Origin of the sequence: Mucilaginibacter sp. Mucisp86, from assembly GCF_047324315.1 — a bacterium.
In the GTDB taxonomy this organism is placed as follows: Bacteria; Bacteroidota; Bacteroidia; order Sphingobacteriales; family Sphingobacteriaceae; genus Mucilaginibacter.
On record NZ_CP168503.1, the window covers coordinates 922,038 to 979,708 of the forward strand.

41 protein-coding genes (2 of these 41 cut by a window edge) are annotated in these 57,671 nt (G+C 43.4%); 21 read left to right on the forward strand and 20 right to left on the reverse strand.

Annotation, left to right across the window (positions count from 1 at the left end):
• From ACEN9X_RS03695 to ACEN9X_RS03730, 8 genes are all read right to left on the reverse strand, one after another.
• Positions 1-913 carry the 5' portion of an acyltransferase family protein gene (locus ACEN9X_RS03695; protein WP_413669133.1) on the reverse strand. 248 nt of this gene lie to the left of the window's left edge, so the window shows 913 of its 1,161 coding nt (coding positions 1-913); the start codon lies at positions 911-913; its stop codon lies off the left edge, out of view.
• A gap of 18 nt (positions 914-931) precedes the next feature.
• On the reverse strand, positions 932-3,697 hold the full coding sequence (locus ACEN9X_RS03700) for a family 78 glycoside hydrolase catalytic domain (protein WP_413669134.1): 2,766 nt from the start codon (positions 3,695-3,697) through the stop codon (positions 932-934).
• A gap of 175 nt (positions 3,698-3,872) precedes the next feature.
• On the reverse strand, positions 3,873-5,366 hold the full coding sequence (locus ACEN9X_RS03705; RefSeq protein ID WP_413669135.1) for a RagB/SusD family nutrient uptake outer membrane protein: 1,494 nt from the start codon (positions 5,364-5,366) through the stop codon (positions 3,873-3,875).
• Positions 5,367-5,423: 57 nt separating this feature from the next.
• On the reverse strand, positions 5,424-8,744 hold the full coding sequence (locus tag ACEN9X_RS03710; protein WP_413669136.1) for a TonB-dependent receptor: 3,321 nt from the start codon (positions 8,742-8,744) through the stop codon (positions 5,424-5,426).
• A 269-nt stretch (positions 8,745-9,013) separates the two neighbouring features.
• Positions 9,014-10,171, reverse strand: coding sequence for a FecR family protein (locus tag ACEN9X_RS03715; protein WP_413669137.1), 1,158 nt, complete (start codon positions 10,169-10,171; stop codon positions 9,014-9,016).
• Positions 10,172-10,322: 151 nt separating this feature from the next.
• A complete protein-coding gene (locus ACEN9X_RS03720; RefSeq protein ID WP_413669138.1) occupies positions 10,323-10,907 on the reverse strand; it encodes an RNA polymerase sigma-70 factor in 585 nt (194 codons plus the stop codon).
• A 283-nt stretch (positions 10,908-11,190) separates the two neighbouring features.
• Positions 11,191-11,814: an alpha/beta hydrolase gene (locus ACEN9X_RS03725; protein WP_413669139.1), complete on the reverse strand. Its 624-nt coding sequence runs from the start codon at positions 11,812-11,814 to the stop codon at positions 11,191-11,193.
• Positions 11,815-11,822: 8 nt separating this feature from the next.
• Positions 11,823-12,758: a ring-cleaving dioxygenase gene (locus ACEN9X_RS03730; protein WP_413669140.1), complete on the reverse strand. Its 936-nt coding sequence runs from the start codon at positions 12,756-12,758 to the stop codon at positions 11,823-11,825.
• A gap of 182 nt (positions 12,759-12,940) precedes the next feature.
• Here ACEN9X_RS03730 and ACEN9X_RS03735 point away from each other — a divergent pair, with 182 nt between their 5' ends.
• From ACEN9X_RS03735 to ACEN9X_RS03765, 7 genes are all read left to right on the forward strand, one after another.
• The gene (locus tag ACEN9X_RS03735) at positions 12,941-15,238 is read left to right on the forward strand and encodes a family 20 glycosylhydrolase (RefSeq protein ID WP_413669141.1); all 2,298 of its coding nucleotides are present in this window, start codon (positions 12,941-12,943) and stop codon (positions 15,236-15,238) included.
• A gap of 221 nt (positions 15,239-15,459) precedes the next feature.
• Positions 15,460-16,887, forward strand: a complete 1,428-nt coding sequence (locus tag ACEN9X_RS03740) for a serine/threonine protein kinase (RefSeq protein WP_413669142.1) — start codon at positions 15,460-15,462, stop codon at positions 16,885-16,887.
• A gap of 18 nt (positions 16,888-16,905) precedes the next feature.
• Positions 16,906-17,871 carry a hypothetical protein gene (locus ACEN9X_RS03745; protein ID WP_413669143.1) on the forward strand — a complete coding sequence of 322 codons (966 nt, stop codon included), beginning with the start codon at positions 16,906-16,908 and terminating at the stop codon, positions 17,869-17,871.
• A 90-nt stretch (positions 17,872-17,961) separates the two neighbouring features.
• Entirely contained in the window at positions 17,962-19,392 is a 1,431-nt protein-coding gene (locus ACEN9X_RS03750; protein ID WP_413669144.1) for a PP2C family protein-serine/threonine phosphatase, read from the forward strand.
• Positions 19,393-19,395: 3 nt separating this feature from the next.
• Positions 19,396-23,472, forward strand: a complete 4,077-nt coding sequence (locus tag ACEN9X_RS03755) for an FtsW/RodA/SpoVE family cell cycle protein (RefSeq protein WP_413669145.1) — start codon at positions 19,396-19,398, stop codon at positions 23,470-23,472.
• Positions 23,473-23,496: 24 nt separating this feature from the next.
• On the forward strand, positions 23,497-24,291 hold the full coding sequence (locus tag ACEN9X_RS03760) for an FHA domain-containing protein (RefSeq protein ID WP_413669146.1): 795 nt from the start codon (positions 23,497-23,499) through the stop codon (positions 24,289-24,291).
• A gap of 176 nt (positions 24,292-24,467) precedes the next feature.
• Positions 24,468-24,770: a GIY-YIG nuclease family protein gene (locus ACEN9X_RS03765; protein WP_413669147.1), complete on the forward strand. Its 303-nt coding sequence runs from the start codon at positions 24,468-24,470 to the stop codon at positions 24,768-24,770.
• Positions 24,771-25,074: 304 nt separating this feature from the next.
• Here the strand turns inward: ACEN9X_RS03765 and ACEN9X_RS03770 are convergent, their stop codons facing one another.
• The 3 genes from ACEN9X_RS03770 to ACEN9X_RS03780 form a co-directional block, all read right to left on the reverse strand.
• Entirely contained in the window at positions 25,075-25,884 is an 810-nt protein-coding gene (locus tag ACEN9X_RS03770; protein WP_413669148.1) for an N-acetylmuramoyl-L-alanine amidase family protein, read from the reverse strand.
• Positions 25,881-26,327, reverse strand: a complete 447-nt coding sequence (locus ACEN9X_RS03775) for a Fur family transcriptional regulator (protein WP_091222256.1) — start codon at positions 26,325-26,327, stop codon at positions 25,881-25,883. Before ACEN9X_RS03775 ends, ACEN9X_RS03770 begins: the two co-directional genes overlap by 4 nt.
• A gap of 204 nt (positions 26,328-26,531) precedes the next feature.
• Positions 26,532-26,957, reverse strand: a complete 426-nt coding sequence (locus tag ACEN9X_RS03780) for a MerC domain-containing protein (protein ID WP_413669149.1) — start codon at positions 26,955-26,957, stop codon at positions 26,532-26,534.
• Positions 26,958-27,104: 147 nt separating this feature from the next.
• On the opposite strand from ACEN9X_RS03780, the gene ACEN9X_RS03785 reads away from it, so the two are divergent.
• On the forward strand, positions 27,105-27,743 hold the full coding sequence (locus ACEN9X_RS03785; RefSeq protein WP_413669150.1) for a phosphatase PAP2-related protein: 639 nt from the start codon (positions 27,105-27,107) through the stop codon (positions 27,741-27,743).
• 2 nt (positions 27,744-27,745) lie between these two features.
• On the opposite strand, the gene ACEN9X_RS03790 is transcribed toward ACEN9X_RS03785, so the two are convergent.
• Positions 27,746-29,239, reverse strand: coding sequence for a gluconokinase (locus ACEN9X_RS03790; protein WP_413669151.1), 1,494 nt, complete (start codon positions 29,237-29,239; stop codon positions 27,746-27,748).
• Between the two features lie 233 nt (positions 29,240-29,472).
• On the opposite strand from ACEN9X_RS03790, the gene rhaT reads away from it, so the two are divergent.
• The 5 genes from rhaT to ACEN9X_RS03815 all read left to right on the forward strand — a co-directional run bounded on the left by rhaT (position 29,473) and on the right by ACEN9X_RS03815 (position 36,671).
• Positions 29,473-30,552, forward strand: coding sequence for an L-rhamnose/proton symporter RhaT (gene rhaT / locus ACEN9X_RS03795; protein WP_413671111.1), 1,080 nt, complete (start codon positions 29,473-29,475; stop codon positions 30,550-30,552).
• 55 nt (positions 30,553-30,607) lie between these two features.
• Entirely contained in the window at positions 30,608-32,728 is a 2,121-nt protein-coding gene (locus ACEN9X_RS03800; protein ID WP_413669152.1) for a bifunctional aldolase/short-chain dehydrogenase, read from the forward strand.
• 251 nt (positions 32,729-32,979) lie between these two features.
• A complete protein-coding gene (locus tag ACEN9X_RS03805; protein ID WP_413669153.1) occupies positions 32,980-34,254 on the forward strand; it encodes a sugar isomerase in 1,275 nt (424 codons plus the stop codon).
• Positions 34,255-34,258: 4 nt separating this feature from the next.
• A complete protein-coding gene (locus tag ACEN9X_RS03810) occupies positions 34,259-35,647 on the forward strand; it encodes an FGGY-family carbohydrate kinase (RefSeq protein ID WP_413669154.1) in 1,389 nt (462 codons plus the stop codon).
• Between the two features lie 241 nt (positions 35,648-35,888).
• Positions 35,889-36,671, forward strand: a complete 783-nt coding sequence (locus ACEN9X_RS03815; protein ID WP_413669155.1) for a polysaccharide deacetylase family protein — start codon at positions 35,889-35,891, stop codon at positions 36,669-36,671.
• On the opposite strand, the gene ACEN9X_RS03820 is transcribed toward ACEN9X_RS03815, so the two are convergent.
• Both ACEN9X_RS03820 and ACEN9X_RS03825 read right to left on the reverse strand, forming a co-directional pair.
• Positions 36,672-37,523: an alpha/beta fold hydrolase gene (locus tag ACEN9X_RS03820; protein WP_413669156.1), complete on the reverse strand. Its 852-nt coding sequence runs from the start codon at positions 37,521-37,523 to the stop codon at positions 36,672-36,674. It abuts the gene before it with no gap.
• 289 nt (positions 37,524-37,812) lie between these two features.
• Positions 37,813-38,946, reverse strand: coding sequence for a glycosyltransferase (locus tag ACEN9X_RS03825; RefSeq protein WP_413669157.1), 1,134 nt, complete (start codon positions 38,944-38,946; stop codon positions 37,813-37,815).
• An 88-nt stretch (positions 38,947-39,034) separates the two neighbouring features.
• On the opposite strand from ACEN9X_RS03825, the gene ACEN9X_RS03830 reads away from it, so the two are divergent.
• Together ACEN9X_RS03830 and ACEN9X_RS03835 are read left to right on the forward strand one after the other, a co-directional pair.
• A complete protein-coding gene (locus tag ACEN9X_RS03830; protein ID WP_413669158.1) occupies positions 39,035-40,018 on the forward strand; it encodes a sugar phosphate isomerase/epimerase family protein in 984 nt (327 codons plus the stop codon).
• Between the two features lie 582 nt (positions 40,019-40,600).
• Positions 40,601-41,038 (forward strand): DoxX family protein, encoded by a 438-nt coding sequence (locus ACEN9X_RS03835; protein ID WP_413669159.1) that lies wholly within the window; start codon positions 40,601-40,603, stop codon positions 41,036-41,038.
• Positions 41,039-41,166: 128 nt separating this feature from the next.
• On the opposite strand, the gene ACEN9X_RS03840 is transcribed toward ACEN9X_RS03835, so the two are convergent.
• The 5 genes from ACEN9X_RS03840 to ACEN9X_RS03860 all read right to left on the reverse strand — a co-directional run bounded on the left by ACEN9X_RS03840 (position 41,167) and on the right by ACEN9X_RS03860 (position 46,716).
• Positions 41,167-41,433 (reverse strand): UBP-type zinc finger domain-containing protein, encoded by a 267-nt coding sequence (locus ACEN9X_RS03840; protein ID WP_413669160.1) that lies wholly within the window; start codon positions 41,431-41,433, stop codon positions 41,167-41,169.
• Positions 41,434-41,456: 23 nt separating this feature from the next.
• Positions 41,457-43,118: an FAD-dependent oxidoreductase gene (locus tag ACEN9X_RS03845; RefSeq protein ID WP_413669161.1), complete on the reverse strand. Its 1,662-nt coding sequence runs from the start codon at positions 43,116-43,118 to the stop codon at positions 41,457-41,459.
• Positions 43,119-43,171: 53 nt separating this feature from the next.
• Positions 43,172-44,590 (reverse strand): ATP-binding protein, encoded by a 1,419-nt coding sequence (locus tag ACEN9X_RS03850; protein WP_413669162.1) that lies wholly within the window; start codon positions 44,588-44,590, stop codon positions 43,172-43,174.
• 315 nt (positions 44,591-44,905) lie between these two features.
• Positions 44,906-45,649 (reverse strand): LytR/AlgR family response regulator transcription factor, encoded by a 744-nt coding sequence (locus ACEN9X_RS03855; RefSeq protein WP_413669163.1) that lies wholly within the window; start codon positions 45,647-45,649, stop codon positions 44,906-44,908.
• Complete coding sequence (locus ACEN9X_RS03860) at positions 45,646-46,716, reverse strand: sensor histidine kinase (protein ID WP_413669164.1); 1,071 nt, start codon at positions 46,714-46,716, stop codon at positions 45,646-45,648. The genes ACEN9X_RS03855 and ACEN9X_RS03860 overlap by 4 nt, the downstream gene beginning before the upstream one ends.
• A gap of 283 nt (positions 46,717-46,999) precedes the next feature.
• On the opposite strand from ACEN9X_RS03860, the gene ACEN9X_RS03865 reads away from it, so the two are divergent.
• Entirely contained in the window at positions 47,000-49,849 is a 2,850-nt protein-coding gene (locus ACEN9X_RS03865; protein ID WP_413669165.1) for a TonB-dependent receptor, read from the forward strand.
• A 325-nt stretch (positions 49,850-50,174) separates the two neighbouring features.
• On the opposite strand, the gene ACEN9X_RS03870 is transcribed toward ACEN9X_RS03865, so the two are convergent.
• Positions 50,175-51,443, reverse strand: a complete 1,269-nt coding sequence (locus ACEN9X_RS03870) for a hypothetical protein (RefSeq protein ID WP_413669166.1) — start codon at positions 51,441-51,443, stop codon at positions 50,175-50,177.
• A gap of 132 nt (positions 51,444-51,575) precedes the next feature.
• Between ACEN9X_RS03870 and ACEN9X_RS03875 the strand changes: the two genes are divergently transcribed.
• The 5 genes from ACEN9X_RS03875 to ACEN9X_RS03895 all read left to right on the forward strand — a co-directional run.
• On the forward strand, positions 51,576-52,454 hold the full coding sequence (locus ACEN9X_RS03875; protein ID WP_413669167.1) for an AraC family transcriptional regulator: 879 nt from the start codon (positions 51,576-51,578) through the stop codon (positions 52,452-52,454).
• 127 nt (positions 52,455-52,581) lie between these two features.
• The gene (locus tag ACEN9X_RS03880) at positions 52,582-55,005 is read left to right on the forward strand and encodes an ABC transporter permease (protein ID WP_413669168.1); all 2,424 of its coding nucleotides are present in this window, start codon (positions 52,582-52,584) and stop codon (positions 55,003-55,005) included.
• A gap of 373 nt (positions 55,006-55,378) precedes the next feature.
• The gene (locus ACEN9X_RS03885; RefSeq protein WP_091222812.1) at positions 55,379-55,711 is read left to right on the forward strand and encodes an L-rhamnose mutarotase; all 333 of its coding nucleotides are present in this window, start codon (positions 55,379-55,381) and stop codon (positions 55,709-55,711) included.
• 12 nt (positions 55,712-55,723) lie between these two features.
• Positions 55,724-57,076: an alpha-L-fucosidase gene (locus tag ACEN9X_RS03890; RefSeq protein WP_413669169.1), complete on the forward strand. Its 1,353-nt coding sequence runs from the start codon at positions 55,724-55,726 to the stop codon at positions 57,074-57,076.
• 46 nt (positions 57,077-57,122) lie between these two features.
• Positions 57,123-57,671 carry the start of a UxaA family hydrolase gene (locus ACEN9X_RS03895; RefSeq protein ID WP_413669170.1) on the forward strand. 1,113 nt of this gene lie beyond the right edge of the window, so 549 of the gene's 1,662 nt are visible here — the first part of the coding sequence; it begins with the start codon at positions 57,123-57,125; its stop codon lies off the right edge, out of view.

Consider the following 57,671-nt stretch of genomic DNA (forward strand, 5'->3'; position numbering starts at 1 on the left):
AGGCTTTATTCCCTTTGATATCAATAAACCAATAGGAAAGCGTCAGGATATTAATAGCTAATCCTGCAGTAAGCAATACGAATGAGCTTGTCCACAGTTGTTTGTTGATAGGAAAGAATATATTCCAGATCAAGGCCAGCACGATCAATACAACACCCACGCCCATCATTTTAAACAGATCGGTACTGGTTTTAAATTTGCCGGTTTTAAGCCAGGTGCCGGTGAATACCCCTAATAAACAAGTTGCAACAGAGGGAATTGTGCCGAGTAAACCTTCCGGATCCCAGGTTTTGGATGAACCCCAGAGGTGGTTTTCGGTAAATACCGATCTGTCGATCCAGGCTCCTAAATTGGTAGCCGGTTCCAGATTAGGCGTTCCGAATCCAGGGACGGGTACCAGCGTCATTAATAAATAGTAACCGATAAGACAGCTTACAGCAATAACTACCTGTGTACGGATGCCGGCTTTAACGTACAGTAAAGCAGTTATGCCAAATACGAGCCCGATGCGCTGCAACACACCGGGAAAACGCAGATGCGCGAATTGAAAATCGTTGATCAATGGTAGACAGACGCCGAGCGCTATGATAATCAGCGTGCGTCTTAAAATAAATAGCAGTAATTTGTTATGGTTTGCAGTATCCGCCTTTTTACTTTCCATTGCGTATACAATGGATACACCTACCATAAACAGGAAGAAAGGAAATACCAAGTCGGTTGGGGTACAGCCGTTCCATTTGGAGTGTTCAAGCGGCCAGTAAATATGCCCCCAATCGCCGGGATCATTTACCAGGATCATGGCAGCTACAGTAAATCCCCTGAAAAAATCAAGCGAAAGCAGCCTCGGGCGGTTGGCCTTTACGTTACCTATATCTTTAAATGCCCCCTGCTGATTGACTACCGTTGTTGCCATGTGTAATAATGCCCTTAGCTACTTTTTATGCGTTTTTAAGATATATTTAAACTGGTAAGTGCCCGAGCCAACATCCATCTGCATATCGCCGCCAACTGGTTTGATGTTGGCAATATCTTTATTGGTGTTGATATCAATATTACCTTCAGTAACCGGACCATCAACAGCCGGCAGGGTGATCGTGGCAGTGGTATTTGGCGGCACTATGATATCAAGTGTAAAAATACCATTGTCAATGCTCCAGGCCGATTTTACTTTGCCATAAAGGGTTTCCAACTCGGCATTGGCATTGGTGAGTTTACCACCGGGATGCGGAAAGATATTGATTTTATGAAAACCCGGAGCAGCCTCATCGGTATTGATGCCTGCAATAACACGGTACATCCAATCGCCTATAGCTCCATAAGCGTAATGGTTAAAGGAGTTCATCTCCGGGTCTTCAAAGGTGCCGTTGGGTTTTATACCATCCCAGCGCTCCCATATAGTAGTAGCCCCGTTTTTTACGGGATAAAGCCATGAGGGGTATGACTCCTTCATCAACAGGTCATAGGCGATATCGGTGTGACCGAAACGACTTAACACGTGGCAGATGTAGGGTGTGCCTAAAAAGCCTGTTGTAATGTGTTCGTCATAATCCTCAATATTGTTTACCAGCCTTTTGGCTGCTGATTCGCGCAGGTTTTCGGGCAGCAGATCAAAATTCAGTGCAAGTACGTAAGATGTTTGCGTGCCGGAGATCATGCGCCCGTTAGGCGTAACATATTCTGCCAGGAAAGCCTTTTTGATATCGGCCAGCAAATCGGTGTATTTTTTAATATCATCCTGCTTACCCAATATGGTAGCAGCATTGATAACCAGTTGGGTAGAGTAAGCATAAAATGCCTGGGCTATCAGATTTTTATCGGTAAGGGCGGCACCGTCGGCATAGTCGGTACCTGCGTAAAACAGCCAGTCGCCAAAGTGGTTACCGGTGTCCCAAAGGCCGTTGCGGGTGTGGCGGGTAATATATCCCACCCAGGATATCATGCTTGGATATTGATTTTCCAAAACCTGCTTATCGCCATAGGCGAGGTAAATATTCCAGGGAGCAATGGTAGCCACGTCGCTCCAACCCGAAGCCGCAGCCGAAGCACTGTCCAGCATATCAGGAATCACATAAGGTACAGCCCCGTTTTTATGCTGATCGGCCGAAAGATCTTTCAGCCATTTAGTAAAAAAACCGGCTACGTCCATATTAAAGGTGGCCGTACGGCAAAAGGCCTGTGCATCGCCCGTCCAGCCCATACGTTCATCACGCTGCGGGCAATCGGTAGGCACATCAATAAAATTACCTTTTTGCCCCCATTGGATATTATGCTGTAACTGGTTAATAAGCGGGTTGGAGGTTGAAAACATCCCCGTTTGCGCCATATCTGAGTAAACAGCATTGGCTACCACATTTGTCGAATCCAGTTGACCGTCGTAGCCTTCTACCTTTAGGTACCTGAAACCCTGAAAGGTAAAATGCGGCTCGAAAGTCTCAACGCTGTCCCCCTTGAAAATATAAGTATTTTCCTGTTTTGCAGTACGCAGGTTTTTGGTGTAGAAATTTCCTTTCTGATCCAAAACCTCGGCATGAAAAAGCTTTATAGTATCGCCTGCTTTGGCTTTCAGTTTAAATTGTACCCAGCCAACCAGGTTTTGACCAAAATCAACCACATGTTCACCTGCAGGAGTAGTAAATACTTTCAGCGGCTTAAACATTTCGTGCTTGCGCACAGGAGGGCCAACCGAGGCCACTAAATTATCTTTAATGGTATCAATGGTTCGCACCGAATCCCAGGTTAGGTCTTTGTAAGCAATGGTAGACCAGCCTTTCTTTTCCTTGCGGGCATCGTAAACCTCGCCGTCAAAAAAAGACGATGAGCGGATTGGGCCGTAAGCCACCTTCCAGGTTTTGTCGGAATTAATCAGTATTCGCTTACCGTTTGTATATACAACCTCCAATTGAAACAGTAAACCAAGCTTGGTACCATAAACATTTTTTCGGCGATTATAGGTATAGCCACGGTACCAGCCATCGCCAAGGGTTACGCCAACTGCGTTATCACCCTTCAGCAAATCGGCAGTAACATCGTATACCTGGTATTGCAGGCGTTTATTGTAACTTGTCCATCCTGGGCCAAAATAATCTGTACTGATGCGTTTACCATTGAATTGTGCTTCGTATAAACCATGTGCAGTAATGTACAGATGTGCAGCGCGCACTTTATGATCAAGCTTAAACGTTTTCCTGAACATAGGGCTCGGGCCACCGGTAGTATCTGACAGGTAATTATCCTCTATCCATTTAGCGCTCCAGTCAGTTGGTTTAAGCAAACCCATTTTCCATGAATTAACCATGCTCCAGGAAGTAACCTGCTGCCTGTTATTCCAGATACGTACCTGCCAGTAAACTTTTTGCCGTGAGGCAAGTGCAGGGCCGCCATAGTAAACGTGCAACGATTCGCCGGATGCAACTTTGCCCGATGTCCAGAGCAGTTCTTTGCCTTTTAACAGTGACACAGCATTGCTGCCTACCCGCACCTCATAAGCAACTTGCTGAACGTTTCGGTCGCGGGTAATTAGTTTCCAGCCAAGACGCGGATTGGCCACATCTATAGAGATTGGGTTTATTTTATACTCGCAAATCAGATTATCAACCCTGAAAGGCGGCGGAACAGGTGGCGCTTTTTGAGCGTGTACAATTATTGGCAGATACGAAAAAAGCAATATAATGATGCGTGTGCATACCTTTTTACACATACCTTTTTTAGGGTTTAATAGTTTATGCTATTAAATATACTTTAACAGCGATATTGTTTTGATATGCACCTGTAATTTTTATTGAGGCATCTCAAAAAATGATGCGTTCATTGCAATATATACCTATAAACGTAATATGCCCCGATAAAAGTTTTAACCGGGACATATAACATTATCAATGCTCAAGGTTGCCCTCGTCAACCGGATATTGGAAAAGCAAACGGATATTGCTGTAGGCAGCCGAATTAATTTGCCATGAAGCATTTTTATAGGCACGTTCGCTGATAGCATGTGCTTTCATTACCTCAGTGGCCTTGCCGGTACGAAGCAAATCAAACCAGCGATGGTTTTCAAAAGCGAGTTCAACCTGGCGTTCGTGCGCTATAGCAGCCCGAAACTCATCCTGGCTGGAAACATTTAAATCAGGATTGGCATTCCCCATTGATTTAGGCTCAAGACCGGCGCGCTCCCTAACCAGGTTAAGGTATTTGAACGCATCGCCGCCGCCTGCAAAGCCTTGCTCATTTAAACATTCGGCCAGCATCAGGTAAACATCAGCATAGCGATAAACCGGGAAATTGTTACCGGTGATGCCTTTAACAGCACCAATACTTTGATACTTTTTAATGAATGGCAAATCGATGCCGTATTCGTCTGATGTAAAATCGGTTAATGAGGCGTCCCTCCTTTTGTCACCCTCTTCATAAGCATTTACCAGATCTTGTGTGGGGATATTCCAACCGTTTTGAGCGCCATTAGCTATTTCGTAACCGGTAATATCAGTATCATAATAATCCCAGGGGATGAAAGTATCAACAAAATCGCTGCCAAGCCCGTTAGGCCCCTCAATATACTGGATCTCAAATATCGATTCGGGGCCGTTTTCTTTATGAATATCAAAGTTATCGGCATAATCAGCATTCAGGCTGTAAGCACCTGACGAAATAATTGCTCGAAGCAGCGGTATAGCCAGGTCAAATTTCTTTTGGGTCATATACACTTCGGCCAGCATAGTTTCGGCGGTACCCTTAGTCACACGCCCTTTATCGGTAGTAGCCGAATACTTTACCGGTAATTTAGCAATTGCCGCCTGGGCATCGGCAATAATTTGGGTATAAATTTTAGCAACCGGACTTTTAGTGGCAACTTTAAATGCATCGCCTACAGATTGTGCTTCCGTAAGTACTAAAGGAGCATCACCAAACATGCGCACAATATTAAAATAATTAAAGGCGCGTAAAAACGATGCCTGCCCGGCTATAGTATCTGAAATACCGGCATCAAGCTTAGCCGCAGGTAAACGCTCAAGAATAACATTACAGCGGCCAATATCTATATAACTGGTATTAAAAAAAGACTCTACCAAACCGTTGTTATTCAACTCCCGGAACTCATCTATTTCCTCGTTATCTGTACGAGAACGATCATAAGGGTCATACTCGTACGACGTATTATCAGACCGCATTTCGGCCATAGCCCAAAATGCGCCATTATATAAGCCCTGAAGCGGGGCATACGCACCATTAGTAGCCTGAACAAACTGGGCTTTAGTTTTAAAAAAGTTGATACCATTTTGAGTATCGGTAGGCTGAAGACTCAGATAATCCTTTTTACAGCTGCTTAAAACAGTCACGCAAAGGAAAATTAAAAGGTATATATATTTTTTCATGCTTTTCAGTTGTTAAAGTTTGAACTTATCAATTGATACTTTAAAAGCCTCGATACTTTAAAATGTTACGTTACAACCCAATGTATAAACAGCCGAAACCGGGTATCCCGTAAAGTTTACATTTGGTGAAAGCGAACGGTTACCATCCTGCCCTTCAATGCCTACTTCAGGGCTTCCGCCTCTGTATCCTGTTATCAGGATAGCGTTTTGAGCACTAAAATAAACCCTGAAATTTTTGCTGAACTTTGTTTTAAAGTTGTATCCAAGATCGATGTTTTTAACCATCAGGTATGAGTTACTTTCAACCCAGTATGAAGGGTAATAATCACGCGCAAGGTTAGTGTTTGATACAGTTGTTGGCAATATGCCCGCCCCCGGTTGCTGAGGCGACCGCCAGCGTTGTATTACCGATTGTTCAACGTTAAATACCCCATCAAGGTTAGTGGTAAACTGTTTGTACATATCAAATACGTGCCCGCCAACTGAGCCTGCCGAAATGATATTCATATCAAAGCCCTTATATGATAAATGGTTGTTAAAACCGAAGGTAAACTTTGGCCACGGGTTACCGATAGGCACCTGATCATGCCCGTCAATGATGCCATCATTATTAACATCCTTATACCTGATATTACCAACTTGTTCGCCATCAAAATGCGGATATTTATCAAGTTCGGCCTGATTTTGGAATATTCCTTCAAATATGTAACCATAAAATTGCCCCAATGGTAACCCCGCCTGCGTTATGCTGGTAGGGTTATCATTAATTGGTGCATCATATATGTAGGGTGTAGGGCCCAAGCTAATTACTTTGTTACGGTTGAACGAAATGTTCATATCGGTGCTCCATTTAAAATCCCTGCTAACTATATTTTTTGTAGTTAAGGTAAATTCCCAGCCCCGGTTACGCACATTACCAACGTTTGTCAAAGCACCGGTGTAACCCGAAACTACGGGTACCGGAATATATTGAAGTAATCTTTCAGTAAAACGGTTATAATACTCTGCAATTAAATAAACACGGCCTTTTAACAGGGAAATATCAACACCCAAATCAAGCTGTTTAGTAGTTTCCCAACCCAGTTCCTGGTTGCCCAAATCTGTTAAAGATTTACCCGGAGCAAGCGCCCCGCCAAAGGTATAATTGGTATCGCCAACCTGCGATACCCACATATAACTTGCTACGTTATTATTACCGGCATGGCCGTAACTGCCCGAAAACTTAACCTGGTCGATAAAAGACGTTTTAGGAAAAAACGGCTCATCCGAAATACGCCATCCGCCCGAAACCGACGGAAATGTCCCCCACCTGTGCCCGGGTGCAAATCTTGATGAACCATCACGCCTGATTGAGGCACTTAACAGGTACTTGTCTTTATAAGCGTAATTTACCCTGCCTACCAACGACAGGAGACGCCATTCTTCATTACTTGAACTGGCGGTAATGGTTGTTGCTGAACCTAAAGTATGGATAGCATCATCAGGAAAATCGGTACCATATGTTAAACGGTAACGGTTGGTTTCCTGTTGTACCGAATAATCGCCTAAAACGGTTAATGTATGATTACCCCACGTTTTTTTATAGGTAGCCGAATTTTCACTAAGCCAGTTAAAGGTGTTTGATGAGTTAAATGAACCAACAGCTTTTACCTGTGTACCATCGCGGTTTGGCGCATTAAAGCCCCCCAAAAATGACGGCCGGAAATAATCACCGTTGCTATTTTGATAATCAACACCAAAGGTTGATCTTAATGTAAGTCCATCAATAACCTTCCATTCGGCATAGGCATTGGCCAGCGTACGGAATTGCTTATACATATTTGTCGTATTTACCAATGCGCTTACCGGATTCACATTCTGGAATGTACCCGGCGATCCTATGACATTGGTATACGAACCATCAGGTTGTTTTACAGGGATAAGCGGGCTTTCAAGATAAGCCTGACTTAATGCAGCAGAAAGGAAATGTCCATCTGTTTGCTGCAAGTTACGTAAGCTGTATGTGGGGGCAATACTTAACCCAACTGTAACGTTTTTCGCCACATCAGCATCCATAGTTCCCTTTAACGAATAGCGCTGAAACCCGGTGTTAAGTACGGTTCCGCGCTGGTCAAAATATCCCATTGAAAACAGGGAACGGGCTTTTTCAGTACCGTTAGATACCGTTACGTCATAGTTTTGTATTGGCGCTACCCTTGTTACCGCATCAAACCAATCTGTACCTTTTCCTAAGGCAGCGGGATTTTTATAGGCATCAGGGATGGGGTTATTGGTTCCGTTTACCTGGTTGGCATCCTGGATAGCCTCTGTGCGCCACTGTGCAAATTGTGAGGCAGTCATCATTTTTAGCTTGCTTTGCGATAGGATGCTCTGCACGCCGGTGGATGTATTTACCGTTACTGATGATTCGCCTTTTTTTGCCCGCTTGGTAGTGATCAAAATAACGCCGTTTGAACCGCGCGAGCCGTAGATAGCAGTAGAAGCCGCATCTTTTAACACACTGATATTTTCAATATCATCAGGATTAATAGTGCTTAAAGGATTGGAATACTGATCGAAACCCTGAGATATCGGAAAACCGTCTATTACATACAGCGGATCATCGCCTGCCCCAATTGAACCCGCACCACGGATGTTAACAGATACACCACCACCCGGGGTTCCTGTTACCTGATTTACGGTAACACCGGCCAACTGACCGGCCAGCTTCAAATCAAGGCTTGCTGTCTTGATCTCTTTGATATTGGCCATTTTTACTGAGCCTACCGCACCCGTTACATCTTTACGTTCCTGGTTACCGTAACCAACAACAACAACTTCTTTTAACTCCTTGTTATCCTCACTCAAAACAACATTGATAGTTGTCCGCTTGTTAACCGGTTCTTCTTTAGTTTGAAAACCGATGAAAGTAAACACCAATACCCCGTTATCTTCGGCGCTAAGCGTATACTTACCATCCACACCTGTTATAGCACCTGCATTAGTGCCTTTTACTTTAACATTAACACCCGGAAGCGGCTGGTTTTTATCATCAACAACAGTACCTGTAATGGTAATTGGTGCCTGCGTAGTGTTTGCAGTGGCATCTTTTTTATTTACGATGATATTTTTATCATCAATAACATACGTTAGTGGCTCATCCTTAAAACACTGCAGCAATGCTTCCTGCAATGTGGCGTTAGTTAGCGAAAGATTAACCGGTTTGGTTTTTGAAATGTCCTTATATCTGTAGAAAAAATAGTAGCCGCTTTGCTTCTCAATTGCCTTAAAAGCTTTATCAAGCGCTATCCCTCTCTCATTCAAGGTTATAGATTGTGAAAAACTTTTAGCACTTAGCTGCAGGCAGCCGATAGTTAGTAATAAGACGGTCAATCTCATCGTCAAAAACAGTTTTGAATGTGTACCAAAGGCACTAAATACTTTACCAGTAAAGTTTAAATGCATAACTTCGTGATGTTTGGGTTAAAAAAATCTGTTATTGAAAACTCAGGAAAGCTTGATCCAATTCATTATGCCGGAAGCGTTGCAGCGCTTCCGGCTTTTCTTTCATTTGGATAAGGAAACTTAGGTTGGAATATTTTGAGGAGTTATAGTCAGTTTTTCTTCATAGATTTTGTTTAGCAGTTAAAAATCAGTTGCCGGTTATTTTAAGGGGTAACAATTATCTTTTTGTTCTCGATCCTAAAACGCACATGGCTTAATTCAAGGATATGCAACACCTGCGATAGTTTTACATCCCTTCTGATCTTACCTACAAACTCATCATCAGGTATTTTGCCTTCGTACATTACTTCGGTACCATACCACCTCGAAAGCTGTTTCATAATATCTTGTATGTTTACCCGTTCAAAGTCAAAGAAGCCATTTTTCCAGGCTACTGCTTCGTCGGTATCCACATCAATAATTTTAATGCCTTTATCATTTATAACACCCTGCTGACCGGGTTTTAGCATATTACTTACATTACCATGGGTTAACCTTACCAGGCCTTCAAGCAGGGTGGTTTTAACTGCAGCCTCATCATTATAGGCCATGATATTAAAATGCGTACCCAGTACTGTCACATTAATATCTTTGACCTTTACATTGAACGGTTTCGCTTTATTTTTAACCACTTCAAAATAGCCTTCGCCGGTGAGATCAACGTCGCGTTCATTACCGGTGAACGCTGTAGGGAATTTTAAAGATGATGCAGAATTAAGCCAAACTTTTGAACCATCCGGAAGCACAACCTGATATTGTCCTCCACGGGGAGTACTGATAGTATTATAGGCAACAGGGCCATTTTGCTGATCTTTATCGGCAGAGTAAACTACTTCTCCATCTTTGGTTTTTTTGATGCTGATATTGCCTGTTTGATTTAGCAAACCAATCTTGGCCGAATCCAAAATCACCTTTGAGCCATTAGCAAGCGTTAAAACCGCCCGGTTATCACCGGGATCAACGTCATGTTTTACAATGGCTTTGTTTTGGGCGGCTAATTGTTGCTGTTCGTGTTTGTGATACCAATGATACACAGCCGTACCCGATACAGCCAGCAGAATAGCTGCCGCGGCAACATTCCTGAAAAAATGTAGCCTTACAACTTTTGAGCTTTTGTTAAGCACCGGTTGGGCTATCGCCTGCCTGATGTTGTTTAACATCCGGTCTTCCAACTCCTGCCTCACACCAATTATCTTTTCGTCCCACTCGTCGGTATCGCCCTGAAAGCTTTCAAAAAAATTCAACAGCTGTTCCTTCTCCGCGGCAGTTGTTTGCCCGGCCAGGTATTTATCTATCAACTGTAAAAATTCTTGTTTTTGCACAACAGTGTTTTGTGAGGGAGAGTAAAAAAACAGGGGTATCCCCTACTCCGAAATGAAAAAAAGTTAAAAAATAATTTCAGGCAAGCGCCATTCAGTATTTTTTACACTGAATATCAATACATTACATGTTTACACACCAAGTTAGATGTCCTTATTTATCCAAGAAAAACATCAATGCTTCTACGATAAAAGCTGCTCCCAGCGAGCCGCGCAACTCGCGAAGTGCTTTGGTTAAATGATTTTCGACGGTTTTGGTGGAGATATTGAGTTGCAGCGCTATTTCCTTGTGGCTAAGGCACTCTTCACGGCTCAACTTGTAAACTTCCCGGCATTTTTGGGGCAGGGTATCAATTACCTGGTTTATCTGTAATAAAAGTTCTTTATGCTCAATACTGTTGTGAGTAGCCGGCGTATGCAGGCGTTCTATCAGATCATCAAAAATTTCGCTTCTTACAGGCACCCCTACCCGGATTTGCCTGTAAACGCCGTAGCGTACCGATGCATATAAGTAAGCTTTAAGTGATACACTGATCTCCACTTCGGCACGGCAATCCCAAAGCTTAATAAAAAGTTCCTGGATAATGTCTTCGCAGGCTTGCCTGTCTTTCAAAATATTATAAGCAGCCTTAAAAAGCGAAGCCCAGTATCGTCTGTAGATCATGGTAAGCGCCGTTTCATCATCAGCCTTCAAGCGGCTAATGAGCACGGTATCGCTCAGCACAATTTTATCAGACATAGTCTACCAATTAAGTTATCAGAAAAATAAAGGCTAAAATTACTTAAATATTAAGTTATTATATTTAAAAAGTAAAAATAAGCTTAGATGCTCTTTATTAAGCACTTAAGCTAAAATTTCGGGCATCAAATAATCATATAAAATAAGCTGGCAATTAATAAAGAATACCGATAGAATGGCTGCGTTCAAGAAAGGCATTACCCATTTTGCGTAATTTAAACATAAAAAAGAGCCACCCCTCCGGACAGCCCTTCACTCTTAAAACACTCAACTTTGAAAACAATCAACTCTTCAATATTTCATTTGCCAATACTATTTCTTCATGCGAGATAGTATGCTGGCGGCCTTTATATATTTTGAGGGCAACATCGGCATTCAATGCTTTTAATACATCAACGCTTTCGTTAACCCTGCTCACGGGTACGTGTGGGTCAGGATCGCCGGTGGTGATCAGTATCGGGGTATTATTAAAATCGCCTTTATAGTTTTCCTTAACCAGTTGCTCTCCTATCAACCCGCCGGTAAAAGCTATAATGCCCCCGTATTTGCCGGCATTACGACCGGTATATTCAAGTGTTAAACATGCCCCCTGCGAGAACCCGAGGAAATAAATATTTTCCTGTGTTATTCCTTTTTGTTTGATATCCTCAACCAGTTCGCCAATTACTTCAAGAGCCGAATCCAGTGCCGGTTGATTGTTCTGCACCGGTGCCATAAAACTGTATGGATACCAGCTATGCTCATTAGCCTGCGGCGCGAAGATGGCATATCCATCCAACTCAAGATGATCTTTAAGCGATATGATACTGCTTGCCGATGCTCCGCGGCCATGCAGCATAATGATAGCTTTTTTGGCCTGTTCGGCGGGAACTCCCGCCGAAACAACCTGTTTTGTGTGCCTGTACATCTATCTGATTAAACTAATGATGGTAATGTTTTTTCCAATTCGCTGCGCAGGTTTTCATACTGTGCAGGCAATTTTAAACCTGTGCCCAATAACTCGGCTGGTTCATCAACCGCGAAGCCTGGGTTATCGGTTGCTATTTCAAATAAAACACCACCTGGTTCGCGGAAGTATAATGAGTAGAAATAGTTCCTGTCTATTTTATCCGTGATGTGCAAACCGAGTTTAGCTATCTTTTCACGGTATTCCATCAACACTTTTTCGTTAGGTACACGGAATGCAACGTGGTGAACAGAACCACCGGCTACATGACCGGCAACTTCTCCCGGAACTTCAACCAAATCGACTATAGCGGCATTTTCAACCGCATCGGTAATAAACCTGTAACGGTTAACATGCTGTTCCAGTAAGCGATAGCCCAATACATCGGTTAATATTTTGGCAGTAGCTTCAATTTTGTTTGATGTAATGGTAATGCTGTGGAAACCTTTGGTAGCGTTGGCAGAGGTTACTTCGGCAGTTTCCCATGGGGTACGGTTATCGGCAGTTTTTGGTACGATAAGTTCAAATTTCAAACCATCAGGATCCAGGAAAGTAAGATACTGCTCACCAAATTTTTCGGCTGGTTTGTTGTAAATCACGTTGTTATCTTCAAACCTTTTCAACCAAAAATCAAGACTTCCTTCTGGTACTGAATAACCAATTTCAGTTACCTGGCGTGCGCCACGCCTGCCGGCTGTTATACCTTCCCAGGGGAAGAAAGTAAGGATGGAGCCGGGAGTACCGTTACCATCGCCATAATATAAGTGATAGGTACCTGGATCATCAAAATTTACGGTTTTTTTAACCAGCCTTAAGCCCAATACACGGGTATAAAAATCATAGTTCTTTTTAGCATTGCCAGCAATTGCAGTAATGTGGTGAATGCCGTTTATAGTGTTTTCCATTGTTTTCCTTGTTTTAAATCTTTTAATACTTGCTGTGTTATTATGATTCAAAATTACGGTCAAAATCACCGGCGGCACTTGATGTAGGATAAGAAAAACGGGGGTGGTGTATTTTTATTGTTAAACGATTTCATTATTCGCCTTTACGCAAAAAAAGTATATTCGGCTTTACATTTACATTGATGATCAAGCCGTTTACATCCCGCAAATTTTTCAGTTGTATTTCGCTATGCCTTCTTTTTGCAGTAGTAACCAACGCGCAGGTAAAGGAAGAAGGTATTATTCCGAGGCCGGTTATAATGGTAAAGACAAACGAAAACAAGGTTTTTACTTTTAATCAATCAACAACAATTGGTACCGCGCCCAACATCGGCAAGGATAACCTTACATTTTTCAATGCCTATATCAAATCTGTTTCAGGTTTCAGCCTCCGGGCAGATCATAAGTTGAATGCTCCTGTTCAATTGAATATAGATGATAAATATGTTACCCAACCAGAGGGATATAAGCTATCGGTTACTGCTAAACTGATAAAAATTACGGGGCATGATGAAGCCGGTGTATTTTATGGCTTGCAATCCCTTACCCAGTTACTAAAAGTATCCGGCAAAAAAGTAACTGTACAAAGCTGCGTCATTATGGATTATCCCCGTTTTGCCTACCGAGGGATGCACCTTGATGTAAGTCGTCATTTTTTCAAACCGGAAGCCATCAAAAAATGGATAGACCTGCTGGCGCTATATAAGATCAATACCTTCCACTGGCATCTTACCGATGACCAGGGCTGGCGTATCGAAATAAAAAAATATCCTTTACTGCAAAGCATTTCGGCTTACCGCGATGAAACTATAATCGGTCATAAAAAGGATAGTCCACATAGGTTTGATAGTAAACGGTATGGCGGTTATTATACCCAGGATGAGGTAAAGGAGATTGTAAAATACGCCACACAAAGGCATATCACCATAATCCCTGAAATTGAAATGCCCGGCCATGCATTGGCTGCGCTGGCTGCATACCCCCAATTGGGCTGCACCGGCGGGCCATATAAAACCGCTACCTATTGGGGCATTTTTGATGATGTGTATTGCGCGGGTAACGACGAAACTTTTACCTTTTTGCAAAATGTGATGGACGAAGTGCTGCCGCTGTTCCCGTCAAAATACATTCATATCGGCGGCGACGAATGCCCTAAAACCAAATGGAAAGCATGCCCTAAATGCCAGAAGCGGATTAAGGACGAGCATCTAAAAGACGAAAAGGAACTTCAAAGCTATTTCATCGGTAGGATGGAAAAATACCTGAACAGCAAAGGCCGTCAGATCATAGGCTGGGACGAGATATTGGAAGGCGGCCTTACCCCCGGGGCCACCGTAATGAGCTGGACAGGCGAAGAAGGCGGCATTGCCGCTGCCAAACAACATCATGATGCCATCATGACGCCCGAAAAATATGTGTACCTGGATTACTATCAGTCGCTTTATCCTGCCGAGCCATTGGCAGGTGGAGGTTATACGCCACTAAGCAAGGTTTATAATTATGAACCCATAACCAGTGAGCTCAGCGGTGATGAAGCCAAATATATAAAAGGTGTACAAGCCAATGCCTGGAGCGAATACATGGCCAACCCGGCACAGGCCGAGCGGCAGTTATTTCCCCGAATGCTGGCTTTGGCTGAAGTTGCCTGGAGCCCTAAGGAAAATAAAAACTATCCTGACTTTTTAAAACGCCTGCGATACCAGCAGCCATTGCTCAAAAAGCTAAATATAAACGCAGCTGATGTATTTGATGAGATCACAGATTCGGTAACAGAAACGGCAGATCATCGGATAGCATTAAGCTTGCAAACCACTTTGCCTCATGCTAAAATATTTTACACGACAGATGGTACTGAACCTGGGTTAAATAATAAAATTTACACAGGTGCAATCACCGTAACGTCATCAGGCATTATTAAAGCTGCTGTTTTTAACAATGGTAAACAGCAGGGCCGTATTTATGAAAAATCATTTACCCTTCACAAGGCCATAGGCAAAACGGTAACACTTAAAAACCAACCTCAGGGCGGTTTTAATCCCGGTAATACCTTTGGTTTGGTGAATGGGATCTTCGGCAGCAAACTTTATAATGATGGGCAATGGTACGGCTTTGCCGGAGATGACCTGGAAGCGGTGGTTGACCTTGGGTCGATGCAAAGCGTATCCAAATTGGGAATCAATATCCTAAAGTACCACTGGCAAAAAATGTGGGAACCAACATTGTTAACTTTTGAAATATCAACAGATGGAAGTAATTATACCGAAGTTTACCGCCAAACTGATTTCCCGGATAATGGCATCAACGCTGTAAGGGCAAACATCAAAACGCAGCAGGCAAGGTATATCAGGGTAAAAGCAACCAACAAAGGCATTATCCCACCGGGCGAGTACATTCCGGGCGCAAAAGCGTGGCTGATGGTGGATGAGATAGTGATACTTTAGATGTGCAAATTTCAGATGTGCAGATGATTTTTGCTTAATTAATAAGGATGATCAAATGTTTTAATAATATCCACATTTGAAATCTGCACATCTGCATATTTGCACATCCTCATATCTGCACATTTTTTTTATATTTTTATACCAAACACTAATGCCTGCGTTATGTTGAGTAAAAAGTTTTTAATATTTGTCACGAATACTCATTCCCCAAGTATAACTCAATGAGCAAAGTATTTACTATTACCGAAGGTTTGGAAAACATGGGGGCTTTACGAACGGGCGGTCAGGGCTCCGTTTATAAAGGCCGGCGTTATGGGCCTATTATTACCGCGGTAAAACTCCTGCCCACACCTATTCATACCGAAAGCACCGACGATAAAAATTTCCGCAACTTCCAGAATGAGGTCGAAAAATTAAAAAAGGTAAACGAAGAACCTAACCCCAATGTGGTTAAGATCCTCAATTCGGGCATTACCGAAAGCGGTTCGTTCCCCTTTATCGAGATGGAATATATTGACGGTCCTGATCTGGAAGACCTGCTGAAGCCACCTCACGAGGCCATCTTCAGCATTAAAGAGATCATTAAACTGGCCGATCAGCTGGCTAATGCTTTATCACACTGCCACAAAGTTTCGGTAAAACATGGCGACATCAAAAGCAATAACGTAAAGTTTAACGTGCATACCGGTAACTACGTATTGCTTGATTTCGGTCTTTCGGCTATGTCTGATGATCAGCGTCGCACCAGTATCCGCCATGCCGGGGCTATCGAATTTATGGCGCCCGAGCAAAATGAAGGGTTGATGTACTTTCAAACCGATGTGTACAGTTATGGCATCATCCTGTATGAATTAATTGGCGGACAAGTTCCATTCCCACTAAAAGATAATGGCGAGACTGCCCGTACAGCGGTAATGCTGGCGCATATGGAATCGGAAATTCCGGATGTTATGGAGCTGCGCCGCAAAAACCTGCCCGAAAGCTGGTCGGACGAGCAAAAGGAAATGCAGATGCAGGTGCCTGCATGGTTGCTAAAGGTGGTAGCTAAATGTTTACAAAAAGACATTAATAACAGATACGCTAACGGCATCGAACTACAGGAAGCTTTGATGCAGGGCAGTATCGGAGCCATTAGTAAAACTAATCCTGATGAATCATGGAATACCGAAGTTTTGCTAAAAGAAAATGAACGCTTGCAGGGCCTTGTTTTATACTACCAGGAAAACGAAAATAAGCAACCGGTACCGGTAACCAGCAGTACACCTGTTGATAGTAAAGCTGTACGTATGTCAAAGCCAATTTTTATCATGTTCATGATATTGCTTTGCGGCTTTACCGTGTTTTCGGCTGTGGTGATGGATAAGTTTGGCGGGCGCATTTATCATGGCGTGGTGAACCGGTTATTTAAACCATCGAAGAAGCCAACCGACTCCGCTGCAAATAATAAAGTTATCCTGCCTCAAAAAAAAGATACTGTACAGCAGACTAAGCCCAATGATTTCAGAGACGAGAGCAATATCCCACCGGAGGTTGACTCTACGGCCGATTCAATATTACGCAACATACAACGTGCAAAACAACAAAAGCAGGATACCCAGTTTTACCGCGACAGTGTGAAAAAAGCGGATACATCTAACTTAAACTTTTAATGATTTAGTAAATATAATATGGAACCTAAATCAACATTTTGGAAACGTATTGGCCTTCAGGACTGGTTTTTACCCAACGGTAAACCGGTGAACGAAGAGGCCGTAAAAATAAAAGCACTAACGCCCGATGATGTTTATTTATACATCATCGAAAAATTCAAGGAATCTATCAAACAGCTATCCTTTGCCGACAGGGTAGTTTTTTACCATGAGTTTATCATCAGCTTTAATGAGGAAGATTACCAGGATTTTGTAAACAACCGTTCGGGCTTGTTCGGCATTATCGTTAATGAATCGGTAAAGAAGTTTTACGAATTACTGCGCGAATACCAGGAAGTGGGCAAAAAGGTAGAACCTTCAAGCTCAAAATGGGTATTCAGACTGGTATCACACCCTGATTACAAACGTGGCGACAAGGGCTTTATAGGCAAACTGCTGCCCGGTACAAGTAATAAAAAGGAAGAGAACCTGCGGGTTACCTTTATTCCGCGCCAAACGGGCGTTGCCCAAACGCTGGATATCAGTAACGAAGTTTTAAAAGGCTTTACATATTACAGCGAGGGTTATTATGAACTGCCCTACGCTAACGACCTTCATTATAACGAAAAGGACGTGGCCAAACCCGGCACTAAAGTACTTGCCCGCCTGGAAACTATCATGCCCGATAAGCAATTTGTAGGCCGCAAGGTAGAGTACCTGGTAAAAGATGATGATATCGTAGTATCAGGCAATGATGAAGAAAGGGATGAGCAAGCGGTGTTTAAAGTGCCATCGGAGTGGGTGAATACCCCTCACCTGCGCATCAGGCTAAACAAGGCCGACGGCAAGTTTTACCTGGCATCGTTTGGCGAGCGTACCCTGATCAACGAACTGGAAGTAGCCGGAAGCGACGTAAACTCGCCGCAATGGGTTGAGCTGCCGTTCAACTCCAGGATCTTGCTTAATGGCATAGTAGGCATCAACATATTTAAACCCGAACCATAATGTCACAAATATTATCAATAGGGCTGCTGGCTGTATGTGTGCTGTTATTGGTAGCTCATTTTATCGACATAAAAAAATCCAGTTAAAACCATGGCAAATAATTTTTTCGGGATAACAGATACCGGTAAACAAAGGCAAAACAACGAAGATGCCTTTATTGCCGAAAAATCGGGCGATGGTAATTTTATCATAGCCTGTGTGGTTGATGGGGTTGGCGGCTACGCCGGCGGTGAAATAGCTGCCGAAATTGCCCGCGCTACCATCCTGGAGCAATTGCAATTTATTGCAGGCGATATTGTACCACTGCTGGTAAATACGTTCACTATTGCCAATCAACGTATTTACGAGGAAAAAGTACAGAACAAAGACCTTGAAAACATGGCCTGTGTACTTACGCTGGCCGTTGTCGATGTACTCAACAATAAGTTTTACTATGCCCACGTAGGCGATACCCGCCTGTACTTGCTTCGCGATTATTCGCTGATCAAGATCTCGAAAGATCACTCTTTTGTGGGCTTCCTGGAAGACTCGGGCAGGTTAACCGAAGAGGCTGCTATGGATCACCCTAAACGTAACGAAATTAACAAAGCACTTGGTTTTGCCGGACAGATCAGTAAAGATCCTGATTTTGTGGAAACAGGCAGCTCGCCCTTTTTGCCGGGCGATATCCTGCTCATTTGCAGTGATGGCTTAACCGATTTGGTTGATAAAAGTAAGATCACCGAGATTCTGACCAGCAGCGAAGACCTTCCCCCAAAAGGTAAAAAACTAATAGATGCAGCTAATAGCCGCGGCGGCAAGGACAACGTGACCGTAGTATTGGTACATAACGACAAGGAACGCAAACAGCACAGTGCTACTAAACCTGTGACAACTGTAAAAGCTACTGAACAGGCGGAAGCCATTACTCCCACGCCAGTAAAAAAAGACGAAGAGCCCGAACTTGTGGTGAAAACAAAAGGCAACGGCGGTACGGTAGCTATACTCACATTACTGTGCTTTATTTTTTTAGGCGGATTTATCTGGCAGTTTAAAAAGAACGCCGATCAGGCCGCTATCCCTAAAAAAACAGATACGCTGGCAGTTCGGCATATAAAAAATGCAGCAGAGCTTAAGCTTCAGGATACCATCAACAAACTAAAAGGCCATACACTATTGCTTTCGGCGGCTGATTTTCAGCAGCCTATTATATTGAGCGATACGCTGCATATCAATAAGGACAGCCTCTACATTAAAACAAAAGGCGCTATTGTGTTTAAAAAAGATTCCACCTATTCGGGGCCTGCTATTGCGCTGGCTGCTAACTGTAAATATGTGGTGCTGGATAGTGTTGCTTTTGATGGTTTCCCTACGGCTATCGTTACGCACAACGATGCTTTGGTTTTAAAAAATGTGCAGTTCAATAACTGTTTAACGCCGGTACAGGCATCATACCTGTTCCCTAATAAAAAATACATTTCGGGCAGGTTGTTTGGCAGTATGTTCAAAACCGATTCTGTTCCCGTTAAAGCTACCCACTAATAAATGGCCCAGGAAAATCCCAAAGTACCCGGCAGAAGAATGGAACGGCTGTTCCTGTTGCTTACAGGCATATTGCTGGCCGTTTTATTTGTAAGGCTATACAGTGTATTACAGCTTAAGTTTACTGATGTTGATAAACGCCTGAAAGACGGTACCATCGTAAACCTTAACTCGCCCAATACAGCTCAAAATGTAAAAGCCTTACTTAAAAAAGGCTACTACTTTGATGACCCGCAGGATGTGGATTACATCGAAGCAGTAATTGCATCGCGTAAAGCGGCCGGCGAGTTGGTTGATAACACCGGTGAACTCAACAAACGCAAATACTACGTAAATGCCGATGAGGCTTTTGAAAAAGGCGGCGAAACTTTTAAGAAACGGGTACTTACCTCCCGTACACTTTTAGGTTATACCGGCGATGATTCAACCCGCTTTGAGCAGGAATTGAAAAACCCGCCCGCTTTAGGCGCTCAAACAGATCTTAACCTCGGCGAATACAGCATTAAAGGTACTATACAGCATAAAGGCGAGCCCATACCCGGTGTATTGGTAAAGCTGACCATGATATTGCCACGAGATAGTATTTCTAGCGATGAGGAAACCGGGGCAAAAACATCTTATTCAGAAAATGGATCGGCCTACAAAAAACTTTATGTACTTAACGATCAGAAAAAGAAAGTACTGCAATCATTAACCGCCTTTGCCCGTACTGATGCCGAAGGGCGCTTTGTATTTGCCAAACTGCCGACCGGTAAAGCATTTTCAGTATTGCCGATGCAGCCGGGCTTTGAGTTTGGCCGCTCGCAGGGTATTGATGAGCTGGATAAAGACGTAACATTTAAATTTAACCAGGCTCCGCATAGTATCAAACTGCTCTCCACCCGCGATTTTAATATCCTGAAAAAGGAAGGTGCCTTTATTGTACGCTACCAGGACGAGTTTAACATGTGGTATTGGATCATAGCCGTTTGCTTTTTTGCCGGCTTTATCATTGTACACCTGTTGCTCAGCGCCCGGTACCCCAACGCCGATCAAATCATTTTACCGCTCATCATGATGCTCACTGGCATCTCGCTCCTCACCCTTTTAAGCTTGCAGGATCCGCTGCGTGACAGGTTTCTGGCCAAGGATACACTCATTTATTTGGGCATCGGTATAGCCGGGATTTGTATCATTCAGCTCTTTAACCTGCGTAAGCTTAACCCCGATTCAGGCTTTTACCGCTTACTTATTTTTAAGTGGAACAGGACTGCTGCCAACGGCTGGCCCTGGGCTATCGCAGCCATGGCCATATTATTCTCAACCATTTTGTTTGGAACCGGCCCGGAGGGTAGCGGTGTTAAAGTAAACCTGCTGGGTTTTCAGCCAAGTGAAATTGTAAAATATTTGATTGTTATTTTCCTTGCGGGATTTTTTGCTACGAACGAAAAATTTATCAGCCAGTATGCCAGCTGGAGCAAGCGCTGGTCATTCTTCTCATTTGCGCTTATTGCTACTATCATTACCCTGCTATTGTTTTTGGTTTTGGGCGATTTAGGCCCGGCCATGGTGATCTGTTTCACGTTCATCATCCTGTTCTCGTTTTCGCGGGGCGATTTCCTGTACATGGCGGGCTTTGTGGTGTTGTTTGTACTCACTACCTGGTTCTTTGATAATATCTGGCTTAGCGCGGGTATTACCTTCTTTTCGCTTGGGGGCGTGGTGTTTTTCAGGCGCAGGAGGCTCAGCGAATCGGCCATTATGGCTTTGGTTGTGATCACCGCGTTTTTAACCATCGATAAAATTCCCGGTTTGGATAAAATTATCCCCGGCCCCGTTGAGCGTTTGGTCGAACGTAAAGCCATCTGGCAGGATGCCTGGAACAACGAAGTATACGGCGGCGACCAGGTAGCTAACGGCCTCTGGGCTATGGCCAGCGGCGGCTTAAGCGGACAAGGCGTAGGGCAAGGCTTTGCCAAAACCATCCCCGAAGCCCATACCGATATGATCCTGCCATCCATCGGCGAAGAGTTTGGCTGGGCTGGCATGGCCGCGGTGTTCATCCTGTTTTTGCTGTACCTGCACCGCTCCATCATTATAGGCAGGCAAACGGGGATGCCGCTACTGTTTTATCTCAGTGCCGGTATAGGCGTATGTACCTTTGTGCAGTTTTTACTGATAGCTGGCGGCTCTATCGGAGCATTGCCGTTATCTGGCGTTTCCCTCCCTTTTGAAAGTTACGGCGGCTCGTCATTGGTGATTAACCTGTTGGCAGCGGGTTTCCTTTTGTCGGTATCATCTGTAAGGGGCACGGCCGTACAAATGGATTATATCACCAAGCAGCAGGATAAAAATTTGGTGCCTGCTTTGGCGGCCGCGCTTGCCGGGGTAGTTTTACTGGTGGTCAATGTATCACGCTATACAACTGACAATAAACTATGGGTTGTAAAACCGGCTTTAGTTGCAGATAAAAGCGGTTTACGGATGTTTAGCTACAATCCGCGTATAGCCATATTGATGAACAAGTTACAGGCCGGTACCATTTATGACCGTAATGGACTTATTCTCGCTACAAGCAAACCCGAACTCATCGAAAAACAAAAAAATAAATTAAGCGCCTCCGGCATGTTGCATTATGACCTGGATTCGGCTATGCACAAGCGTTTGGATAGGTTTTACCCATTTGAAGAACAAATGTTTTTCTGGACGGGCGATCAGAACACAGGCGTTTTTAACGGCAGTACCAACGGCTATTTTGCCGAGTATGAACATGCCGCCGAACTCCGCGGGTTTCATATGCCTATCACCAATTACAATGTAAAAGCATCCCGCTACCAGGAAGACAGATTTTTGCCCCGCGGCATGAAAGAAATGACCGTAGCCAAAAAGGATTACAGCGCATTAGCCAACCTGCTCATCAGCGACATTAACGGCCCGGAAGTAAATGCCTTCAAAAATAAAAACCGTGATGTAAAGCTCACCATGGATGCCGATCTGCAAACAAGCATCCAGCAATCTATCGCATCTGATACTTCACTGTATGACAACAGGGTTTCGGTGGTAATAGTTGAATCCAATACCGGCGACGTACTTACCTCTGCACAATATCCGTTGCCACCTGTTCATAACTGGGACCAGCTTACCATGCCGCTTGCCGATCAGAATAAACTGGCAACCTGGCTAACCACTACCGATCTGGGCTTTACCTATGCCAGTCAGCCGGGCTCAACAGCTAAGGTTCTAACAGCGATGTCGGCATTCAATAAATTAGGAATAGCCGCCGCCGAAGTACAATATCATGTAAGTACTGAGGAGCGGATCCGTACCAAAGGCATCGAGCCGGACGAAACCGGGATGATCACCATGGAGCGGGCTATTGCCAAATCAAACAACGTATATTTTATTAAGCTGGCTAACCAGGAACATCTTGAAGAATATATGGCTACGCTGTATCTAAAAACCGGCATGTTTTTACACGGCGTAGGAGGTTACTATTATAACAAACCGGTATTGAATGTTACCCAGGAAGATAAGTGGCGTGCCCTATGGCGTAAAACCGAGTTTAATACCAAACCAAGGTATGATCCTAATAATATCCATAAAACAAGGGCAAAAGGTATTTCGGGCATGGCCTGGGGACAGGGCGAATTGATCGCTACCCCTGCGGCTGTTGCAAGGCTGGTATCTGGCGTAGCCAATAGTGGTGTATTAATGCCTAACAGGTATGCGCTAAAAATTGCCGACTCGACGGTGGCCGTAAAAAGCGGTATCAAACTGGCCGATGATCCGCGCTACGCGGCTTTATTAAAACAATACATGATTGAGCAAAGTGCGCCTAAAACCCCTATATTAGGGATAAAGGTAGCCGGTAAAACCGGTACGCCCGAACGTATTGTCAGGAACCAGAGCGTTAACGACGGCTGGTATGTTTTCTTTGCACCAAAAGAAAAGGGCAGCGGTTATATAGTGACATGTATCCGGGTTGAGTCTACCCGCGGATCGTCAGATGCGGTGCACCTGGCGGGGAACCACGTGATCCCATTCCTGTTAAAGAAAGGCTATATAAAAAGCATGGAAACGGAAACCACTACCGAAGAATAGTGTTTAAGCAGAAAGGAAGAGCAAATGGCATTTAGTTTATTTACAAGAAGCAGCGAAAAACAACCCTGGGATGTTAAAGGCCTACGTGAAGCGATATTGCGTTTCGTCAAAGAATCGTTGCAAAAGATAGAAGGTGGTGAAGGCGGCCACATCAAGGAGTTAAAACTTTTTATAGCTGCAGATGCCGAAGATAAACCCATTTATGAAGGGGCCGTTTATGTGCATGATAAACAATTGTTTAAAAACGAGGTACAAAAAATAGCCGACGATTTTGCCATTAACTTACCTTCGGACTGGACACTTGAAGTGGAATTTACAGAGCAATTTCCGGCAGATGCCAAAAGGATGAACGACTTGGACGTGGCCTTCATCATGAACACCCGAAAGCAGGTTGCCCATAATGCAGCATCTTTTACAGCATACTTACGGATCCTGAGCGGCGAGGCCGAAAAAGAAGAATACCTGATTAAAGCAACCGATCCCAAGCTCAACATTGGCCGGGACAAGAAGGCCGTTACTGAAAATGGCTCATTCAGGCTTAATCAATTGGTTTTTCCGGGAGACAGCAGCGATGAAAGCAATAAATACATCAGCAGGCAGCATGCCCATATTGAATGGGATGCAGAAAGTGAACGTTTTATGATCTTCGCTGATGAAGGAGGAGTGCCCCCACGCAACAAAACCAAGATCCACATAGCTGCAGATGGCAAAATGATCAAACTTAATTCCACCCAGATAGGTCACCCTTTAAATGAAGGCGACCAGGTGATATTGGGGGAATCGGCGGTGTTTTTGTATAGTACGGTGGCAGAGCGTTAACCGTATTGTCATTTCGATAGAGCAGGGTGAGGAGAGAGCGGCGGAGCGAAAGAGAAATCTTATACGCCCTCCAAATTCAATCTGCATAGCCCGCTTACTTGTTGTATAAGATTTCTCCCCGTTCCTCGTTCGAATTGACGATTTTCTTTTGATTAAAAATATCTACATTTAAAAACATGTGGAATCATAATTACTACGTTTATATCACTACCAATCCCGGTAAAACTGTACTATACATAAGAGTAACAAACGACATAAGCGTGTGTGTTATGCAGCATCTCGAAAATAAGGGTACTATCAAATCATTTACAGGTAAATACTATTGTTATCATTTAGTTTATTACGAACACTTTACTAACATTGAACGTGCCATAGCCAGAGAGAAAGAAATAAAAAAATGGCGTAGAGAAAAGAAAAACGCACTAACAGAGACAACTAATCCTGGCTGGAAATTTTTAAATGATAGTGTTATTGGATAATAAACACACGATGTCATTTCGACCGTAGGGAGAAATCTATACAGCATGCATTGAACTATGCAAGTCGAATTTGCAGGGAGTATAAGATTTCTCTTTCGCCCCAACGCACTTTCCTTCCCTTTGCTCAATCGAAATGACATCTTTTTTATTTTGTCATTTCGATCGCAGGGAGAAATCTTATACAGCATGCCAATGAACTATACAGATCGAATTTGCAAGGCGTATAAGATTTCTCTTTCGCCCACACGCTCTTGGCTATACCCTGCTCCTTCGAAATGACAATAAGGAGGGTACAATAGCTTTTTTACGACCCTATCGCCTTCCTGTAATTCCTTAGTGCCCTGATGATCGACATTACAATTTCATGCTGCCCTTCGTCTGAGTTCAGGTACTCCTCCTCTTCCGGGTTATTGATAAAACCGGTTTCGATCAATACGGCAGGCATAGCGCTGTGGGCCAGCACCAGTACGCCCTGCTCTTTAACGCCGTTACTCTCACGGCCATCTACCCCGGTGAACTCATCATCGAGCAGATCGCCGAAACGGATACTTTGCTTGCGATATTTTTGGATATAAGCATTCAGTACGATCAGGTTTGAAGGATCACTTTCATCATAACTTTCATAGTTCTGCTTATAATCCTTCTCCTGAAAAATTGAAGCATTTTCACGCACGGCCTCTTCCTGTTCCTTAAGGCGGTGGAAACCATATACCAGCAGCAACACCCCTTTTTGTTTATGTGCACGGGCGGCAGTGCCCTCAGGCGATGAGTTGCAGTGAATAGATATAAACAGGTTACCATGATTTTGATTGGCAATAGCCGAGCGCTGGTTTAGCGGAATAAAAGTATCATCGGTACGGGTAAGGATGGATTTAACATCGGTAATAGCCGTATCAAGCGCGGCCTTAAGCTTCAGGGCTATAGACAATGTTACATTTTTCTCAAACGAATGTGAGCCGCGCGCACCTGCATCTTTACCTCCGTGTCCGGCATCAATGATAACTGTTTTAAACTTAAAGGTAGTAACAGCCGGGATAGTATCTTTTTGCTGCGCGAATGAATTTTGAAACCAGAATACCAGGATAATCATCCCTAAGAAAGCGATGTATCTCATTTCTTCACCGCCTTTTTACTGCACTTAGGGCATAAGCCATGAGCATACAAAGTAAAGCCATGTGGTTCAAAACCTGCAGGCAGGTTTATAGCAGGCAGGTTCATATCATTAAGGCAATATACATTTTTGCACTGCGTGCAATTGAAATGCAAATGCTCGTCATGATGGTCGTGCTCGTTACAGTTTGATGAGCACAGCGCATAATTTGCCGTACCGTTCAGATCAAAAACCTTATGGATAATGCCTTTTTCTTCAAAAGCGTTGAGAATACGATAAAGGGTAACCCTGTCGATATCATGCATCAGGCTCTCCAGATCGGGCTGTGATGTAGCCGTATGTCTGGATGACATCATTGATAAAACCCGTAATCTTGGCGCAGTTTTTTTTAGGTGATGCTTATCAAGCAGGTGCTCAAAATGATGTATATCCCGGGTTTGTGTCATGTATTAATCAGGTAATAATTATAAGGCCGCTAATTTAATAATGGTACGTATAATATGAGCTGTTAGTTGCCGTCTTTTATAACGGTATTTTTTATTGGCTTAGTATGATGGTCCGGCACCCCACTGTTATGCTTTTCATGATTACAGGCAGGACTTAAAAAGCAATTAAACAGCAAAAATTTGTAAAAGAATTTCCTGTGGCGCTTATCCATTATTCAACTTTTTAAGTTTATATGTTTTATGATCATGATTGCAGGCACCGGTATACTTGTAGTTTACATAATGCGCGGCAGCTATCAGCAACCCACCAAAAGGGACTATCATAGCCTCGGTTTTTCCTGTTGTCGCGAACGCATGCCCGCCCATAATGATAGCAAAACCCAATACCAGCATCGTTAACGGTACCAACCGATGATGGGTACGTTTATAGGATAAGCCAATAGAATAAATACCTATAGCCAGTGCAAAAATGATCATCCCCCACTCTACCCAGGCATTGGCTAAAAAACCAAGACCAACCAGCGGCAAACTGGTAAACAACAAAGGCACTACTGCACAGTGAACGGCACAAAGCGTTGAAGCGGTAATACCTATATTATCCAGCCTGGGCGAAAGCTTTTGAAAATCCATGATGCAAATATAAATAAGTTAATGCAACTATATTGCATTTGTTTTTATTATGCATATTTGCGCGTATTAAATTAACAAACACCTGACAATTACTTAATATTAATCAGCAAACCGTATTTTTGCGGGCTTACATAAAAAAAATACAGATTGAATTTATCGTCTATCTATCATATAAAACAACTCTGGCAAAACGCCTACAATACAAGAGCCAGCCGACTTAAGCTACTGAGTGCTACTATTGTTATAGTACTCATCATTAACCTGCTACCATCATTTTTCAAGCACATAGAAAACAGAACAGACGGCGTTGTACTTAACGATTGGATATTGGCTCATTTGCCATCTTACGATCTTTCGGTTCCGATCTTTATACTTATCTGGAGTATGGGCCTGCTCATGATGTGGCGTGGATTGTATAATCCAAAGGTATGTATCAGCTATATCTGGACACTGAATTTAGTATGTATAGCCCGCTTTGTTACCATAAGCCTGGTTAAACTTAATCCACCGGTTGGCCTTGTGCCGCTTATTGACCCAAGTACCAGCGTTTTTTACGGGCATACATTTATTACTAAAGACCTGTTTTTTTCGGGGCATACGGCAACCATGGTGTTGGTTTATCTGCATTTGCAAAAACGTACAGACAAAATAATAGCTTTAATTGCCGCACTGTTGCTGGTGATAATGCTGCTGATACAGCACATCCACTATACCATTGATGTATTGGCTGCCCCTGTTATTGTGTATGGATGCTGGAGATTGGCGAAGTGGCTGCGATTGGAATAGTCTTATTCCCACCCATCTACCAAATGCATGCTATCCTTTAAATCGTTATATAGCTTTTTAAATACCGGGAACATCTTGCTATAAACTTCATGATTTTTAGTATCAGGTTCGATAAAGTCCTGTTGTTCAACCCTGGTGAGCATGTCATAACTTTCGGGATGCAATACCCGCGCAGCGAGATAAATAGCACCCAGCGCTGATGAATCTTCAGACTGGAGCACGGCAAGCCTTTTCCCGGTAATATCGGCCAGCACTTGAGTCCATACAGCCGAACTGGTAAAACCTCCACTGATGTTCACCTGCACAATCTCTCCCGAAGCATCTTCCAATGTTTTAAGCACATCGTTCAGCGCAAAGCAAATTCCTTCAAGCCCCGCACGTAAAAAGTGTGAACGTGTATGTACAGGTTTTATATTAAAAAATGTGCCGCAGGTTTTGGTGTCCCAAAGCGGCGCGCGTTCGCCGTACAAGTATGGTAAAAATATCAGCCCGTTGCTTCCGACAGGTACGGATGCTATTTCATCAAATAAAGCATCATAATCTGAGGTTGTAAGGTTGTCCTTTTGCAAAAAGTTTTTGAGCAACCAGTTTACCGCTATACCACCATTGTTTACTGCTCCGCCGCAAACATAAGTTTGCTCATCGAGCAGGTAATTAAAAACCATCGCATCGTAATTGTAAACCGGCTTCGGGCTGGTAATGCGTACTGCGCCGCTGGTACCAATAGTAAGTGCCGCCACATCAGGGCCGGTAGTGTGACTGCCTAAATTAGCGCAAGCGCCATCACTTGCCCCTATAACAAATGGCGTATTGGCATTAATACCGCTTAACGAAACAACTTCCGGCTTGATATTAATACGATAATAAGTTGTATTAACCGGGGTAGATAACTTTGAGGTGGTAATGCCCGTTACGGTCATAGCCTCTTCATTCCATTCCTTTTTAACAATATCAAACAGTCCGGTTGCAGAGGCAATAGAATAATCCACCTCAAAAACACCAAAAAGCCTGAACCAGATAAACTCTTTTATCGAAATAAATTTGTGCGCCGCGTCAAAAACTTCGGCCCGGTTAGCGCGCAGCCAAAGCAATTTATTTAAAGGCGACATGGCGTGAATAGCGGTACCGCAATTATGATATAACGATGCGCCCTGCTCTGTTTTTCTTAAAGCCTGCGCAATGTTCTCGCTCCGGGCATCGGCCCAGGTCATCATAGGCAGCAATGCTTCTCCATTTTCATCAACCGGAATAATGCTGTGCATAGCGCTGCTCAGGCTTACGGCCTGCGGAACTGCCCCCAATTTTCCGATAATACCTGCAAGGCATTTTACAAAAGCATCCCAGATCAACAAAGGATCCTGTTCGCTGTAGCCTGGTTCGGGGCTGTTAATCGGGTAATGATTGGATACTGTGCCCAGGGGTTCGCCCGTTAAACTTATAGCTACGGCCTTAGTACTGCCGGTGCCAATATCAATCCCTAAAATATATGCCTGCATGGTGATGTATTTGACGCCAAAATAATAAACAGAACCGGGATTTGGGTGGATTTGCCGGATTATGGGATTTCTTTAACAGTTTGATATCAAACCACGCGATGAAATCCTGTCCATCCCATTAATCCTTCAAATCCTGGTTCAGACAGTTAATGGTCACATCCATGACAGCAAAGGACAGTTCCGGCATTTATATTATCTACATTAGCCTTACCAATATAAACCAATTAGAGAATATGCAAATAATTTTAGGAGTCATCTTTCATTTTATCGGTGGCTTTGCTTCGGGGAGCTTTTACATCCCCTACAAAAAAATAAAAGGCTGGGCCTGGGAAAGCTACTGGATAGTAGGTGGTTTTTTTTCATGGCTCATAGTACCGCCACTCGCAGCGTGGCTAACCATACCGGGCTTTGCCGATATTATAAGCCATACAGATACAGCAACCCTTGGCTGGACATACCTTATGGGTTTGTTATGGGGAATTGGTGGTTTAACCTATGGCTTAGGGGTACGCTATTTAGGTGTATCATTAGGAAGCACTATTATACTTGGACTATGTTCGGTTTTTGGGTCGATAATACCATCGGTGTATTATGATTTTTTTCCAAAGGAAGGGAAAGACACTTTTACGCTGATGCTGCATACCCAATGGGGACAGGCAGTTTTATTAGGCATTTTGCTCTGCGTTGTAGGTATTATCATATGCGGTAAAGCCGGCACAATGAAAGAAAAAGAGCTATCGGCAGATAAAACTATAGCCCAGGAAAACAAGGATTACCGCTTTGGTTTGGGTATAGTGGTGGCTATAGTATCCGGCATATTGAGCGCATGCTTCAACTTCGGTATCGAGGCCGGTAAAACCATGGCCGATACGGCCAATCATGCATGGCAGGCAGGCCATCCGGGACAGGGTAATTTTCTGTACGCCAACAATGTAACCTATATCATTATACTTTGGGGAGGCCTAACAACCAACTTTATATGGTGTATGATATTGAACGCCCGTAACAAAACGTTTGATAATTATACCGATAAAAAAACGCCATTACTTAAAAACTACCTGTTTGCAGCGTTGGCGGGTACAACGTGGTTTTTACAGTTCTTTTTTTATGGTATGGGCGAAAGCAAAATGGGTAACGGCGCAAGCTCGTGGATCCTGCACATGGCTTTCATTATCCTGATAGCCAATACATGGGGCCTGGTGCTTAAAGAGTGGAAAGGTGTAAGTAAAAAAGCATTCGCAACGGTAATAGCCGGTATAGCAGTCATTATACTATCGGTGCTTGTTGTGGGATATGGAAACTCAATTAAATAATAAAAAAAATAAAATTCACTAAGTCAATAACTCGCTAATTCACTAATTGAAAAATATGTCATCGAAAACAACTGAATTTAAACATGTAAGCTATTTGTGGGATGAAGCAAAAGCCGCCGAACTGGAAGGCGATGAAGTAGCCCTGCTTATATACCGCTCCAACCTTCTGGGTGCCGATTTGCGCCTTACCAACTATGGAGGTGGTAACACATCGTGCAAGCTTAACAGTAAGGATCCTTTAACCGGCAATGACGTTGAAGTAATGTGGATCAAAGGATCGGGCGGTGATATTGGGACCCTGAAAAAAAGCGGGTTAGCTGCCTTGTACGTTGATCGTTTGCGCAGCCTTAAAAACATCTATCGCGGTGTTGAATTTGAGGATGAAATGGTTGAGTTGTTTAATCATTGCATCTACGATCTTAACTCAAAAGCACCATCTATTGATACCCCGCTTCACGGTTTTCTGCCATTCAAACACATCGATCACCTGCACCCTGATGCTGCTATCGCCATCGCGGCAGCAAAAGACGGTAAAAAAATAACCCAGGAACTTTTTAATGGTACCATTGGTTGGGTTGAATGGAAAAAACCAGGCTTTGAGCTCGGTCTTCAGCTGAAACAATGTTTAGATGAAAATCCTGGTATCCGCGGCATTATGCTGGGCTCACATGGTTTATTTACCTGGGGCGATACTGCTTATGAAAGCTATATGAACACGCTTGAAGTTATTGAGCGTTGTGCCGAATATTTGGAAGAAAACTATGGCAAAAAAGGACCTGTTTTTGGCGGACAAAAAGTTGAAAGTTTGGACGAGGCCGACCGTAAAAAACAAGCTGCTGCACTTGCACCGGTATTACGGGGCTTTTGCTCAAGCTACAGGCACATGGTAGGCCACTTTACCGATGACGCCCGCGTATTAGAATTCATCAACTCCAATGATCTTGACCGTTTGGCACCATTGGGCACCAGCTGCCCTGACCACTTCCTGCGTACTAAGATCAGTCCGCTGGTGCTTGACCTTGCACCGGGTGAAGACCTGAGCGATGTTACTGCATTGAAAGCGCGTTTGGCCCCTGCATTTGAGGCCTACCGCCAAATGTATACCGACTATTACAACACCTGCAAACACGATAACAGTCCGGCTATCAGGGATACCAACCCGGTAATTATACTGTATCCGGGCGTGGGCTTGTTCTCTTTCTCAAAAGATAAACAAACCGCCCGTGTTGCTGCAGAGTTTTATACAAACGCTATCAATGTAATGAAGGGTGCCGAGGCTATCTCTGAATATACTTCGTTGCCACGCCAGGAAGCTTTTGATATTGAGTATTGGTTGCTGGAAGAAGCTAAATTACAGCGTATGCCTAAGCCAAAAGCACTGTCAGGTAAAATCGCCCTGATCACAGGCAGCGCAGGCGGTATAGGTAAAGCTATCGCCAAAAAATTTGTTGACGAGGGCGCTGTGGTTATCTTAAATGATATGAATGCAGAACGTTTGGAAGGTGCCGGCGAAGAGTTCAAAAAACAATATGGCAGGGATTCGTACACAACGGCCGTACTTGACGTAACCAATGCCAGCCAGATAAACGAAGCGCTTGAAGTTGCGGCCTTAGCTTTTGGCGGTGTGGATATCGTGGTGAACAATGCCGGTTTATCTATCTCTAAATCAATTGCCGACCATACCGAGAAAGATTGGGATTTATTGTATGATGTATTGGTTAAAGGCCAGTTCTTCATTACCCAGGCAGCTGTAGCTGTGATGAAAAAACAAGACATCGGCGGCGATATCATTAACATTGTAAGCAAAAACGCCTTGGTTAGCGGACCAAACAATGCGGGCTATGGCTCAGCAAAATCGGCCCAGTTACACCTGAGCAGGTTAAACGCTGCCGAGCTTGGTACTGATAAGATCCGTGTGAACGTAGTTAACCCGGATGCAGTGATCAGCGACAGCAACATTTGGGCCGGCGGATGGGCCGAAGGTCGCGCTAAAGCTTATGGCGTTACTGTTGAAGAACTGCCGGCTTACTATGCCAAACGTACTTTATTGAACGAGGTAATTTTACCTGCCGATATTGCTAACGCATGTTTCGCTTTTACAGGCGGTCTGCTCAACAAATCAACCGGTAACGTGTTAAATGTTGATGGCGGTGTGGCGATGGCGTTTGTGAGGTAGTTTGTAGTTGATGGATCATGGTTCATGGTCTTAGATATTAAAAGAAAGTAAAAAGCATGGGGTAGTGCGATTCCCTCCCTTGGGAGGGTATAGGGAGGGGTTTCTTCGATAAGCTTAATCGTTAAGCAAGACGTATAACCCCCTCCCTGCCACCGCGCAATCCATCTGCACCCCTCCCAAGGGAGGGAATAAAATTCACATAGTAAGTTCAAGCGTGGACGCTTGAACTTACTATATAACCAATACCAATTATGCAGTTAGAAAAATATAAAATTGATGAAGCCAATCATCAGCAGCAGAAAGATCATCAGCGCAGGTTTGATTTTGTTGCCGGTGATGTAAAAAACCTGGATGCTATCCTGCAAAAACTGATTGATTTTAATATTGCCATACCAAGCTGGGCTTTGGGCACCGGCGGTACGCGTTTCGGCAGGTTTTCGGGTGGCGGTGAGCCACGCAGCCTGGAAGAAAAAATTGAAGATGTGGGCCTGATCCATGCGCTTAACCGCAGCAGCAATTCCATATCACTGCACATCCCATGGGATATCCCATCCAACGCTTCGGCTATAAAAGCGCATGCAGCACAATTGGGTTTGCATTTTGACGCTGTAAACTCTAATACTTTTCAGGATCAGCCCAATCAGGAATACAGCTACAAATTTGGCTCATTACACCATGTAGATAAAGCAGTACGCAAACAGGCTGTAGCCCACAATATTGAGGTTATTAAATACGGCGTTGAGCTTGATTCAAAGGCTTTGTCTGTTTGGCTGTCGGACGGATCAAACTTCCCGGGGCAATTGAATATGCGCGGCGCTTTTGAGCGTACTTTGGAAAGCTTACAGGAAATTTATGAAGCCTTACCCGACGACTGGAAAGTTTGGGTGGAGTATAAACCTTACGAGCCAAACTTTTATTCAACCACCATTGGAGATTGGGGCCAATCATACCTGCTGTCATCTAAATTAGGGCAAAAAGCTCAAACACTGGTTGACCTTGGTCACCATTTACAGGGTGCCAATATTGAACAGATAGTTTCATTACTGCTGATGGAAGGCAAGCTGGCCGGTTTCCACTTTAACGATTCAAAATACGGCGACGACGACCTTACCGTTGGCAGCATCAATCCATATCAACTGTTCCTGATATTTAACGAACTGGTTGAAGGTATGGATGCCCGCGGCATGACACATGCAACCTCTATCGGTTGGATGATCGATGCATCGCATAATATAAAAGACCCTATTGAGGATTTAATTCAATCTGTAGAGGCCATTAAGATAGCCTACGCACAAGCACTTTTAGTTGATACCCCAGCATTGGTACAGGCACAACAAGATAATGATGTGGTGCTTGCACAAGAAATTTTGCAGCAAGCTTACCGTACCGACGTTCGCCCGTTATTGGCCGAAGCACGTTTAAGGGCAGGCGGAGCATTGAACCCATTAGCTGTTTACAGGCAACAAAGCATCAGGGAACAGCTAATTGGCGAACGAGGAGCAAAAGCAGTATCAACCGGATTGTAAGCCTATGGAGCCGATACCCGTTATAGCCGTTTTTGATGTGGGTAAAACCAATAAGAAACTGTTCCTGTTTGATGAAAACTACAAGATAGTTTTTGAACGGACAGCCCGTTTTTTGGAAACCCACGATGAGGATGGCGACGCATGTGAAAACCTCGACAGCCTCAGGCTATCGGTGTTTGACAGTCTGCGCGAAATTTTCAAGCATAAGGAGTTCGACCTTAAGGCGGTCAATTTTTCAACATACGGCGCCAGCTTTGTTTATGTTGACGAATACGGCCAACCGCTTACCCCGCTGTATAATTATCTGAAACCATATCCGCCTGAACTGGGCAGGCAGTTTTATGAAAACTATGGCGATGAAGCCAGGTTTGCGCTGGAAACTGCTTCGCCCGTTCTGGGCAATCTTAATTCGGGATTACAACTTTACAGGCTAAAATACGAGCAGCCCGAAGTATTTAAACGGGTAAAGTACGCCCTGCATTTACCGCAATACATGAGCTACCTCATCAGCGGACAAATGGTGAGCGATTTAACCAGCATTGGTTGCCACACTGCTCTTTGGGACTTTGGTAAAAACACCTACCACAACTGGCTCAGCGACGAAGGGATCCTGCCTAAAATGGCGCCTCTTCACCCAGCAGACAGTGTGCTTACTGCCGAGTTTCCGGGCAGCACTTACAAGGTTGGTATCGGGCTGCATGATAGTTCGGCGGCACTTATCCCTTATCTTGTAAGCTTTAATATGCCCTTTGTGCTCATCTCCACAGGTACATGGTCTATCAGCCTAAATCCATTCAACCAAACGCCGCTTACTGCCGATGAGCTCAAGCAAGATTGTCTTAATTATCTGCAATATAAAGGCAGCCCGGTAAAGGCATCGCGCTTGTTTACCGGCTATGAATATGAGCAGCAGGTAAAAAGGATAGCCGCTCATTTTAAGCAAGACGAGATCAGGTACCGTACCATAAACTATGATCCTGCTATAGCAGCACGATTAAATAATCAACCTGCGTTGCAGGCAACTGAAAATAGCGGACAGTTACAGAAATCGGCATTTGAACAACGCGATTTAAACAGTTTTGCCGATGATGTTGAAGCTTATCATCAACTCATGATTGATATTGTTGCCCAGCAAACCATATCCACCAATTATGTTTTAAATGGCTGCAAGGTAAAACGCATTTTCGTTGACGGCGGTTTTAGTAAAAACAGTGTTTTCATGCATTTACTTGCGCTTGCGTTTCCGCATTTGGAAGTGTACGCTGCATCAATGGCGCAAGCCACTGCTGTTGGTACCGCCCTTGCCATTCATCATGCATGGAATACCAAAACATTGCCGCATGATCTGATTGAGCTTAAGTATTATTCGGGAGTGCAGAGCGAGGTTGTATAGCCGTATTTCGGTAAAAACCAATGTCATTTCGACGAACGGCGAGGGGCTAAAGGTTAGGGTGAGGAGAAATCTTCTACACTATACGTAGACGCTTAGCCTGGTGTAGAAGATTTCTCTTTCGCTCCCTCTCTCAGCCCGCCGTTGCTCATCGAAATGACATTTCTTTATAAGCCACTCATTTAAAAATCCGGTTATCAGCCGGATTTTTTTATTTTAGGGCAACCAATTAACCACCCGCTTCATGAAAAGATTATCCATCTTTCTTTTATTGCTCAATTTTGTAGTCGTTGCCGATGCACAACAAACCAAGCGCAAAAAAGCCATCATTGTGCTTACTTATGATGATGGTATCAATTCGCAATTGAACATCGCTATTCCGCAGCTTGATTCGGCACACTTAACAGCAACTTTCTTTTTGATGGGCAACATGACCGAAGCTACTTTGCCCCGCTGGCGCGAAGTTGGTAAAAAGGGCTATGAACTGGCCAACCATACTTTGTATCATCCTTGCCTGCTCACCAATGTAAAAGCCAACCCGGCCAATAATTCGGCTATTTATACACCCTATATGATGCTGCGCGAGATCAATGAAATGAACACCCTGCTTTTTGCTGTAGATGGAAAAACGGGCAGCCGCACCTATGCCTACCCATGTACCGAGGTTGAGGTTGGAGGCGTGAATTATGTTGACACCCTGCGTAAAGCCGGCCTTGCAAAATACGCCCGTATAGGCGGCGGTCCAGATGCTGTGATCACCAATTTTAAAAACCTCGACCCTTTAAAAGTGCCTTCATGGGGCGTGTCAGGCAACCCGGTAACTGGTGAAGCCCTGATAGATTTTGTTAAGAAAGTGCAGCAAAGCGGAGGCCTCGGCATTTTTATGTTTCACGGCGTAGGCGGCGATTACCTGATCACTCCTGCCGATGCACACCGGCAATTACTTAAATACTTAAGTCAACATCGAAACGAGATTGAAGTAACAACCTTTATGAAGGCGATGGACGAAGTTATGGCAGCTAAATAATTACGCTATCAGGTTAACGATGCCTGCAATAACAGCTTCATCTTTAATGATCCGTTCATGACCGCGACCTTCATACACTTTAGTTTCAATCTCGGGATGAGCTGTAAGGACAGCGTTAAGGAAGGGGAAGGGCGCAACTTTATCCTCCGGATCATAGGCTAACCAGTGCCGGGAAATTGAACCTGCGGGATATAAGTTATTGAGGGTAAAACCAGAAGCGTTCATCTCAAATTTCTCCTCAAAGTCTGCAAAAAACTTATCCTGCGCAACCTGGGCTACATCGGCCGCGTTCAGGCTGGCTATAAAATTTTCCTTTAGATTGGTTAGCGGGGCAATACTGATAAACAAAGCAGGTTTAATTCCGGTTTCTTTAATTGCCATAGCGTTAGCCATACCACCCAACGAATGCCCAATAATTACATCCGGCGCACCATAGGTTTTGATCACCGCTTCAGCTGCTTTGGCAAACAGCAGCAGGTTTGACAGCTCACCTTCCGAGCTTCCGTTGCCAGGCGTATCAAAGGCTATTACCTGCACACCATCAATGTTTTTTAAAGCGGCGATAAGTTCTGCAAAATCAGCAGCTTTTGAGCCCCAGCCATGGGTGATCATGATCTTGCGGCTGCCTTCGCCCCAGATAAATCCGTTAAATTTTAAAGCCGATTTGGCAAAGTGAGGATCATCAACTTCAAGCGTAAATTGGTGAGCTTCATCAAGCAATTGCTGTTGCTGCAAACGCACCGGCATTTTAGGCGAATAACAAATGAGCTGCCAGAGTAAGCTGTTCATATCAGGCGCCTCGGCACCTTCAAGGGATTTTACCTGGTTAAATACCGTTTTAAATTTTTTCATAAAGGAGGGCAGAGTGCTTCGCAAGTTAAGTAATAATCTATAAAAATATACCGAAAGGTATTTTATTTACATTGCCGGGACGAAAAAAACTCTTTTATTGTCACCCGGCCTATTCCAGAGGTGATGAGCAGATCAAAATCGACAACAAATAAAAACCATGTCATTGCGTAGTGTGGCAATCTCGTAACCAATGCATCTCCGATCTGAATAGCTACGAGATTGCTTCGTCGTCCCTCCTCGCAATGACATAGTTTTTTACGCTAACATTCCCAGTGATCCCTTATCTTGCCTACTCCTCCCCTTTCAGCACCTTCAGCGAATAAAAACTATCCCGCCAGTAAATGCCACCCCGTGCAACAGTAATAACGGATGCTTTTAAAAAATGCCATGCCAAAAAGAACGCTGAAAATGGGATCATAAATGCATACCACCACTTATTGGGCGGTACTATCACCATATAAATCATATGGAATACCAGCATAATCCCGGCCATGATCCGGATTGTTGTATCGCCAAAAATGAACATCAGCGGCATTGGTAAAGCCACAGTTAAAAGCATATGAATTACATTGAAAATGGCTTGCGGCAGGTTATAATTAGCTATAGAGAATGAGTTTTTCTGAACGCCACGCCCAAGTTCGCCAAGGTTTTTATACCATTCCAGACAAACAGCTCCTTTACCGGCTAAAACATCCTGCCTGAAACCTTCCCGCTTCATGATCCGGCCGAGTTGCAGGTCATCATCCGGACGGAGTTTGATACGCCGGTGAGTGCCAAATTTTTCGTACGCGGTACGTCTAACCAAATTGAAAGCCCCTATACCCGATGATGCTTTTGATTTGGGATTTTTGGCTTCCCATGGCTTCATATCCACCATAAGCATAATGCTGAGGGTTGCAAACACGCTGTTTAAAATGGCAGACCGGGATATGAGTTCTGGTAATATGGTTAAATGATCTAACTGCTGTTTAACTGCGTAGCCGACTGCCTTGTTGATAGCATCGGGATGAAAAACGATATCGGCATCGGCAAAAAGAACCCATTCTTCGGTAGTGCTCAGATACCCCTGGTACAAGGCATTGTTTTTACCCAGCCAGCCGTTGGGTAAAGTATTTATGGTAGTCACCTGAAGTTTTGGATAGCGTAAGCTAAAATCTTTCAGGATATCAGCAGTACGGTCGGTTGAGCGATCATTCACAACAATAACCCGATGGTTGCTATAATCGATATGACAAACGCTTTGCAGGGCTTTTTCAAGATCTTCTTCCTCGTTGCGGACTGGTATAATAATAGCCAGGGGCGGCGGATCATTCATCAGCGGTTGCCGGCTTACCTGCTTAATTTGCTTAAAACCCCAAAGCAGGTAAAGGTTGAGTGCCAGGGTTGTTACAAACAGTATCACACTGTACCAGAATAGTATCATGATAAATAGGTTTGGATAAAGGTGAGTAAAAATCAGGAAATAATAACAGCAAAAAATGGCATATTGCATTACCAATTTCTAACACCTTATGGAAAATATCAGCCGCAAAAAGTTTATTGCTTCGGCCGCACTGGCTGCCGCCGGTTTGCCTTTTGGATTAAGTGCTTTGGCTAATCAGCCGGCATCATACCCCGATAATACTTCCAGCAACCTATCCGCAAATGAAAAAATAAAAGTGAGCATATTTTCCAAACATATGCACTGGCTTAACTATGCTGATATGGCTGTATTAACAGCCCAGTTGGGTTTTGATGGCATTGACCTTACCGTACGGCCAGACGGACACGTATTGCCTGAACGTGTTGCCGATGACTTGCCCAAGGCCGTTGAAGCCATTGAAAAGGCCGGCCTTAGGGTTTACACCATAGTAACAAACATCAAAACTGCTAATGAAAAAGATACGGAACCTATCCTGAAAACCGCATCGGCATTGGGCATAAAATATTACCGCACTGCCTGGTTTAATTACGATAAGGCCCTCAGCGTACCGATGAACATTAAAGCCATCAATAAACAACTGGCCGATCTTGCTAAACTCAACAAAAAACATGGTATGCATGGTGGTTATCAAAACCATTCGGGCGATTTGTTTGGTGCATCGCAATGGGATTTATGGATGAGCCTTGAGGGACTTGACCCGAATTATATTGGTTGCCAGTACGATGTAAGGCATGCCACCACCGAAGGTGCCGACACCTGGCCTGTTACACTCGATCTGCTGAAAGCCTATTCCAAAACTATTAACATAAAAGATTTTTACTGGGAAAAGAAAGGCGACAAGTGGCAGGTAAAAAGTATACCCTTAGGTGAAGGAATGGTTGATTTTAAAAAGTACTTCGGCCTGTTAAAACAATACCATATCAATAGCCCCATGAGCCTGCACTGCGAATATCCCTTAGGCGGTGCAGAAGATGGTACACGCAAGCTTACTATCAGTAAGGAGGAGTTTTCGGCTGCTTTGAAAACAGATTTGACGAAGTTGAGAGGCTGGCTGGCGGAGTATGATCTGTAGATCCTAATTTTTCACTCTTCAGCCCTTTTATTCTTGCTCTCGTTTGCAACCTGCCGTGTACCCACATCTTTTAATTATTATATGATTATGAATTAAAAGAAGATGTCATTTCGACGAACCTGTTGGGGGAACGTGTGGATGTGGTGAGGAGAAATCTTATACATCCAGCTCTAAACTATGCAAAGCGACTTTACAGGGCGTATAAGATTTCTCTTTCGCCCCGGCGCCCAGCCCCCATCTGCTCTTTCGAAATGACATTTTTATTTAAAACTTATGGGTACACGGTAGGTTACAAAACGAGCGATGAACTTGGGCTTGCGTTTATAACACAACTGGTGATACAATCGCCAAACCATATTAAGCGCTCGTTACAAACGAGCGCAAGTTTGCGATTACCGCGCTACGTTCGCAATGACATTTTTTTTATTGCGACAGGCAGGTTAACCGCCAATTTTTCCTTCCCCTAAAACTTGTTTTATAACAAATTTGTTACTATATTTAGTAATAGCATCCCGGCCGTTCAGTCTCTCAACTTTACCTTCGGGCTGCTGATAACCAATTATTAAACTAAAGGAGGGCTTTATGAATCTGGTTCATAAAATTGAACACTGGGGCGATACTCATCATCCTAAAGTATTGGATATTGTGCGCATTGTTCTTGGTATATTTTTGTTGGTAAAGGGCATCACTTTTATGGAAAACACCTCATACCTGCGTGGCATCATTAACGATCAAAATGTCATTGATGTATCGCCTGATATGCTGATGATCCTGGTGTATTATGTGTCATTTGCCCACATGGTTGGTGGCATACTGATAGCCATGGGCATCTTAACTCGTTTGGGCTGTATTATCCAAATCCCGATACTGGTTGGGGCAGTATTCCTGATAGGTATTTTTCAGGAACCGATCAATGCTATGTTATGGCCAACTATCACAGCGCTCGCGTTGCTTATACTCTTTACCATTATAGGTTCCGGCCCATGGTCGTTAGATAAAGTACTATCTTTTAAGGGGTAGCTGAATAGAGATTGGAGATTAGAGGTTGGAGATTAGGTTGTAACTCATTAAAAAAAAATAAAAAAGTCAGGAGCTTCTGGTTATGAGACAGACTCCTGACTTAAAACTTAAGACTGCCGACTTAAAAATCAATATCCTTTAACCGCTTCATCTACATAGCACCATAGCCAACGCTCGCCGGGTTCGGCAGATATAACTACGGGGTGGCCGGTAGCATGGAAATGTTTGGTCATATGTGTATTAGGCGAGCTATCGCAGCAAAGTGTAACGCCACAGGTCTGGCAGGTACGCAGGTGTAGCCATGTTCCGTGATGTTTTACGCATTCTTCGCAAACGTAATCTTTAGGTTCGGTTATGCTATCAACAGCTTCGATGTGGGCACATGTTTCTTCCATAGGTGTATGTAGTGATTAGTGATTTAAACTTCGGCCAGGTATTTGTGTACAAAACTTATCGCCATTGAGCCTTCACCTACGGCAGATGCCACGCGGTTCATAGCCCCGGCACGCACATCGCCCGCTGCAAATATGCCCGGGCAGCTGGTTTCTAACAGGAAGGGGTCGCGTTTAAGCTTCCAAACCTTGCTGAAATTTTCATAGCTGCGTAACTCACGACCGGTTTCAATGAAGTCTTTATTGTTTTTAATGATATCAAGTTTTATCCAGTCGGTATAAGGCTTAGCACCAATAAATATATACAATGCGTTGGCTGTTTTAACTTCAGTTTCTTTGGTTTTGCAATTTTGTATGGTGAGCTTTTCAAGGCAGTTTGTACCTTCGGCCTCAATCACCTCGGTATTTGGCAAAACCTGTATGTTAGGCGTATCAGCAATCTGATTAATCAGGTAAGCCGACATCGTAGCTGTCAAATCATCCCTGCGGATAATGATATGCACATTCTTCGCAAATTTAGATAGGTACATAGCTGCCTGCCCTGCCGAGTTACCCCCGCCAATCACAAACACTTCTTTACCTGTACACGCCGATGCTTCGGTAGTGGCAGCACCATAGTAAATACCGGCGCCGGTATAATTATCAACGCCCTTAACTTCCAGTTTGCGGTAATCAACACCAGTAGTAATTACAACAGTACGGCTGATGATCTCCGGCCCGTCATCCAAAATAATGGTTTTGTAACCGTCTTTTTGCTTGATATCGCTAACAGATTGCGGCGACAAAAACTCGGCGCCCAAACGCATAGCCTGGCTTATCGCACGACGGGTAAGGTCGGCACCGCTTAAGCCTGCCGGGAAACCCAAATAATTTTCAATACGCGAACTGGTACCGGCCTGTCCGCCCGGTGCTTTACGCTCGATCAATAAAGTTTTTAATCCTTCAGATGAACCATATACAGCAGCAGCCAATCCTGCAGGACCGGCGCCAATAATCACCACGTCATAAACGTCAGTAAGCTCGGTAGTGTTCTTGCCCATTTTATCGGCAATATCCCTGATGGTTGGTTTTGTTAAACAGCTGCCATCCTCAAAAATCACCATCGGCAAATCGTCGGTTGTACGGTTGTTGAGGGTTAGCAAATTGGCCGAATCGATATTTTTTTCGATATCAAACCAGCGGTAAGGGATCAGGTTACCGGCTAAAAAATCTTTTATAACGTGCGATTGCGGCGAAAACTGGTAACCTACCAGCTTCATGCCCACAAATTCGGGAATGTAGTGGCTGTGCCAGTCATCAAGCAAGTCATTTATTACCGGGTAAAGCTTTTCCTCTGGTGGGTTCCAGGGCTTCATCAGGTAATAGTCAAGCTGTACATCGTTAATAGCTTTAATGGCGGCATCCGTATCAGAGTACGCTGTAAGCAGCACCCGTTTAGCTTCGGGAAATACTTTTTTTGCCTTCTCCAGAAATTTAACACCTTCCATTTCCGGCATACGCTGGTCGCACAAAAACAAGGCAACCACCTCCGAACTGTTTTTCAGTTCAATAAGGGTTTCATATGCCTCCTTTGCCGATGTTGTGCTTAAGATCTTATATTCCTTACTATACTGCGATTTTAAATCGCGGCTTATTGACCGCAATACCTGCGGATCATCATCTATAGAAAATATTATCGGACGGCTCATAGGGTAAATATGCAGGCAAATTAACTAATATTTTTGGTAAAATCAGTTTTTTGCTAACCATTTATCGGGAAGCAAACTATAAACTCGGTATGCCCGGGTCTTGATTTTACTTTGATGGAGCCACGGTGCTGCTTCACGATACGCTGCACTACTTCAAGCCCCATACCGGTACCTTTGCCCATTTCTTTAGTTGTAAAGAACGGATCGTAGATCTGGCTGATGTTATCTTCGGGTATGCCGGGGCCATCATCAATGATCCTTACCTCAACAAAGTCATTATCTTTTTTTGTGCGGATAGTAAGCGTGCCTCTCTCGTTTATTTCCATGGCATCAAGGGCATTATCAACAAGGTTAGTCCATACCTGGTTAAGTTCGCCAATAAGCGCCTTTACTTCAGGCAGGCTATCATCAAACTCTTCAATAACAGTGATATTTTCTTTCCTGATCTTGTAGCCCAACATGGTAATGGTATTACGGATCCCCACGTGGATATCGGCATATTGCTTGTCCTGCGCACGGTCCATATGGGTAAATGTTTTTACTGAACTTACCAGCTCAGCAATGCGGCGTGCCGATTCCTGGATATCTTCGATCATCTTTTCCCCCATTAGCTTGGCGCTGAGCCAGCCCATGATGATAGATACAGCGTGCTCTGGTATATGTGATTTCAGAGCCTCCAGATTTTCGGTAGTGAAGCTAAAGTCAACAAAACTTTCGGCTATATCATAGGCATCCTCAACACCATTATCTTCCAGCCATTCGGATATTTCGTCTTCAAGCTGCGTACGCTGTTTAAGTGTAAGACGGGTATAGCATTCCTTTTTATTCAGGATCCTGAACAGTTCGTCTGTTAAACCATCAACCTGCTCATCGCTGGCCCTTATAGCAAACATGTTTTTCAGATGGGCTGGCACCATACGCAGATGTTTTCTTAACGACAGCGAATCGCGCACAATAGCCGATGCAGGGTTATTAAGCTCATGCGCTAAACCGGCAGACAGCTTACCCAAAGCCATCATTTTATCATTTTGCTGCTGCATGGCAGTAAAATCACGTACGCGGGTAGTCATGATATGAACCAGCGCCTGTGTAAGTTCAAAATGGTTCTGGATCATTTCCATGATCTCGGCCGTAGGATAACTCAGCAACGTTAATTCGCCAACAGCCTGGGCATAACCTTTGGCTATAAGGCCGCGCGAATACGGCATATAGCCCGTGATGCTGCCTTTTTCAACCAGGGTATAATCACGGCGGGATCCCTGCTGCATCATAAAGAAACGCATGTTGCCTTCCAATATAAAATGAGGACCTGAAAGATCCTGTCCGGGCTCCATCAAATATTCACCATCTTCAAATGTTAAAATTTCGCTTTTATCAATCAGCCACTGCAGCTGATCATCGGGTATATTGGCCAAAGCTTCAAAAGCTTTCAAGTCTGATACGCTTACCTGTAGTTCACTTACCTTTTGCATAATTTAAAAATAGGTAATATTATTCAATGACGTAAAAATGAGGCAAAAAATTGCAATAGGGTGAACCTGACCGCTGATTTTTTTGATTGTGCTGGTTTCGTTGATTCTGCTTGTATTGGGATTAAAAGGATTTGAGGTTTTAATGGATTTTTCTGATTGTGGGATTATCATTTATCATTATTCCCTCCGATTCGTGCCCTCACCAGTCGCCTTGTAATTTGAAGGGAGGATTATGCTAAAGGTGATCGTGAGGACACGATCACGGGGATGGAGCCGGCATTAAATGAAAATCAGAAAAATCCCATAAATCCTGGTTCAATTCCATTTGCTCAGAAACACCCCAAAAGCTTCCTTATACTGATCGCCAACTGTAATGTTCACTTTGCCTATTTGTAAAGCATTGCGGGTAATGGAGTTGATTTTATTAAGCGATACAATGAATGAACGATGTACGCGCATAAAACGTTTGGATGGCAGTTTTTCTTCCAGAGCTTTTAAACTGGTAAGGGAAAGCAATGGTTTCTCTTTATCCTGAAGATAGATCTTCACATAATCTTTCAGGCCTTCAATATACAGGATTTCGTTGAGGGCTATCCGCACCAGTTGGTATTCAATCTTTAAAAACAGGTATTCCTCTTCGGCCGGTTCGGCAGCTACTGCAGTTGCAGGGGTATTGGAGCGGCTTACCAATTCAAAATAACTCAGGGCTTTGTTTGATGCATGCAGAAACTCCTCGTAATTAAAAGGCTTGAGCAGGTAATCGAGTGCATCAACCCGGTAACCTTCTACGGCAAACTGGTTGTAAGCGGTGGTAAAAATAATGCGGGGTTTATTAGCCCCACGACTATCAAGTACCCGGGCCAGTTCCATGCCATTAAGGTTAGGCATCTGGATATCCAGGAAAATAAGATCAACCTTTTGATCCTGTAAACCAACCAACGCTTCAACAGCACTGCTGTAACGCCCAACCAATTTTAAAAAAGGCGTTTGCTCAATAAAAGCACAAACCAGTCCCAGCGCAAGCGGCTCATCATCAACAGCTATACAGTTAATTATCATGACAGGTTAAGGGTTAAATGAACAGTATAAGTATTGGCAGCCGCATCCTCATTGATATCCAGCTTATATTTTCCGGCATAAAGCAAATCGAGCCGGCGAATAGTATTGGTTAAGCCGATACCTTTGTTTTCGCCAATATTTGGATTATGATCTTTATAGATACCATTTTCAACCTTTAATTCCAGCAAATCTTCGTGCTGATCGATTATGATCCGGATTGAGCTCGGCTCCGTAGCGCTGATACCATGCTTAAAAGCATTTTCAACAAATGGTAAAAAAAGCATTGGGGCAACAGTTACATCATTGGTATGTGCAGGCGGGGAAAACGTAACTTTTACTTTTTCGGTAAGGCGAAGTTCCATAAGGCTGATGTAATCCCTGATAAAAGCTATCTCCTGGCTCAATAATGCAGTGCCGTGCTGTGTATCATATAACACATACCTCATCATGCGTGATAGTTGATGTAGTGCTTTGCGCGATGTTTCGGCATTAACATGAGTAAGCGCGTAAATGTTATTGAGCGTATTGAAAAAGAAATGCGGGTTGATCTGTGCTTTCAGGAACGACAGTTCGGAGCTGATCTTGTCCTGCTCCAGGGCCTGGCGCAGGCGGATATCCATCTGCCATTTTTGTATAGCTGTAATACTGGTACTGATACCTAAAACCAGGGCTACTATAATGGTACCAAAAAAATCCCATCCTCCGCGTTCTCTTGGTTTTGGCGGGCGGTGCTGGCGGTGAAAAACAGCATCCATATGTTCATGCATATGCAGGGCTTTATCGGCCCAGCTATTGAGCAGCAAAAAAACAATCACTACCCCTACAACAGCTATAAAGTACATTCCGATACGGTCGTGCAATAAAAATTGCGGAACAAGTAGTTTGCTGTTAAAGTAGTATGCAGCAACAAGAATAAAAAGAGTAATAGCCTGCTTGATCCAAAACTGGTACGGAATTTCCACATTCCAGCTAAGGGGCTGATAGAAAAACAACAGCAAACCAAAAACAATCCATATTAAAATATGGATGAGCACGGTGATGGTGTTACTTTTTGATTTAAGACTCATTGAACGGGTTAACTATAGTGCGCGAAAGATAAATCTACATATATAATTCAGCAATATTACAAATCAGTAAGGCTTTGAGACAACCATAATCGCCCGGGAGGCAAAAATTACCGATGAGCGCTTTGATCTGATCTTTAAAGACTTTCATTAGTGGTTCATAGGTTAACTATCCGCCTTTATAGGTAAAAAGCGGTACCCCATCTATATATAAACAGCGCCTGTCTATTATGTTTTTTACACTAAAATTAATGCTATTGTTTTGTCGCTGTTAATCAGCAAAAAAATGAAAATCCTATACTCCTTAGCAGTAATTATTGCCTTAGCGTTTACAATACCGCTTAACGCAAAAGCCGACCCCGGCCGTACGATTACAGGTATCGTAAAAGACTCTACCGGCTACCTGGTTGCCGGTACCAGCGTAAAAATGCTTACCGGTACCGATAGTACCACCGTTATTACAGGTGCCGATGGTACCTTTACGTTTAACAACGTAAAGGTAAGCCAGTTTAGTTTGATTTTTAGTTCGATAGGTTATCAGCCGCTCAGGCGCAGGTTTGTGCTGGCTAATGATAACAAGCCGGCCAGTTTGCCTCCGGTTATCCTGAAGATAGAAACCACTATGCTGAAAACCGTAGTTATTGCAGATGTGAACCCGGTAAAGCTTAAAGAGGATACCATTGAATTTAATGCCGATGCCTATAAAGTACGTGATAATGCTCCTGTTGAAGATGTAATTAAAAAATTGCCGGGCATGGACGTTGATAAGGACGGTAACATCACCGCCCAGGGTAAAAGCGTTACCAAAGTGCGTGTTAACGGCAAGGATTTTTTTGGCGGCGATGTTAAAACAGCCACTAAAAACCTGCCTGCCGATATCGTGCAGAATATCCAGATCATTGATGACTATGGCGATCAGGCCAATATTACAGGCATAAAAACAGGAGAGCCCGACAAGGTATTGAACATCACCATTAAGCAAAATAAAAATTACGGATACTTTGGCCAGGCCAGTGTTGGCGGCGGACGCGACGCTATTCCCGGTGTATCAAGTGATAAAGAGAGCAACAGGTATGTGGCATCGGCTAATGTATTTAGCTTTAACGGCGACAGGCAACTGGCATTTTTAGGTAACCTGAATAATACCAATACCAACCTGTTCACCTTTGGCGGCGGTGGCCCGAGAGGCGGCGGTCCGGGTGGGCCTCCGGGAGGGAACAGCAATTCATCAAACGGGATCACTACAGCACGTTCATTCGGATTTAATTACCGCGATAGCTGGGGCAAGAAGATTACCGCTTATGGTAGTTACAGTTTTGCCGATAATTCGGTAAACACCATCAGCAGCACTATTCAAAATAACCTTTCGTCAACCAACCCGAGTACCAATACGCAAACCAATAACCAGCAGGACGAAAAGCTGAACCACCGCGTAAACTTCAACATCGAATACAAACCCGATACGGTGAATTATGTAAAAATCACGCCAACATATGCTTACGCCAGTACCAACACCACGTCAGATGCTACCAGTTTGCTGCTCCGAAATTCGGAAATGGTATCAAACTATAGCCTCGCCAACCTCAGTAAATCAACCGAGCCTAATTATGGTGTTAATGTTTTGTTTAACCACAAGCTTAATAGTCATGGCCGTAACTTTAGCGTAAATGTTGGTGCTGGCAGTTATACCATTAACAAATATCAAAACCCGGTTTATACCTATATTGATGGCGCCCGCAATGCCCCCCTTAACCAGTTCATCAATACCAATAGCCGTACCGATAGCGTGGGGACTACCATATCATACATGGAGCCTATCAGCAAAAAAGGCTACCTGGAGCTTAATTATGCTTACCACTACGCCTACACCACTGCCGACAGGGCAACGGATACCCTGGCTGACGACGGAAACATAAACCGATACGATTTGCTGAGCAATAACTATAATTCAACCTTTGTTACCAACCGGTTCGGGCTTAACTATCGCTTTATCGACAAAAAATATAACTATACTTTAGGTGTAGTAGCACAGCCTACGCTGTTAAAAGGATCGTCGATAGTTGATGGTACACCATTTACTACTAATAACAATACGTTTAACTGGGCACCTACTGCCAGGTTCATCTATAACTTTTCGCGCAGTCAATCGCTTAGTTTAAATTATAACGGCAGCAGCAACCAGCCTACTTATACGGAGCTGCAACCTGTTACCGATTTTAGTAATGCATCATACCCGGTACAGGGTAACCCGGATCTGAAGCCGGAGTTCAACAATACCCTGTCATTAAAGTACAATAAGTTCAATTTTGAAAGCGGTAATGTGTTTTTCAGCAACCTGTCGTTCATTAAAACGGACAATAAAATAGTAGCCAATACCATTACTTATCCTAAAACTTATGCACCAAACAGCAAGTTGGCGGGAAGTATCTTAACCCAGTATTTAAATGCCGATGGTTATTATTCGGCACAGGGATTTTATGTATTTGCCAAGCCATGGCAAAAAAGAAAATATAATTTGTTCATGATCGGTAACATTTCGTACAATAACAACGTCTCATATATAAGTAATGTCGACTCTGCTACCTATAACATGACAACCGAGAAGAATATAGCCAAAAATCTGGTGTTATCTCAAGGCGCACGCTTTAGGGTGAGCATTACCGACGTTATTGATGCCGAGGCGAGCACTACTTATAGCGTTAACACTTCAAGCAATTCAATCAAGCAGGCAAACGTTAACAGCAACTTCCAAACCCTTAATCTGGGCCTTAACGGCAAAAGCTACTTCAAAGACTGGACTTTGAGCTATGATTATTCAAAAATGATCTATTACGGCTATACCGGTGCTACCAATCCTAATATTTTGAACACCTACGTTGAGCGCCGCTTTTTGAAAGGCAACGCGGGTACGTTACGTTTTTCGGTAATGGATGTATTTAATGAAAATACCGGGTATACCACTACTCAAAACGGCAGCTACATCACTCAAACCAATAGTAACCGTTTGGGTCGTTACTATCTGTTGACCTTTACACTTAAGCTACAGAAATTTGCCGGTAAAAGGCCAACTATGGAACGTGGCGGACCAGGTGGTCCACCTCCTGGTGGCGGCCCCGGCGGACCGCCACCGTTTTAATGAGTGGCAAGGTTCATAAAATATTAAAAACCTTCCCATCCCTGAGAAAGATGGAGAGTTCAGATCGAAAACATGATGATCTGAGATTTAGTTGATGTTATCTTAAGATAACTGCGGGCGTTCCGGGGTGAGATACGGGACGCCCCTTTTTTATTAATTATACGTTAAGTAGGTTATTCTGGTTGTAGTATTTTAGATTTTTTATATTAATAATGAAGAAGCCTTAAATAAATAATGCGATTATTTTATTTAAATAAATCACAATTTTTAAAATACTAACATGCTTTAATTATTGATTAATGTTATTCTGACGGTGCTTCACCTGTTAAAAATGATAGTTTAAACCACCTTTAATACTACTGATTTTGAACGAATAATTGCTTGTTGAGGTTGATGCTATACCTGTTATGGATGAAGGAAAAGTATAAGACAATGCAATTTCCAGCTTTTTATTCAAAATCAAGCCAGCCTTAACCGGATACGACAACCATCTTTTATCCAATACAAGTACATTTACCAATACCTGCGATGGATCAGCATTATTGGTGGTAGTGTTACCACTGTAGCTGGTTAAATTAACCATAAAACCGGCCCCGACATAAACTTTAACCGCCTTAGTATTGTATATAGAATATAAAACCTGTGGACTAAAACCTATTTCATGTTGTTTAAGCCTGTACGTGGCTTTAGGCTTATCTGGTTGGGCGTAGTATAGATTAACCTCGGTTTTGTAAGAACTTGATGTATACAGAACCTCGGCCCTTAATGCAAATCTGCCTACGGATGCATTCGGGTAAAAGTTGAAGCCGGCGGTTACAAAAGGTCCAACAGATGTTTGATTAGGTATTTTATCATAAAAAGGGCCGTTACCCGAAAAACTATAGGTGGTAGCGTCAGCCCCCGTTCCTGCAAAAAAATCTATTGACGACGATGTTCCATAATTGTTATTATCAACTTCAAGATTATTGATGTTTTGCGAGATCTTTTTTAAATCAGATAGATTGTAACGTGCGTTTTCTATCAGCTGTCTCAATTCGGCCGAACCAGGATTGTATTTTGCGGCCAGGTCATACAATTGAGGTACATACTCGTTTTCGTTATGCGTAGCTGTTCCCATTTCTGGGATAAAGTATTGTCTGAATATTAGCTCAAAAGTTTTGCCAGCTTTATTATCTGCTATAAAATATCGCATTTTAATAGCGTCGTTGTAAGAATAAAGAGAGACATTTGGACCTTTTTGCTGAAGCTTCAGAAACACAATATCCATTTTTTTGCTCGAGTCGCGCCCGGTGGGCAGCTTTGCGATATTGGTTTCATCAGTGCTGATAAAACCACTGTAACGTTGGTAAGCTACTGAGTTGGTTATCTCGAAATAATTAATATCATTAGCTGTATAGTTTTGTGCTTCATGTGCACTTAATGAGGTTTTAAAATTAATATCTGCCGGGTTGGCATCCCATTCTTTTTCATTAATAAAACCCTTAATAATTTGCCCATTAATAGCAATAACATAGCCGGGCCTGAAATTGGTTTGGGCTTTTGAAAAAAATGGAAATAAGATCAATAGTGAAATTAAAAGACACTTAGGTTTCATTGCAAATTGGTTCGGGTTTAATTGGTAGTTGAAAATAATGTTAAAAAAGAACAAATTATACACTTTTCTGAAAAATAAGCTTTTTTTACAGTTTTTAACTACATTTAGCCCATTGTTTGTAAATAAAACTGAATGAAGCCGCTTTTACTTAAAGTTTCTGCCGATCCTGCGCATTCCTTTAGCGTAAGGCATGATATATCACCGGATATCAATAACCGCTGGCATTGCCACCCCGAATTAGAACTGATTTATTTTATCAAAGGTGGCGGAACGCAGTTTATAGGAGATAGCATTAAACAGTTTGAAGACGGCGATATGGTGCTGGTTGGATCAAACCTGCCTCATTACTGGCGCTTTGACGATATGTACTTTAATAATGGCAGCGACCAGGTTCCGGTTGACACGGTTGTGGTGCATTTTTGCGAAAACTTTTGGGGCGATCAGTTTCTTCAGCTCCCCGAAAACAAACTAATAAAGGTACTGCTTGAACGTTCCAAACGTGGCTTGCAAATAACCGGTGAAACAAAAAAGCAGGTAGCCTCTATTTTAGCCGCAATGCTCAATACCGATGGTGCCGAAAGGATCATCATGCTGCTTAAAGCATTGAATACCATAGCAGGCAGCTCACCACTTAATTATCTAACTTCAATTGGCTTCAAATACGATCATAACGAATCGGAAAGCGACAGGCTCAATAATATTTATGAGTACTCGGTACGTAACTTCCGCAAAAAGATCTACCTGGAAGAAATTGCCGATATTGCCGGTGTAAGCGCGAATTCCTTTTGCAGGTACTTTAAATCAAAAACGCGCAAAACCTATTCGCAGTTTGTAATTGAAATAAAAGTGGGCTACGCCTGTAAGCTTCTCATCGAAAATAAGCTCAATATTAAGCAGCTTTGCTACGACAGCGGTTTTAATAACTTTTCCACCTTCCATAAGCATTTTAAACAGGTAACGGGTAAAAGTCCGCTGATGTACCAGAAGGAGTTTACAAAGAAGGGGGTCTGAATCAGAATTTGCAGAATTTTGAAATTGACAGAATTGACTGTTTTAAATTGTTGTGTAACGATATTCTGAAAATTCTTTAATTCTGAAAATTCTGATCCCTATATTGTAAACCTCAACCTTTTACAATATGATACGCAACATCCTGCTTGTTACCTGGCGAAACCTTGTTAAAAATAAAACCTATGCATTTATCAATATTACGGGACTTGCCTTGGGCATGGCGGCATTCATACTGATATTCGCGTACGTAAATTTTGAAAAAAGCTTTGACCGGATGCACCCGGATGCAGCAAACATTTACCGGGTGGAGAGCCAGTTTTACCGTGGCGATAACCTCAGCGACAGCTGGCCTACCAGCACCAATGGTTACGCCACTGCAATGAAAGCCAATTTCCCCGAAATTGAATCATATGCCCGTATCGATTGGCATAATGCCGAGCGGGTTGTTAAATACAATAACATCAAATTCAGGGAAGAACATGTTTGCTTTGCCGACAGCAATTTCTTTAACTTTTTTGCATACCCAATGCTTAAGGGTGATAAACTTACTGCGCTTAATGAAGTTAACTCGATAGTAATTTCCCAATCGGCTGCTAAAAAATATTTTGGCAATGCCGACCCAATGGGCAAGTCCCTGGATATTACTACCCTGAGTGATAGTTACCACTGCATGGTTACAGGTGTGTTTAAGGATCTGCCGGCTAACTCAACCATGCAGTTCAATTTCCTGGTATCATGGGCTACCATACCTAAGTTTGAAAAGGATTTTTGGTACCTGCATGAAAGCTACACATTCGTAAAGCTAAAACCACATGCCAGCCCCGCAACGGTTGAAGCCAAATTTCCGGCACTGGCCGAGCGTTATAAAACCGGTCTTTCTTTAAAGGATCTTAAATGGACAATTAAACTTGTGCCGTTTACACAAATCCATTTAAACCCGGCCAAACCCAATGAAATCGAAGTAAAAGGCAACCGTTTCGCTGTAGATTTTCTGAGCATTATAGCTTATATCATTTTGCTTATAGCCTGCATTAATTACATCAACCTGGCTACCGCCAAATCTGTTGATAGGGCGCGGGAGGTAGGAATCCGCAAGGTGAGTGGAGCGCATGCCCCTCAACTCATTATGCAGTTCCTTACCGAGTCCGTAATTATCAACATGGCGGCTTTGGCAGTTGCATTGATATTGGTATTGGCAGGTCGTTATGGCGTCATGAACTATTTATACGGGGAAGGTTCGTACGGTTTATTGTTTGATGGCGCTTTGTATTTGAAGCTGGCGGCTGTATTTGTTGGTAGTATCCTGCTTTCGGGCATTTACCCGGCAACTGTGCTTGCCCGTATGAAACCGATAGCCGTGCTAAAGGGGCGGTTTTCGTTTTCAAAAAACGGTGTATTATTACGCCGCGGAATGGTAGCCTTCCAGTTTATGGCTTCGGTATTGCTCATTGCAGGCACTTTTGCAGTGTACAGGCAAATAGTTTACATGAACAGCCAAAACACCGGGGTTAATATCAACCAAACCATTGTGGTAAAAATGCCTGTAAATACGCCAAATTACAATCAAAAAACGGCCAGCTTTAAAACTACCTTACAGGCAATTGCCGGAGTTAACGCTGTTACGCTTTCTGGTGCTGTACCGGGTAAGGAAGTGGGCAAATTTTTGGCCGACAGGCGTTTTGGCGCACCTAAATCAGAAGAACGTACTTACGAAATGTTGCGTGCCGATCATGATTTTATTAAAACATATGGCTTACAGGTAATAGCAGGCAGGGCCTTTGATAAAAACCGCCCGACTGATTCTGTTGGTTTAGTGATGAACGAAGCTGCCGTAAAACAACTCGGTTTTGAATCGCCGCAGGATGCCATAGGCAAAAAGGTATGGATTGAAACGTTGGATAAAGAGCCCAACGAGGTTATCGGCGTAGTAAAGGATTACCATCAGCAATCGCTTCAAAAAAACTATACCCCGGTTATCCTGTTCATGGACCCCAAACTGCCGTGGATCCCTGCTGATTACATTTCGATAAAAGTAAATGGAGGCAATATGCGCCAGATGGTTGATAACATCAAAGTAACCTGGAATAATACCTTTCCCGAATCATCCTTCGATTTCTTTTTTCTTGACGATTTTTACAACCGCCAGTACGCCCAGGATACCCAGTTTGGCCACGTATTTACGTTGTTTGCTTCGCTGGCTATATTTATTGCCTGCATTGGTCTGTTCGGTTTAACAGCTTATTCGGCTGCCCGCCGCACCAAAGAGATTGGCGTACGTAAAGTGCTTGGCGCATCGGTACAAAATATCATCTCCCTGCTTACCTGGGATGTGGTAAAGCTCATTTTTATATCAAGTCTTGTTGCTATTCCGCTGGCGTATATGTTCATTAACCAATGGCTTAACCGCTATGCCTTTAGGGTGCAGCTAACCTGGTGGCAGTTTGTTGTGCCGGTTTTCGCGCTGGTGGCAATTGCAGTAGCGACTACGTTTTATTTAACCTTCAGGGCTGCGCTGGCTAACCCGACGAGTTCGTTGAGGAATGATGGATAATGAACCCTGATTTTTAGGATTAGAGGATTGTTGGGATTTGTGTCTGAACTCGAATTTATTGAATTAAAGAATTTATTGAATTTGCTTAGCATTCTGTTAATTCCCTAATTCAATAAATTCGAGTTCAGACAAAGCTCCGGTAAAATCCGGTTCAGACGATCAATCCTCCCAAATCCCGGTTCAGACGATATCGCGGTAATCTCAAAATCCTAAAAATCAAGGTTCAGAAAAAATCAACGTCATCAGCGTAATCAAAAATTCATCAGCGGTCTATGCCAAAATAGTTGAACGTTTTGTTTGATTTCCGATAATTATTTAGCCCCAAACCTTATTTCTTTGTATTACCGATATAAACTTTTTTGAGAGCTATTCTATGAGCCAACGATACTGTTTAACCCTCGATCTGAAAGACGACGCGGCACTCATTGCCGAGTATGAAAAACATCACGAAGCCATCTGGCCCGAAATTCATGACAGCATTATTGCCAAGGGAATCACCAATATGGCGATCTACCGTTTTGATACCCGCATGTTTATGATCATGGAGGTTGATGATACTTTCAGCTTTGAAAAATCGGCAGCAATGGACGCGGCAAATCCCAAGGTGCAGGAGTGGGAAGATTTGATGTGGGGCTACCAGTCGCCGGTAAAAAATGCGCCAGTGGGTGCCAAATGGGTTTTAATGGATAAAGTTTTCTCATTATAAAATAGAATAGCAATGCTAAAAAAACTACAATTACTGCTGATGTTTGTATTGCTGATGGCCCCATCGGTATTTGCACAAAAAATGATAGGCACCGAAACCGATGCCCAAAAAGAAAAACGCATGCAATGGTGGAAGGACGACCGCTTTGGGATGTTCATTCACTGGGGCTTATACTCTCAGGCTGCGAGGCATGAATGGGTAAAACACAACGAAAAAATTGATAATGCCGGTTATCAGAAATATTTTGATCAGTTTAACCCCGATCTTTTCGATCCGCAAAAATGGGCTAAGCAAGCCAAAGCAGCCGGTATGAAATATGCCGTGCTAACCACCAAGCACCACGAAGGTTTTTGCCTGTTCGATTCAAAATTTACCGACTATAAAGCACCAAACACCAAAGCCAAACGCGACCTGGTACGCGAGTACGTGAACGCTTTCCGCGCTCAGGGTTTAAAAGTGGGCTTTTATTATTCGCTGTTAGACTGGCACCACCCACAATATACTATTGATGAGATCCATCCGCAATCACCTGCCGATAAAAGTGACGCATCATACGCTAAGCTGAACAAAGGACGTGATATGGCAAAATACCGTCAATACATGCGCGATCAGATCACCGAGCTGTTAACCAAATATGGTAAAATTGATATCCTGTGGCTTGATTTCTCATTCCCCCGTAAAGATGGGCACGGTAAAGGTAAAGACGAGTGGGGATCAGTTGAGTTGCTTAAACTGATTAGAAAATTACAGCCCGGTATTATTGTAGATAACCGCCTGAACCTGGAAGAATATAAAGATGGTGCCGATTTTGAAACCCCTGAACAGGTAAGTACTGCGGAACTGGCTAAATACCGCGGCAAAACCTGGGAAACCTGCCAAACTTTTTCAGGTTCATGGGGATACTATCGCGACGAAAACACCTGGAAAACCCATCGTCAACTGCTCGACCTGTTAATTACTTCAGTGAGTAATGGCGGCAACCTGATCCTGAACGTTGGCCCTACTGCACGTGGTGAGTTTGATTATCGTGCTACCCGCGCTTTGGATAGCCTTGCTTACTGGATGCATGCCAACAGCAAATCGGTATACAACTGTACTTTTGCTCCCGACAGCTATAAAATACCCGAAGGAACCAAACTTACTTATAACAAAGCTGCGGGTAAACTGTATATACATTTGTTCAGCTATCCGCAAGGCAAACTGATACTGCCGGGTTATAAAGGGAAGATCAAATACGCTCAATTTTTGAACGATAGTTCAGAGCTTTTATATAAAGATGGAAGCGGTGACGACCTGGAATTAACACTGCCTGCGCAAAAACCGCCGTATGAAATACCGGTAATTGAACTTACGCTTCAGCAATAAGCAAAAAAATATTGTCCTTGTAAAAAAGGACCGATCATATACAATAATGTCAACACAAAAAGAAACATACTTAAGGATCCATCCGCATGATAACGTACTGGTAGCCCTTCAGGACCTGCCGCAGGGTACCGTTATCACGTTTGATGGACAAACTTTTACACTGGTAGATAAAGTAGCGGCTAAGCACAAATTTGCTATCAATGAACTACCGGTAGATAAAGAGATTTACATGTACGGTGTACTGGTAGGTAAAGCATCTGCAACTATACCGCAGGGGGGGTTATTAACTACCGAAAACGTACACCACGCTGCCGAAGGTTTCCACCTTGGCGAGCGTAAACTAAACTGGCATCAGCCCGATACTGCCAACTTTGAAGGCAAAACCTTTATGGGCTATCACCGTGCTGATGGTTCGGTTGGAACAGGCAACTACTGGATAGTGGTACCGCTTGTTTTCTGCGAAAACCGGAACATTAACGTATTGAAAGAAGCGTTAGTTGATAAGCTTGGCTATAAAAAAGCCAAGAGCTATGAGGGCGATGTTGAGCAGCTGATGGAGCTTTACCAGGCCGGTAAATCGGTGGAGGAAATTCTG

Bases quoted from the DNA above. Each gene is read 5' to 3' on its own strand.
- ACEN9X_RS03880 (WP_413669168.1), top strand. From the start codon at position 52,582: ATGATACGCAACATCCTGCTTGTTACCTGGCGAAACCTTGTTAAAAAT.
- ACEN9X_RS03855 (WP_413669163.1), bottom strand. From the start codon at position 45,649: ATGATAATTAACTGTATAGCTGTTGATGATGAGCCGCTTGCGCTGGGA.
- ACEN9X_RS03710 (WP_413669136.1), bottom strand. From the start codon at position 8,744: ATGAGATTGACCGTCTTATTACTAACTATCGGCTGCCTGCAGCTAAGT.
- ACEN9X_RS03760 (WP_413669146.1), top strand. From the start codon at position 23,497: ATGGCATTTAGTTTATTTACAAGAAGCAGCGAAAAACAACCCTGGGAT.
- ACEN9X_RS03740 (WP_413669142.1), top strand. From the start codon at position 15,460: ATGAGCAAAGTATTTACTATTACCGAAGGTTTGGAAAACATGGGGGCT.
- ACEN9X_RS03860 (WP_413669164.1), bottom strand. From the start codon at position 46,716: ATGAGTCTTAAATCAAAAAGTAACACCATCACCGTGCTCATCCATATT.
- ACEN9X_RS03705 (WP_413669135.1), bottom strand. From the start codon at position 5,366: ATGAAAAAATATATATACCTTTTAATTTTCCTTTGCGTGACTGTTTTA.
- ACEN9X_RS03830 (WP_413669158.1), top strand. From the start codon at position 39,035: ATGGAAAATATCAGCCGCAAAAAGTTTATTGCTTCGGCCGCACTGGCT.
- ACEN9X_RS03890 (WP_413669169.1), top strand. From the start codon at position 55,724: ATGCTAAAAAAACTACAATTACTGCTGATGTTTGTATTGCTGATGGCC.
- ACEN9X_RS03790 (WP_413669151.1), bottom strand. From the start codon at position 29,239: ATGCAGGCATATATTTTAGGGATTGATATTGGCACCGGCAGTACTAAG.
- ACEN9X_RS03755 (WP_413669145.1), top strand. From the start codon at position 19,396: ATGGCCCAGGAAAATCCCAAAGTACCCGGCAGAAGAATGGAACGGCTG.
- ACEN9X_RS03885 (WP_091222812.1), top strand. From the start codon at position 55,379: ATGAGCCAACGATACTGTTTAACCCTCGATCTGAAAGACGACGCGGCA.
- ACEN9X_RS03805 (WP_413669153.1), top strand. From the start codon at position 32,980: ATGCAGTTAGAAAAATATAAAATTGATGAAGCCAATCATCAGCAGCAG.
- ACEN9X_RS03770 (WP_413669148.1), bottom strand. From the start codon at position 25,884: ATGAGATACATCGCTTTCTTAGGGATGATTATCCTGGTATTCTGGTTT.
- ACEN9X_RS03815 (WP_413669155.1), top strand. From the start codon at position 35,889: ATGAAAAGATTATCCATCTTTCTTTTATTGCTCAATTTTGTAGTCGTT.
- ACEN9X_RS03875 (WP_413669167.1), top strand. From the start codon at position 51,576: ATGAAGCCGCTTTTACTTAAAGTTTCTGCCGATCCTGCGCATTCCTTT.
- ACEN9X_RS03750 (WP_413669144.1), top strand. From the start codon at position 17,962: ATGGCAAATAATTTTTTCGGGATAACAGATACCGGTAAACAAAGGCAA.
- ACEN9X_RS03765 (WP_413669147.1), top strand. From the start codon at position 24,468: ATGTGGAATCATAATTACTACGTTTATATCACTACCAATCCCGGTAAA.
- ACEN9X_RS03720 (WP_413669138.1), bottom strand. From the start codon at position 10,907: ATGTCTGATAAAATTGTGCTGAGCGATACCGTGCTCATTAGCCGCTTG.
- ACEN9X_RS03840 (WP_413669160.1), bottom strand. From the start codon at position 41,433: ATGGAAGAAACATGTGCCCACATCGAAGCTGTTGATAGCATAACCGAA.
- ACEN9X_RS03730 (WP_413669140.1), bottom strand. From the start codon at position 12,758: ATGGAAAACACTATAAACGGCATTCACCACATTACTGCAATTGCTGGC.
- ACEN9X_RS03700 (WP_413669134.1), bottom strand. From the start codon at position 3,697: ATGTGTAAAAAGGTATGCACACGCATCATTATATTGCTTTTTTCGTAT.
- ACEN9X_RS03800 (WP_413669152.1), top strand. From the start codon at position 30,608: ATGTCATCGAAAACAACTGAATTTAAACATGTAAGCTATTTGTGGGAT.
- rhaT (WP_413671111.1), top strand. From the start codon at position 29,473: ATGCAAATAATTTTAGGAGTCATCTTTCATTTTATCGGTGGCTTTGCT.
- ACEN9X_RS03820 (WP_413669156.1), bottom strand. From the start codon at position 37,523: ATGAAAAAATTTAAAACGGTATTTAACCAGGTAAAATCCCTTGAAGGT.
- ACEN9X_RS03865 (WP_413669165.1), top strand. From the start codon at position 47,000: ATGAAAATCCTATACTCCTTAGCAGTAATTATTGCCTTAGCGTTTACA.
- ACEN9X_RS03870 (WP_413669166.1), bottom strand. From the start codon at position 51,443: ATGAAACCTAAGTGTCTTTTAATTTCACTATTGATCTTATTTCCATTT.
- ACEN9X_RS03745 (WP_413669143.1), top strand. From the start codon at position 16,906: ATGGAACCTAAATCAACATTTTGGAAACGTATTGGCCTTCAGGACTGG.
- ACEN9X_RS03810 (WP_413669154.1), top strand. From the start codon at position 34,259: ATGGAGCCGATACCCGTTATAGCCGTTTTTGATGTGGGTAAAACCAAT.
- ACEN9X_RS03725 (WP_413669139.1), bottom strand. From the start codon at position 11,814: ATGTACAGGCACACAAAACAGGTTGTTTCGGCGGGAGTTCCCGCCGAA.
- ACEN9X_RS03835 (WP_413669159.1), top strand. From the start codon at position 40,601: ATGAATCTGGTTCATAAAATTGAACACTGGGGCGATACTCATCATCCT.
- ACEN9X_RS03775 (WP_091222256.1), bottom strand. From the start codon at position 26,327: ATGACACAAACCCGGGATATACATCATTTTGAGCACCTGCTTGATAAG.
- ACEN9X_RS03845 (WP_413669161.1), bottom strand. From the start codon at position 43,118: ATGAGCCGTCCGATAATATTTTCTATAGATGATGATCCGCAGGTATTG.
- ACEN9X_RS03825 (WP_413669157.1), bottom strand. From the start codon at position 38,946: ATGATACTATTCTGGTACAGTGTGATACTGTTTGTAACAACCCTGGCA.
- ACEN9X_RS03735 (WP_413669141.1), top strand. From the start codon at position 12,941: ATGATCAAGCCGTTTACATCCCGCAAATTTTTCAGTTGTATTTCGCTA.
- ACEN9X_RS03780 (WP_413669149.1), bottom strand. From the start codon at position 26,957: ATGGATTTTCAAAAGCTTTCGCCCAGGCTGGATAATATAGGTATTACC.
- ACEN9X_RS03850 (WP_413669162.1), bottom strand. From the start codon at position 44,590: ATGCAAAAGGTAAGTGAACTACAGGTAAGCGTATCAGACTTGAAAGCT.